We start from the raw sequence: 56,660 nt of genomic DNA on the forward strand, positions 1-56,660 counted from the left end.
GCTTATTCACCAGAACTACAGCCAGCCGAGAGATTGTGGTCTCTAGTAGATGAACCTCTGGTTAATGAGTATTTTGAAACGATTGAAGAAAGGTCAGAAATTCTGATAACTCGTTGTCAGTATCTCGAAACAATGACTAATAAAATTAAAAACTTGACTAACTATCATTGGCTAACTTATCACTGATTGTTATCACTTTTTCAAAACAGGATTTAATATGACACTTTGTTAACAAAATCTTTTATTTGAGGTGTCTTCGAGTATCTGGGGTAAAATACATAAACTTTTAAGTGAGCAGAAAATCTCTAGACGGCAAATGTTTGCACAAACGAACCTCCTTGAGCTATGGCAAGAGGTAGTAGAAGCCGATGGGCAAATCGCCATTCGGAGTCATTACCGACCTGAACAAGGAAATTACAGATTTTTTCAAGCTAGGATCAAAGATTTTGTATCGAAAAATACAAAAACGGTCAAAGTGACTGTTTAGGATGGTTTTTTCGAGAAGCTTAAGAACTGATCCATACATCAAAGGAGTTTTCCATGCCCGAAACGCCACAAGAAGTCTTGAAAATGATTCAGGACAACAATATTAAGATTATTGACCTGAAATTTATTGATATGCCAGGTATCTGGCAACATTGCTCGTTCTACTACGACCAAATTGATGAAAGCTCTTTCAGCGACGGTGTCGCCTTCGATGGTTCCAGTATTCGCGGTTGGAAAGCAATTAACGAATCCGACATGGCCATGGTTCCCGATCCTACCACTGCTTGGATCGATCCCTTCTACAAGGAACCTACCCTCAGCATGATCTGTAGCATCAAAGAACCGAGAACCGGTGAATGGTATAGCCGCGATCCTCGCTCTATTGCTCAGAAAGCGATCGATTATCTTAGCACTACCGGTTTAGGTGATACCGTATTTTTTGGACCGGAAGCGGAATTTTTCCTCTTTGATAGCGCTCGTTTCGACCAAACCGCCAACTCCGGCTATTACTACATGGATAGTGTCGAAGGTCGTTGGAATAGCGGTAAAGACGAAAAAGACGGAAATCTTGCCTATAAACCCGCCTACAAACAGGGTTATTTCCCCGTTAGTCCCACCGATACCTCTCAAGATATTCGCACGGAAATGCTCTTAACGATGGCTGACTGCGGAGTTCCCATCGAAAAACATCACCATGAAGTCGCTACTGGTGGTCAAAACGAGTTAGGGATTAAATTCTCTACCCTAGTACGGGCCGCCGACTACTTGATGACCTATAAATACTGCATCAAGAACGTGGCCAAGAAATACGGTAAAACCGTCACCTTTATGCCCAAACCCATCTTTGGTGATAACGGTTCCGGGATGCACGTTCACCAGTCTATCTGGAAAGATGGTCAACCCCTGTTTGCTGGGGATAAATACGCTGGACTTAGCCAAATGGCACTGTACTACATCGGTGGTTTGCTTAGACACGCTCCCGCGCTCTTAGCTTTAACTAACCCCACCACCAACTCTTACAAGCGTCTCGTCCCCGGTTTTGAGGCCCCTGTAAACCTGGCCTACTCCCAAGGTAATCGCTCCGCTTCGATTCGGATTCCTTTATCGGGAAGCAACCCGAAAGCCAAACGTTTAGAATTCCGTTGTCCTGATGCCACTTCTAACCCCTACCTCGCTTTTGCCGCCATGCTCTGTGCCGGTATTGATGGGATTAAAAATCAAATTGAACCAGGGGAACCTCTCGATGTGGATATCTACGAACTCAGCCCCGAAGAATTGTCAAAAATACCCTCTACCCCCGGTTCTCTAGAAGCAGCTCTGGAAAGTCTCGAAAAAGATCACGCTTTCTTGACCGATTCTGGTGTTTTTACCGAAGACTTTATCCAAAACTGGATCACCTACAAACTCGATAACGAAGTTAACCCGATGCGCTTACGTCCCCACCCCTACGAGTTCTCTCTCTACTACGATGTCTAAGATTTGATTGAATAATCATTAATCCTAGGGTGGGCTTTTGCCTGCCCTTTTTTTTCGAATCAGCAAGGAGTTGGGGGTTGGGGAGTAGGGGAATTATAAATTATGAATTATGAATTATAAATTATGAATTATGAATTGGGGAGTGGGGGAATTATGAATTATGAATTATGAATTGGGGAGTGGGGGAGCGGGAAGTGGGGAGCGGGGGAGATGGGATAATAAATATAGTCATTTCAATTAAGATTGAGAATATCAATCCCAGAGTTCATAAGGGTTTTGTCGGTCTAGAGTGTATCAGACTTATCTGAAATGACTATAAAAGCTGAATACTCAATAGTGACTCCTGAATACTGACTCCTGAATACTGCCTAATCAAACAACAATCTTAAGCTTGATCTCCTCAGTCGTTAACAGTGATACAATTGCCGTCATAGCTAGGGGTGTCTGAGATAATCAGGCTGAGAAAGACCCTTAGAACCTGAGACTGGGTAATTCCAGCGTAGGGAAGCTGTTTACAGAGGAAATAAAATTATGAGACAAGAATGGGTTGCCCCCCGGCGCGGACAAGCAAATGTATCGCAAATGCACTACGCCCGTCAGGGGATAATTACCGAAGAGATGACGTATGTGGCAAAACGGGAAAATCTCTCTCCCGAATTGATTCGCAGCGAAATCGCCCGAGGAAGACTGATTATTCCCGCTAATATCAATCACCTCAACCTCGAACCTATGGCGATCGGTATTGCTTCTAAGTGTAAAGTTAATGCTAATATCGGAGCTTCCCCTAACTCCTCGAATATTAACGAAGAACTGGAAAAATTACACCTAGCGGTCAAATACGGCGCGGATACGGTGATGGATCTTTCCACCGGTGGCGGTAATTTAGACGAAATTCGCACCGCGATTATCAATGCTTCTCCTGTCCCCATCGGTACTGTACCCATCTATCAAGCGGTGGAAAGCGTTCACGGCAATATTGAAAAACTCACCCCCGAAGATTTCCTCCACATTATCGAAAAACACGCCCAGCAAGGGGTAGATTACATGACGATTCATGCGGGAATCCTCATCGAACACCTGCCTTTAGTCAAAACCCGTCTGACCGGGATTGTCTCCCGGGGTGGTGGTATTATTGCTAAGTGGATGCTACACCACCACAAGCAAAATCCTCTCTATACCCATTTCGACGAAATTATCGAGATTTTCAAGCGTTATGACGTTTCTTTTAGTCTCGGTGACTCCCTACGTCCCGGTTGTACCCACGATGCTTCCGATGCAGCCCAATTAGCGGAATTGAAAACCCTCGGCCAACTGACGCGTCGCGCTTGGGAACACGATGTACAGGTAATGGTGGAAGGACCTGGCCATGTTCCCATGGATCAAATTGAATTTAATGTGAAAAAACAAATGGAGGAGTGTAGCGAAGCACCTTTCTATGTTCTTGGTCCCCTTGTCACCGATATTGCTCCAGGGTACGATCATATCACTTCGGCGATCGGGGCGGCTCTGGCGGGTTGGTACGGGACGGCGATGTTATGTTATGTCACCCCGAAAGAGCATCTCGGTTTACCCAACGCTGAAGATGTGCGAAATGGCTTAATTGCCTACAAAATAGCGGCTCATGCGGCAGATATCGCCCGTCATCGTCCGGGGGCGCGGGATCGTGATGACGAACTCTCCATCGCTCGTTATAATTTCGATTGGAATCGTCAATTTCAGTTATCCTTGGATCCCGATCGCGCTAAGGAATACCACGATGAGACTTTACCCGCAGATATCTATAAGACGGCGGAGTTTTGTTCGATGTGTGGACCGAAATTCTGTCCCATGCAAACTAAGGTCGATGCCGATGCAATTACGGAATTAGAGAAGTTTCTCGCTAGTCAGAATCAAGACAATTTAACCCCGGTTTAAAGGGGAGTTATGGGAAGGGCTGATTTGATTTCAGCCCTATTCCTAACATATAAGTCAAAATTCGGAGAATAACCGCCATTTTTTGACTAATTGACCCGTTTTTCTAGATATTGACCGATCATCAATTCCTGACCGGCGCGAGAGATAATAGTTTGTCGGGTGCGATATTGTTGACCGATGAGTTTAATTTCTTCTTCAAAGACAGAACCGGCGTATTCTGTTCTCAGACAGAGAGTAGAGGGGTTAGGAAAGGTATAAATGGCACTAACGGGTTTATCCGTCGCAAATCCCCGATCGCGATAGAGAATATTATCTAAAATACCGAATATAGTGGAACCGTTGGAGGGTTTTTTACTCTGGGGACGGAGATAATTACTTTGCCAAGTCACTTCCGTACCACCTAATAGAACTGTATCTTCCAGATTATGTAAACGGGCCAGTTGAATTAATGGTTCGCTGCCTTGGGGTAAATATTTAATCTCGATGGCGCTGATAACTTCTTGGGGTTCCGTTTCTTGAGTGAGGGTGTAATAACGTCTCTGGGATTGCCAGCGTCCTTCTGTCTGCTTAAAAAAGGCTAAAGCCGAGGTTTCTAGCGATAATTGGGCGGTTTGAATTAATGTCATAGAAATAAAACCTTTCCTGTTTTTTGGTAGAGCAGATTTGTTATCCTTTGTCAAGAGTTTGCCAGAGAACTGTTACACATCTTAATACAATTATAACCTTGCGGGGAAATTAAGTGGTAGGTGTGTTGAGGGAGATAATTGGGAAAAAGCCGCACAGATACAGCATTTACAGGGAAAAAACGGGATAAGATTGCTAAAAACTGCGAACTTATCCTAGTTATACCAATTCTCCAAAGTCTGACTACAGAAGTTTAATCCCCCTAAATCCCCCTTAAAAAGGGGAACTTAAAGGGGGATTTAAATTCGATGTGTAGTTTTCATTTAGAGAAATGGTATTACTTCCATTTACTCTTATCTATCGATTAATTCTGTCAAATTGGCTACAGTCAGGCCGAGGTGATTCCCCCAACCCCTTTTTTACCTGTTACTTTTCACCCGATCTGCCCGGTCTTGCTATTGTTAAAAGTATAGAACCTCCGAAAAAGGTCTCAACTCCGTGCAGTTAAAACAAGTAATCATCGCTCACAAGGCCAACCATCCCCAAAGTAAAGCATGGGCGGAAAAATGCGCTAAACAGTTAGAAGCCCGTCAGTGTAAAGTTTTAATGGGACCCAGTGGCTTTAAAGATAATCCCTATCCAGTATTTTTAGCCTCAGCATCGGAAAAAATTGACCTCGCCATCGTTTTGGGCGGAGATGGAACCATTTTAGCCGCCGCTCGCTATTTAGCTCACGAAGACATTCCAATTTTAGCGGTGAATGTCGGCGGCCATCTGGGATTTTTAACGGAACCTTTTGAGATTTTCCAGGATACGGAGACGGTCTGGGAGCGTTTACAATCCGATCGCTATGCGGTACAACAACGGATGATGTTAAAGGCCAGAATCTATGAAGGGGATAAAAGAAACCCCCAGGCAGTGAGCGAGGCATTTTATGCCCTGAATGAGATGTGTGTGAAACCCGCTAGTATCGATAGGATGCCCACCTCGATCCTGGAAATCGAAGTGGACGGGGAAGTAGTAGATCAGTACCAAGGAGACGGACTATTAGTGGCTACTCCCACGGGATCCACCTGTTACACCGCTTCCGCTAATGGCCCGATTATACACCCCGGCATGGAAGCGATCGCTGTCACCCCGATTTGTCCCTTGAGTCTCTCCAGTCGGCCGATTGTCATTCCCCCGGCATCTCTGGTCAGTATTTGGCCTCTGGGAGACTACGAATTAAACACTAAACTCTGGATGGATGGTGCTTTAGCCACTTCCATTTGGCCCGGGCAATGGGTGGGAGTTACCAAAGCTGAAAAATTCGCCCAATTTATTATCCTGCGGGAAAGCTATTCTTTTTATCAGACTCTACAGGAAAAATTGCAATGGGCCGGGGCGAGAATTCATTATGATGGCAATCGTCATAATTAGGATCGGCTAAAGAGCTTCTGGGGATACTGTCTGAGGGATGATTAAGTAATAGGACAAAATTATAGCGGTGTGCAGTCGTATGAAGTACAGTGTCACGAGCTATAAACCATGCTAGGCAAGGCTTGGTCTGTATCTCACTCAAGCGCTTACCGCTATAACTTCTTGGTTAGGATGGCCAAAAGGTAAGAGGCACTCATGCAAGAGGTAGTTAGATATATGTAATTAATTGTGTCCAGCTACTTATAATTACTAACTACCGAGATGCCAGTAGGTATCGTTAAAGGTTGAGCGGGGGACAAGCAGCAAAAAGCACCTTTTGCCCGCAGCGAATAGCGGGTCAAAAGTTGTCAAAATATTTGACAAAGTTGCCACTTTATGGTAAGAAATTGGGTCATTATTATCCCTTAAATTTTAAATTTCATCCCATCCAGTTAAGCCAGAAGACATAACATAACTGGTAACAGTTGCTTCAAAAAAGTTAGCTTTGGTGTGGCCTTCTTTTTTGGTATCGGAAAAGCGTTCCAGATGGTTATAGGGACTTTTGTTATACTTTTCTTCCCTGTATAAAGGCTCAAGTCCGATCGCTTTTAGCCGAATATTAGCGAGGTATTTAGTGTACTGTTCGGTACTGTATTCGGTAATACCTAAAATGTCGTTGCCAACGATGTGATTTGTCCAGCGACATTCGTGTTTAACGGCACTATCGAACATCTCATAAATCTGTTCAACAGAATGGGGAAAAATTGCCATGGCTTCGGGAATAAGTTTTTGATACAAACGGACGTGACTTAATTCGTCCCGGTTGATCATTTTGAAAACGTCAGCGCTACCGGACATTAGCTGTCGAGAAGCGAGATTATAGAAAAAGATAAAGCCGTTGTAAAAATACAAACTCTCTAGCAAATAATCGGCGACAAGGGCGATAAAATAGCTTTCAGTAGTTTGTTTATCGATGTATTGCTGGTAGAGACTAGCAATAAATTCACAGCGATCCTTGAGAACTTTATCGGTGCGCCAAAAGTCATAAACTTCGCCTCTGCGATCCGAGGGAATAATCGTTTCAATTAAGTATTGATAACTTTGATTGTGCATGGCCTCTTGAGAAATTTGTTCCGCCATACAAAGACTAATTTCTGGCGCAGTGACGCTACCTTTTAGGTGGGGAATATTACAGGTTTGCACGGAATCAAGAAAGGTTAGATAGGACAAAATACCATCATAAGCATATCTTTCTTCGTCGGTAAGATGCCCGTATTCAGTCACGTCTTGAGTGATATCTAAGCGTTGTGGTCATTTATGTTCAATTAGGTTCGCTACCCCTAACCCGCTTTATTCAAGCTGCCATCTGTCACCAAATGGATCGGACTATATCATCATCCTTTGCTTATGCAAAGGAGTCCCCCGCTTCGACAGTCAATCGCTTACTGCCTACTTTACTTAGTCAGATATGATCTGCTGTTCATTAGTCTCTACACCTTCTGCTTTTTTTCTAGCAGCTTGGCACGGTATTGTCTGTGGTGCAAAATCCTGTGACAGTTGGAACACAAGAGAATACACTTATCTAATTCCTTGAACACCTTTTCTTTCTTCAACATCAACATATCTGATGGGGTATATTCCTTCTCAGAGGGTTCGATGTGATGAAAATCAAAGGCCGCAATAGTGTCTTCCGTTGCAGCAAATCCACATTCGGAACAGTACCCTCCTTTATAGAGGCAAAACTCAAGTTTTTTTTGGTTTTTAAACTGAGCATCTCTGTACTTCTGAGAATACTGTTTACTGTAAGTGGATCTTTTTTCTTTATTTCGCTCAATGTAGGCTTTTATTTTTGCGTTTCCTTCGCTTGATGTGTAATACTCTCGCTTGTATTCACAAGTACAGCTTTTACACCTTGCTACTGTCCCGCTTTTTAGCCTTTTATCTTTGTGAAATTCAGAAATCGGTTTTGTGGTATGACACTTAGCGCAAGTCTTGCTTTCCATTTGTTTTGTTGTGCGATACATATTACGCACTATAACAAATTTTCTTGCAAGATAGATCACAGAGTTTCACCGTTTTCAGGGGATTTAGTCTGGACTACCTTATTTAATCCAGAAATTTTCCCGCATTTGTTGATATAAACCCACCGCCCAGGTGTAGCGGACATCGTTTAACTGCATCAGGTTGGTGGTGTTACCAAACCAGATCGAACGGTTTTCGATCGCATCATCTCCCGCCGGATTGAAGATCGGGGAAATGGGCATCGAATGGCAAGAATTAACTAAATGTAAGGACATGATTACTTGGATATTATGGCACTTTTAGGTTATAATAGATTTTCGGTAAAAAGTCAAATGTTTTGATTTTGATTAGGAATAAATTCAAAATCTAGGGCTTCTGCCAAAGTAAATGGGCAATCCTTCGGGAATTTCTCTAGGTTTATCCCTGTTTCAATAGCGGCTTTTTGTCTGGCTTTATTATAGCATTTTTTTAAATTGTCTTCTGTTAAAAAACTCTTAAGACTAGGGCTATTTTCTAAATCTTCTTCGATTCTCTCGCGATGCTCAAAAAGGGTTAATGCCCAGCTTCTGGTTTGTTTTTCTGGCTCTTGTAAGTATTTTAGTAAATGCCATAAAATCACAGTTAGATTGCTTTTTAATGCTTTCTGTTGACTGATAGACATAGATTTTATTTCGTCAATTAAATTCTCTAAATCTAAATCAGAAAATTGATGATTTTCTAGTAAATATATGGTTTTCTCTAGCCAGAGATAGTAGTCCTTTTCGTATAATTTCTTTTCCATAATTACCCACCTTCACTTGCTTTTATCCTCTATCAATATTATTTTGAGATTTCAGGGAACCAATCCTCATTTAAAGCCTGTTCTATAGTGCAAATTGGAGCTAAACTGACCAAATTTTCAGCCATTCCAGATACATCTAAAAACAATTTACGGGCATTTTGATAACAGGGAGAGAAAATTTCCGATAGATAGGGCTTTAAACTGGGACTATCTTCAATAATTTGTTGAATTCGTAGGCGAAAGTTACGAATTTCATTTTTCCATCCTCTTTGATTATATTCTAATTCCGATTCCCAGTAAGCTAGTTTCAGCAAATGTTCTAATAACCGAGTTAAATAACTTTCTAAACTTCGTTTCTCACTTTTCCCCATACTACTAATTTCCTCGATGAGATTATCTAAATCTAAATCGGAAAATTGATGATTTTCTAGTAAAGATATGGTTTTCTCTATCCAGAGATAGTAATCCTGTTCGTATAAAGTCTTATCCATAGCTGTGATTAGGTGATCAATAAAACTCATTTTATCAGTCCTAATCTTTGATGTAAAAAAATTAAGGTGGGCATTGCCCACCGAAGTTAACCTTAATTAGCGCAACTAGAACAACTATCGTCAGACTCTCGAAAATTGTCCTTTTGTACGGTACGGATATAATAAATCGCTTTACACCCCAATTCCCAGGCCATAACTAGGGTATCAAAGATATCTTTGGCAGTGAGACAACGGTTGGGTTCTTCGGGGAAATAAACCCCTTCATTGAGGTTGAATAATAACTCCATAGAAATCCCCGTATCGATCCATTCTTGCATAGTAGCGATCGCTTTCACCACTTGCTGTTGTTCGAGATTTTTATTCTCCGGATAAAACCAGAAAGCTTCTTCAATAAAAGGTGGCGCGATGGGAACAGTTCCCTTTGCCCATTTATCGTAGAAAAAGCGACTATAAACCGGCAAAACACTAGCGGTACATCCCTGTACCAAACTGGAGGAAGTATTAGGAGCAATGGCGGTAATATGGGAATTACGGATACCAAATCGTTGAATATCTGCGGCTAATTGTTGCCATCTTTGCGGTTGCACCGCATTAGTTAAAAACCATTCCACTGGTTTTGCACCGATTAATTTACCTTGACTCCACTCGCTACCCAAGAAAGCTTGATAAGCGCCGCGTTCTTTGGCTAATTCCATCGAGGAATAGGTACACCAATAGCCAATTTCTTCAAATAAATTACTAATTTCTGACAGGTTATTGTAGGATAATTTCCGATTAGCTAACCAGTCAGCTAATCCCATCGCCCCTACCCCAATAGTGCGGTATCTATCGTTGTGGTTTTTAGCATTATCAAAGGGAGGGTTAGTAATATCGATAGTATTGTCGAGAATCCTGACAGCGATTTGACAATTAGACTCGATTTCTTCCCTGTCGATATTGGCTAAATTAAGGCTAACTAAATTACAACAATGGGCAGTTTTATCGGGGGTGACATTCGAGAAACTCTCCGTGCATAAATTTACACCGGGGATATAGCCATCGTGTTTATTAGGATTAGCGCGATTGATGGTATCTTTGAAGGCAATGTAGGGCATTCCTGTTTCTACTTGGGAACGCATGATAGTTTTAAATAAGTCCCGGGCATTGATTTTTTTATAGAGGAGAATCTCTTGATCTAAATTAGCTTCTACTAAACGATAGGCCTCTTCAAATTCTTCCCCCCATAGTTCCGCTAATTCTATACCTAATTTAGTGCTAACTTCGTAGGGATCTACTAATGTCCACTCGGCTTTAGTTATCACCCGACGCATGAATTCATCGGTGATAACTAATTGGGGAAAAACATCATAAGCTTTGCGTCTTTGATCGCCGTTTTCTGTCTGCATTTCCAGAAATTCTGGCACATCTAAATGCCAGATGTCAACACCGATAGTTACTGCCCCAGCGCGTCTTCCCCCCTGATTTACTGCAATAGCTGTATCGTTAAGTAACTTAATCCAAGGAATAATCCCACCGGAAGCATTAGCTTTCCCCATTACCCAGCTACCAGTGGCGCGAATTCTACTCACATTCACTCCGACACCGCCACCATTTTTGGAGATGCGGGCAGCATTAGTAATCTCGCCGAAAATGCTTTCTAAACTGTCGTCAATGGAGAGGATAAAACAACTGGTTAGGGAACCTTTGGGAGTGCGTAAATTGGCTAAAATTGGGGTAGCAAGAGAGATTTTTCTTTGAGCAATCGCTTGATAAAATTTCTTCGCCCAGTGGAGTCTATTAGCCGGTTCTTCCACAATGGCAAGCAGTAAGGAACAGGTTAATAATGCCTCTTGGGGTAACTCATTTTTGAGTAAATAACGGCTAGTGATTAACAATGCCCCGGCGTAATCATAATCGATATCCCAATCGGGATTAATCCAAGAACCAGCTTCTTTTAATTCTGCCTCAGAATAGATGAGAATTCTTTCGTCGTACAGGCGATTTTTAACTTGAGTTTTAACGGTTTTCTCGTAATTTCCGTACTGATAACCCCGCACTACTAAGGTATCTTTCCAAAGACTCCAAATATGCAATCTTCCCGCCACATAGCGCCAATCCGGTTCCTCGGGACTACACATTTCTAGGGCGCAATTGATTAAATTATCCTGTATTTCCCTAGTGGTAATCCCATCCCGCAGGCGTGTGGTTAAACCCGCTTCTAAGGCAATAGAATTGACTTTTTTGCCCTCACAAGCCCACTCTACCACGTCGCGAATTTTGCCGATATTTAAGCTTGTGGTGGAACCATCGCGCCGAATCACTCTAATTGCATGGCTGCCCATATTAGCTAAAGGGGTAGAACGAAAGGGTATTACTTCGTTATTTTTGTGAATGGAAACGGCAGTAGTCAAGGGCTTCGATTGCATAATTGGGAAATTGCGGCGTTAAAAAAACTTGACAAATTAATCTATTTGTACTAGAGTATTCTATCAGATTTTCTAGGAAAACACAACATCTAGCGTGTTAAATAATTTTATAACTCTATATGTAGTAGAGCCAAGATTGTTTTCTTCCCCAAAACAGTGTTTTGGATAATATTTTCTGCCAAAAATTCTCAATTTTCCCGAAAAGATAGTTCTTTTGTATGCTTGACAAAAAGTTTATTCTTTGGTAATAAAAACGGATTGACAAAATATTTCCGATCCCATTGTGCTTGACTACTGAGAAGGTTGTGGTCAGACTTTATTTGTTCTTAACTTTTCGATAATTTAAGACAAGAGTGGATTAAAAGTCAAATTTCCTCTGAGAACCTCTGAGAGAGTAAATTTTCTCTTTTCTCTATTTAGTGGCTTACCGCTAGAATAATAGGACAAAAACGCTATATATAGCGTCTAGCGAGTAGAGGACAAGGATGAAATATTTAGAAGAATGGCGTGATAGCGGGGTGGATGCGGAGTTAATCGATCTCAATGTCACCGGTTTAGCGGGGTTATCTCCCAGTGAATACCTACTCTACTCCCAAGAATTACCGCGACGCAATGATGGCAGAGTTAGGGATGATATTCTCAAGCGTTATGAACATATCAGTCAAGGCGGTTGGTGGTGTTCAGGAATTGACTTATTAACGGGTAATTATGACCTTTGGGGCTGTTTTAAGCCCGATTTTCCCCGTTTAAGCTTTGATAAGGCTAAACCGATTAAGTACGAACATCCTCCCCAAACCCCTACGGGAGTCTTTGCTTTGCGGGTTCCCCTGAAAATTTGGCAAAAGACAGCCCAGCGTATCAGTATTAATATTTTAACTGAAGAAGTGGATAATAAGCAAGAGGATCTCGGTTTTTGGTCCTGGGTGATGAAACATCCAGAGATACCTATTTGTCTTACGGAAGGGGCGAAAAAAGCGGGGGCATTACTAACAGCAGGTTATGTGACAATTGCCTTACCCGGGATTCACAATGGTTATCGTACTCCCAAGGACGAATTAGGTAGGAGAATCGGCAAATCTTATCTAATTCCGCAGCTAGAAAAATTAGCTAATTCGGGACGAAAGATTTATCTAGTTTTCGATCAAGAAACTAAACCGAAAACCCAGCAAGCGGTTAATTTAGCTTTACAGAAAATGGGTTATCTATTCAGTCAGGCTAACTGTGAGGTAAAGGTAGTTACTTGGGATGCTGCTGACGGTAAAGGGGTGGATGATTTACTAATCAATCGAGGAGAAGATTACTTTAAACAAGTCTATCAAAAAGCTACCTCTTGGGAGATTTGGAAGGCAGCGAGTTTAAATAGTTTAACTCTCCCAACTAATCTAGAGTTAAATAGCCGTTACTTGCCAGATATTTCTGTTCCTACATCAGCGCAGTTAATAGCGATTAAATCGGCTAAAGGTACGGGAAAAACTGAGTTTTTAGCCAAGATAGTTAAACAAGCTATTGCCAATCAACAAAAAGTTTTAGTTATTGGTCATCGGGTGAAACTGGTAGAGGAGTTATGTCAACGCTTTGGTTTAAACTATATCAGCAAAATTAGGGATAATCCTGCGGCACAAATTTACGGTTATGGTTTATGTATTGACTCTCTCCATCCCCAATCGCAAGCAAGATTTCAAGCGGAAGATTGGCAAGGAGCTATTATTATTATTGATGAGATCGAACAAGTCCTATGGCATGGGTTAAATGGGGATACTTGTAAAGCTAATCGTGTAGCAATTTTAAAGTCTTTAAAGTCCCTGCTGCAAACTGTGGTCAGCAGTGGGGGAAAAGTCCTAGTTGCTGATGCTGATTTAAGTGATATTTCCCTAGATTATTTAACTTCTTTAGCTGCAATTAAACTAGAAACTTTCTTGATTAGTAACGAGTGGAAACCCAGTTATCAGGAAGCTTGGCGAGTTTATAGCTACTCTGATAATACTCCCCAACAGTTAGTTAAGGATTTAGTTAAACATATTAAAGAGGGAGGAAAACCTTTTGTTTGTCTATCAGCACAAAAGTTAACCAGTAAATGGGGAACAATTACCCTAGAATCTTATCTAAAAAAGCAATTTCCCCACAAGAAAGTTCTGCGAATAGATTCAGAGTCATTGCAAGATTATAGTCACGCTGCTTATCAAGCGATTGGCAATTTAAATCAGTTGTTGCTTAACTATGATATAGTTTTAGCTAGTCCTGCGATCGAAACGGGAATTAGTATTGATATTCAGCAGCACTTTTCTTCAGTTTGGTGTTTAGCACAGGGAATTCAAACTCCCACTTCTATCGCTCAATTTTTAGGGAGAATTAGAGAGAATATTCCTCGTTATATTTGGTCAGCAGTGCATGGATTTAATCAGGTGGGCAATGGGTCCACTTCTATCCCCAAAATTCTCACCTCTGGACACCGATTAACCGAGGTTAATATTCGCTTACTACACCAATCAGATTTAGAATCTCTGGAGGATTTAGATACAAGTTTTCAAGCGGAATCTCTCCTCTGCTGGGCAAAAATGGCCGTGCGAGTCAATGCTTATATGCTTAATTATCGTCAGTCAATTCTAGGTATTTTACAAGCAGAAGGTCATAGAATTAAAGAACGAAATCAGGAAGAAGAACTAGAAATAAATAATCAGTTAACGGAAGCAATTGAGGAAATTATGGAACATAATTATCGTTCTGAATGCGCGGCGATTGCCAGCGCAGCCGAGATAACGGAATCAGAGTGTCGTCTGCTAAAAAAACAGTTAATTAAGTCCGTGAAAGAAAGGAGAATTCTTAGAAAATATGACCTATACAAACGCTATGGAATACCCGTCACACCGCAATTAGTGATTAAAGATGATCAAGGATGGTATCAAGAACTACGCCTACATTACTTTTTGACAATCGGGCGACAATTTTTGTGTGATCGAGATGCTTTAATTGCGCGTAAACTGATAGAATCAGGTCACGGAAGTTTATTTATTCCCGATTTTAATAGTAGTCAATTAGGAGTGATTATCGGGACGTTAGAATTGTTGGGAATTCCCGTATTATTAGCTAACCCTGAAAGAGAATTAAATAATCATGATGCCGATTTACAAAAAATGGCCGAAATCGCCATTAAAAACCGTAACGAGATTAAAACTATCACCAAGATTAACCTCTCTAATACTTCCCGTCCTCTGACGATTATTCGTAATTGTTTGAACTTGTTAGGTTATAAATTAACTGGCAAGGGCAGCCAGAGAATTGCTAAAAAATCCCTAAAAGTTTATCAGATTGTTGCACCTCAGGATGGTAGAGAACAAGTGTTTCAACAATGGTTATTTAGAGACGAAAAATGTGCGGGAAGTTCCGAGTTTTGGTATGAATAAGGTTCTTAGGGACTTGTTATACAAATAATTAATTAGAAGAATTCTCTAGGTTATTTTTCGGGACATTCAAAACAGGATTTTGGTCAAAGAAACCCCAAGACATAATCTTAAAACCTGCTGGATGTACGGTCATAATTGGCCATTCTTCGGGACGAGGAATATGGGTAACACCGTAGGTATACCAGATGACTAAATCCTCATTGTCGAGAGATTCATTATCAGCAGTATATTGCGGTAAACCTCGGCCTTTTTTGCCTTGATTGGGATAATCTCCCGCTGCATAAAGCTCGTTCGCTTTGTAACGAGTTGCCCAAAAATGATGGGTAGCAAATTCACCCCGTTGACGAGAATCCGCTTGGAAATTGGGATAATAAATTGAATTTGCCGATGGCATTAACATATAACTTGTCGGCATTCCTAGGGAGTTTTTCTGATTCTTATTCATTACCATCCAAGCGCGACTTTCAGCTAAATTCACATCACGAATTGCCTCGGATTCTTGCTGAAGCTGTCTTTGGGACATAGTGAAGGCATTACCAAAGGGATTCTTTTCTGGTGATAAAGTAGAAACCTTCATTTCAGTAACAGAATTTTTAACCCCATCCACATCGAAATCAAGACGAAAATTTAAGAAGTGCTGATGATTAATTGCTTCCACATTTGCCGCTACTAATGTTCCAAATTGATCGCCATGCTCATGAGAATTAGTGAGATCAGGAGTCGCTTTAGCTAACATAATTCCCGTTAAATCGCTGCGCTGTTCTAAAGTACCATCTTCATGAAAAATCCAGTTAATTCCATAGTCATAATTACCAATAGCAGCCACGGTACTAACCACTAATTGACGGGCGCGGCGACCTTCAAAAGTTTCTGTGTTAAAATCATAATGTCGCCAGAGAATTCCCGCATCTTTTTCGTAAATACCTATGATATTTTCTCCGATATAAGGTTCCCCATTATCATCAGCAAACAAGGCATTTAACAAGACAGTATTTTCGGGAACATCATTACCTTTATCCAAGGGAGTCGATAGCCAACCAAAACGATATTCTCCCACATCAAAAGCACTCCGAACCGCCCATTCTCGCGAGGTATCTGAGTAGGGAACTAGCATTTCTGAGAGTCCGGCACGATACAAAATTATTCTATCTTTACCGTTATCATTGTAGGTAACTAGATAAAGAACTAATCCCTCTCTTGGGTGCATGAGATAACGAAATTTCCAATTTTGCCAGCTAACTTCGTTACCCCTAATCTGAAAAGTTGTCCCTTGCGGTTGTTTAATTCTTAAGGGTTTTAGAGCTTTTTGAAGGGGTGAAAGGGTTTTTTCATCGTAATCAAAATTGGCTTTTGAGAAAGGTACAATCCCAGTATCTCGCACTTCAAATACTTGGCGATTATTTAAATCTACCGTCACCGACAAACCTTCAATTGGTGCGCCATAATAATTACTGCGATCCTTGCCTTTATAGTAAGTAATTCCGCGAATTAAGCGCTTTCCCGATGCTTGTTCTTTCTCGCTCATCATCCCAGTAGCCCAACCGTCAATGATGACGTTTTCAAAGTCAGCAATCCCGCGTTTTTTCATAGCTTCTTGCCAACGAATATCAGCTTTAGCTACTTGATCGAGAATTTCGTATTCTTCATCTAACAATGGTGGTTGTCCCGTCGATACTTCTTGCCATGAGATAATTTTACTCGCTTTGGTATCGACAATAGCCTCATAGGTTTTATTCAGTCTGGGTTCCAGAATTACTAAAAAAGCCTGACGAGCAATAGCATCTCCTTTTTTAAAGTTTAAAACAGTTTGCTTATCGGGTTCTTGTAAAGAAATATTAGGAAATCTGGCGAACTCCGTCAGGGATTTGTCTTTTTTCACCACAGTTACCGCCATTTTAATCTCATTTTCTGTGAGGGTATCGAGAGGATGGCTAATCGCTGGGGATTGGGCGAAAGTTTTCCCAAAAATTAAGATCACTCCGCAGCTGATTACAAATAAAATCGTCAGTGGTCGCCACCATGAGTATTTTTTCAGCATAGAAATCTCTCGATAAGGCTAAAAGATTGTCGATCCTAGACATGATAATCTGGGATGTGATAATTAACCCTATATCTTTTGAAAAAATTAAGATCGATGTGGGCTGTATTAGCGCGGCTTGATGCAGATTAAATTGTTAATTTTGCCACAATACAAGGCGTTGCTGAATCAAGCTATGAATGCCAACCGTGCCATCCTATCTAAAAGTTAGTTTGCCAGAAGCTTCCTATCTCAAATCAGCAACGCTAACCCCTGCCAACCGAAACCGATAGCAACTCCTCAACCACCGGCTAAAACAGCGATCGAAACGAGATTAAATCCATTTAATAGAGTTCAGACTTGATAGGGATTACCCAAGCGATCCACAAAAACATTGTAATCTAAGGGTAAACGCCCCGGATTAAGCCGTGGTTCCGCTGCGTAACCGATGGGAACGACAACAGCGATCGCCAGATGGGGATGATCGGCAGCACCGATCACAGCTTTTACCTTGTCCTCGATCCAACCGTTGAGAAAACAACTAGATAAACCGAGACTTTCGGCAGCTAAAACCAGATGAGTAGCGGCGATCATGGCATCTTTAATCGCGTATTCCCGGGTTTTTTCGCCCAAATCCTTTTGAAATCCCGGGATTGCCTGTTTGAAATATTTTACCGTGCCTTCGCTCCAGGCACCTGTACTGAGAGCCTGTTCATAGATAGGAGTTAGATCTCCTCCTCCTGCGGCAGCATCGGCAGCGAAAACAAAAGTAACCGGCGCTTGGATAATTTGCTTTTGTCCCCAAGCGGCCTCGGCTAAAGCGGCCTTTTGTGCCTCATCTTGTACTAAAATAATTCGCCAATCTTGGATGTTGAAACTACTAGGTGCGGCAACGGTTAATTCTACTAGGGTTTTCAGCAGTTCTGGGGCGATCGGATCGGTGGTAAAATTTTTAATAGAACGACGTTGATTAATCGCCGTGGGAACATCGAGAGGCAAGGTCATAAAGTCAATGGATCAAGTTAAATACTTCTAATTATTATAAGGTCAAGCTATCAGCCTCAGCCTTCGGTGTGAAAAAACAGAAATAGTAAAACATCAGGGTTAAATTGTGGCGGTCAGGAAAAGATCCACTATACTGTTAGACTTAAACAGGTCATAACCCAATGACCATCTAGCTATAATCATGTCACCGCCACAAAGATCATTTTATGCTTTCTGAGCCGGAACCGAGCGACACCCTCACCACTCCCACCGTCAATATGGGCGATCACAGTACCGATATCAAGCCAATTTTAGCCTTAAAAGAGTTGGTCGCCAGTTTATATCGCGAACAAAACAAAGTTCAAAATCTCTTAAGTTCCCTCGGGTTTGCCCTGCGGAGTTTCAATAATTTAAACCAATTCCTCGATCTTACCCCCTTGATGGCCGCGCGAGTGGCAGACGCGGAGGGAGGGGCGTTGATTTTGAGCAAAAATAACGGTCAAGTGGCGCTCGATCAACTCCATTGCCAAGATAATCAAATTAATGGGGAACTACGCCGACAATTAGAGGCAATTATCCGACAATTAAACCAAGAAGCGACACTTGAGAACAAAAATAATCGATCGCTTCTCGATAGTCTCGACCATCAGATCCGGCAAACTCTCGGACAGGGTACGCAGGTTTATAGTACACCTGTTTTAGTAAAAAATAGTGAGCGGGGGCGTTTATACGTTTTCAGTCGCGATCCCGATTATGGTTGGACACCCACCCGTCGTAAACTGTTGCAGCTAGTGGCCGATCAAACGGCGGTAGCTATAGCTAATAATGAATTAACGGTCGAATTACGTTCTAAGGAACGTCAGGATCGAGAGTTAGAAATCGCTGCCGAAATCCAAAATCGTCTTTTACCCCGGCAATGTCCGAAAATTCAGGGGGTAGAATTGGCAGCCCACTGCCAAACGGCTAATCGCGTTGGTGGCGATTATTATGATTTTATCCCCTGCAACTACGATCAATTTAAACCGGCAAGGGAGGCGGAAATGGAAGCCAGTACCGCTCCTTGGAGTATAGTCATCGGTGATGTCATGGGTAAAGGTGTCCCGGCAGGATTATTGATGACCATGACCCGGGGAATGTTGCGAGCGGAAGTGTTAAATCGTCACTCTCCGGCCCAGATTTTGCGTCATCTCAATCGGGTTATGTATGCCGATCTCGATAATTCTCATCGTTTCGTGACATTATTTTATTCCGAGTATGATCCCCTGACGCAGCGTCTTGGCTACAGTAATGCTGCCCATTATCCCACCCTCTGGTGGCGGGCCAAAACCGGAGAGTTAGAGTCTCTCGACACGGAAGGGACATTAGTGGGTTTAGAGGCCGATTCTATCTATGATGATGCCCAAGTGCAATTAGAAGCGGGAGATACGCTGATTTATTATACCGATGGCTTTACCGATGCAGTCAACTCGAAAGGGGAAAGATTTGATCAGAAAAATTGGCTATCGGCAGTTAAAGAAGCCTGTCAACAGTACAACGATCCCGAACAGATTCTAGAATATTTATTTGGGAAAGTGGCCGCTTTTACTGGTTTGGGAAATGACAGTAGTGACGATATGACTTTAGTAGTTATGCGCGTCAAATCGGAGGAATAAATTATCAGTTCCTAGCTCATAAATTAGCTTAATCCTGCTCTTGCCAAGGAGCAAATAAAGGCAATAACGCTAACCCGGGTAAAGCGGCGATTACCGTGATTAAAAAGAACAACTGCCAACCGATCGCCTCGGCTAAAAGTCCAGCGGGAGCTACTAAAATATCGCGACTAAAAGCCATTAAACTCGATAAGAGGGCGTACTGAGTAGCGGTAAAACGAGCATTACAAAGACTCATTAAAAAAGCCACAAAAGCGGCAGTGACTAAGCCACCGCAGAAGTTTTCAATGTTAATAGCCAAGACCATAAAAGGATAATTTTGACCTAAATTTGCTAAAATAAAATAGGCTAAATTACTAACAGCTTGCAACAGACCAAATATCCAGAGCGATCGATTAATTCCCCAACGACTTAACAGGGAACCACCTAATAAAACTCCCACCATAGTTGCTATCATGCCCATGCCGCCCTGGATTGCCCCGATATCGGTTTGACTGAAACCAGTTTTTAAGAGAAAAGGAGTCACCATATTATTAACTAAAGCATCCCCTAAACGATAGAAAACAATAAAGGCGAGAATGCCGATTCCTTTACCTATTTGATAGCGTTGAAAAAACTCTTGGAAAGGCAACCAAACTGCCTCTAAAAGAGTTTGGGGATGATCATCTCTAGGGGGAGTAGCTGGGGCGAAAAAAGACCAAATAATCGTTAAAGCCATCAATCCAGCTAGGAAAAGATAGACGAGGGGCCAGGGTTCGTGATCGGCTAAAATTAAAGCGATCGAACCGGTTAAAATTAAAGCCAAACGATAACCTAAAACCCCGATCGCTACCCCGGCACCCATCTCCCATTTTTCTAAAATATCTGTGCGATAGGCATCGTAGGCAATATCTTGGCTGGCACTAAAAAAAGCAATCAGTAAAGCATTAATTGCCAATAATTCTAAAGATTGTTTTGGTTGTTGAAAAGCCATGGCTGCAATCGCTAAAGTTAAACAAACTTGAGCGATTAAAATCCAACCGCGACGACGACCAAGCAGCGGTGGAAGATAGCGATCGAGTAAGGGAGACCAAAGAAATTTGAGAGAGTAGGGGAGAGCGACTAAACTAAATAAACCGATCGATTTCAGATCAACTCCTTCGGTGGTCATCCAAGCTTGCAGGGTACGACCAGTGAGAAAATAGGGCAATCCCGAAGCGAAACCTAAGAATAACAAAGCCGCCATTTTTTGACTGCGGAACACCTGCAAATAAGCGGAAATTTCTTTGATCATGGAGGGAATAGGAGAATAGATTAGATTAAAGAATATAGTTAATTGACCCAAAAAGAAAGAGATTAGTTCTAACCAGCATCATCCCCTCTTAACCATTGCCTGGAGATCAAAAAAAATTCCCGAAAAATAGCGGTCTTTCCCCCAACTGGGGCTATAGGCAGTAGAATAGATGAGATTTTGATTCAGTAGTCTTGAAAAATTGCGGTATTCTCCTTAAGATAGATGCTTGATTCTCCCAACTAGCTCCCACCCCTATTTACCTTTCCCTGATAAGGACTGCCATCCCCACCTTCCCTGCCGACTCCTGTGATTAAAGTGGACTCCTGTTTTATCTCATACCTATTGTCTCATCCCTCCGACTCGGAAGCGACCGGTGACAGTGCCGCCATTCCCGTCGAGGTGCGTTTGGCCCAAAGCCAAGATCTCAAAAGCTTGGCGGAGATTCTCGCCGATAGTTTTTTCCCCACGGCCAATTATTGGTCTTTTCTGCGTCCTATCTTTAAATTAGGCATTTACGAGGACTTACGGGGACGATTACGCGGTGATACCCCTTACTATCACTGTCTGGTAGTCAGTCAAACCAGTGTCACCGCCACGGGTTCTCAGGAAGTTATTGTCGCTACGGCGGAAATCAGCTTAAAATCCAGTTCTTTTTTAGCTGTTCCCATTCCTTATATTTCTAATTTAGCCGTTAGTCCCGATCGCCGGCGTGCGGGCCTGGCCCGGAGATTGCTGCTCAAGTGTGAACAGATCGCTAGAGAATGGGGTTTTGAGGAACTTTCCCTCCATGTTCTCGATAATAATCTAGCGGCCCAGTCACTGTACTTAAGTAGCGGTTATCGTTTGCAAAAAACCGACGGTTGGTTGATCAATTGGTTATTTAATCGACCACAAAAGTTATTTCTGCACAAAAAAATCAGCCAATGAGGAGACTCCGAGACAGGTTTTAGGTGTTGGGGGTTGGGGTTTTGGGGTTTTGGGGTTTTGGGGTTTTAGTTCAATTTCCCCACTTCCCCACTTCCCCACTTCCCCACTTCATAATTCATAATTCATAATTCATAATTCCCACACCCCGCTCCCAGGAAACAAACCCTAGATATTTCTCCAAAATTGCGATGCAGAACGATTATAGGGAAAAATTCTGCTATATTATCTGCTAACTCTCTAAAAAACCCGATTAGTTTAATGATCTTTTCCGGTTATCTGAGAAAAAAAATAGTTCATCTCTTTAAAATATGGTTTTAGGGAGATATTTAGTGATTGTGTGAGGCAATTTGTGGTTAATAAGACGAAATCAAGGCTTAAAAGCGTAAAATCAAGCAAATTAGCAGCTAAACCTGTGAAAAAGCGGCGATTGTCCGGTAAATGGTTCCTGACAGCCCTAGGCTTAACTGGCTGCGCCCTAGTTTCCGCTACGGCGGGGGCGATGTTGGCTGTGTCTCTCTCCTCCACACCTTTGCGACAAGCTGCCCTTAGTCCCGAAGAAGCCGCCGCTTTTAACAATCAACAGGCCATATCCTATGAAAATCTGCAACTTCCCGCCCTCAACCGCCCCGTTAATATTCTGGTAGTTGGCGCGAAAGTGTTGACATCCGATGTCAAGGAGGCAGAAACCCCAAATCTGGGTTATCATGCCCCGGTTAATTCCTTGGAGGGTTTAACCGATACCATGCTGTTACTGCGTTTTGACCCCCAAAGACAGAAGTTAACCATGCTTTCCATCCCCCGGGATACCCGCACCGATATCGAGGGTTACGGGGAGAAAAAAATCAATGAAGCTAACGCCCTCGGGGGACCTGCTTTAACGGCGGAAACGGTTAGTCATCTTTTGGACGGAGTGGCTATCGATCGCTATGTTCGCATTAATGTGCAGGGTGTGGAAAAATTAATTGATGCTTTGGGGGGGGTGACGGTATATGTTCCCAAAGACATGAAGTACCAAGATTTTAGTCAACACCTCTACATTGACCTGAAAAAAGGGGAACAACACCTCAACGGCGAGAAATTCCTCCAGTTTGCCCGTTTTCGTCACGATGCTAACGGCGATATCGGTCGTATCCAACGACAACAGCAATTAATGCGGTCTTTAGTGGAACAAACTCTAAAACCAGCAACTTTATTGAAAATTCCTGATATTATCGAGGTTATCCGCAATAGTATCGATACTAATCTCAGTTTAGAGGAGTTACTCGCCCTAGCCGGTTTTGCCTCCAAAACTGAGCGCGCTGATGTGCAAATGCTACTCCTACCAGGAGACTTTAATGGTGATGGTCGGCAAGGGATCAGTTATTGGTTGCCCAATCAAAGTAAAATTCAAGAGCTAGTGGCTCAACATTTTAACCACGGCTCTTTTATCGCTGACATCGAGGAAACCACGCAACCGACTCGCATAGCTGTGGAAGATAGCATCGATAATCCAGAAGCGGTGCAAACTCTAGTCAGATATCTGCGCTCGTTTGGTTATGAAAATGTTTTTGTCTCTAAGTCTTCATCGCCAATTCTAGAAACTACCAAAATTATTGCTCAAAAAGGGGATGATTCCCTCGCTGCTGCCCTGCATAATAGCCTTGGTGTCGGGGAAGTTTTGGTGGAAAGTACGGGGAATCTCGCTTCTGATGTGACGATTAAAATTGGTCAAGATTGGCAAGAAAAATCAGCTAATCTTTCTGATCTATCCCCTGGCAACTAAGAGAAAAATCAAGTTTATCTGAGTTAGGAGTTACCCATTGACAAAAAACTCATCCATTATCAGTTATCATTGATTAGTGATTGGTCACTGTTTACTGTTCACTGTTTACTGTTCACTGTTTACTGATTACTGTTTACTCTCCCATGACTCCTTTTGTTGAGAAAATAAAAACTCCTTTAACTAAGCAAAAAATCTCGGTTCTGCAAATTAATTTGGGAAAAAAATGTAACCTTGCCTGTAGCCATTGTCATGTGGAAGCTAGTCCAGTTCGCTCCGAAGAAATGACTCCAGAAGTGTGCGAACAAATTATCGAACTGATCGCAAGATTTCCCCAAATTAAAACTGTCGATCTGACCGGCGGCGCTCCCGAAATGCTCTACGGTTTTAAGCCAATTGTGGAAACCTCTAGAAAAGCGGGAAAAGAGGTAATTGTGCGCTCGAATTTAACTATTTATTTCGAGAAAGGATTTACTGATATTCCTGAATATTGCGCTGGCCATCAGCTGCGGGTGGTGGCTTCTTTACCCTGTTATCTTGCCGATAATGTGGATAAAATGCGCGGTCTGGGAGTCTATGATCGATCAATCGCCGCTTTACAATGGTTAAACCGTCTCGGCTACGCTCAAGAGCCGAATTTGATTGTCGATCTAGTCTATAATCCCCAGATTCCTAAGTCAGAGAATTTTTCTCTCACACCGGATCAGGTATCCCTAACACGGGATTACAAAAAGTTCTTGCAAGAACATTTTAATATTTCTTTTAACAATCTATTTACTATCACTAACCTACCCGTCGGCAGGACGCGCTTCCATCTGGAACACCGGCAACTCTATCAACCCTATCTTCAATTCCTCGAAGACCATTTTAATGGCGATACTGTCGAGCATTTGATGTGTCGTAATCAGCTTTCGATCGATTATTTGGGTAATATCTATGACTGCGATTTTAATCAGATGGAAGATCTGGTCGCTTGCACCAGTCAAGGCCAAAAATTAACCCTGTCGGATTTATTACAAGCGGGTAGTTTAGATGTAATTGCAGAGGTACAAACCGCTTCCTATTGCTACGGTTGCACTGCCGGCAGCGGTTCCAGTTGTGGGGGAGCTTTGATTTCAAGCTGAACAAGTGTACTGGATTGACACCGCGTCTTGGAAAATTTAGTACAAATGCTCGGACTAGCTCTCCTCGCTGCCAACTCCGGCGCTATCTTGACGGGGTAGGGTGTGGGGTGTGGGGTGTGGGGTGTGGGGTTTTACCGATTTTCAGGTGGTCAATTACCTAATTTTCAGGGAAAAAGTCCCTGAATTCTCCCTCCGATCACTCCAATCGCTGGCACTTTTTCGTCAAAAGTTGGACTAATGATTAGGGACCAGAAAAAACCGCCGATTCTATATCTTGGCGACTAAGGGAGTATTTAAAAGCGCGATTGATGTCACTGCCGTCATTGGCTGCCCGAAAGTAACGAACGGTGATTTCTTCGATGTCGAGGCAGATTTCCGCTTTCCATGTCGGTTTTTCCACAGTCCAACAGTGGATATTCTCGGTATTTTTCCGACAACCTAATTTAACTAGCCATGCTTCGATCGCCGGTAAGGGATGATTATAGAGGGGAGTATCAGCAGTGGGAATCTTCATCGCATGAATCTAAATCAAAAATAATTGGGCTACAGTGACAGCATTCTCTCCTCGAAGCATAGCAATAATCACCGCTAGTAACAAGCAGCCGAGCAGGGTGAGTCCCAAGATAAACAAAGCAAAAATTTCTCCCGAAGATAGGGGACGATCGGTCGGATCGAGATAGGCGCTACGATTAGCTATGGGTTGATCGCTATCGGGGATGGTTTGGATGACATTCCAGCGCGAGTAACCTATTTGTAAATCATACAGGGAACGGCGATCGGGATTACTCAGGGTGGCATAAGCTTCGTTAAGACGCTGGAATTTAACCGTTGCCACTTCGGGGCTGAGTTCGGTAGTATCGGGGTGGTATCGTTTGCTGAGTTCCCGATAGGCGCGTCGCACTTCGATCACCGAGGCACTCGGATGTAGTCCTAGAATGGCATAATAGGTATTGGCAAAGCGCGAGTTAGCGGCAATGACTCGCGAGGTGGTTTGGGAATTATCGCGCTCGAAGGTCACAAGATTTTTTACACTAAAAATTGTCTTAATATTTTAACCCTGTTGATCATGAAATCTCGTTATCGGCTGCGTCTTCAGATCTGTCTTGTCTTTCTCATTGTTGCTCTGACGAGTTTGTCTCCTTGGCTAACCCCTAGCGCCTATGCGGGGATCGACGATGATCGCCTCGATGGTAATATTTTTGTGGTCTATGCGGGTAATGGTTCCCTCGTACCACCGCGTTTAAATTTAGCGGAAACTTTTCAACGGAAAATTCCGGCTATTATTGTCTATTATTTGGATGATAGTAGCGATTGTAAGCGATTTGCGGCGATTGTCTCCCGTTTTCAAGAGTTTTACGGTCGTGCCGCCAGTATTATCCCCGTTACTGTCGATTCTATCCCCTTAAAGTCTTCCTATCGTCCCGATGAACCTGGTTACTATTATCGCGGTGGGGTTCCCCAAACGGTGGTTTTAGACCAACAGGGTAAAGTGGTTTATGATGGTTTGGGCAATGTTAAATATGAAGATGTGGATGATGTCTTAAGAAAGGTTTTTGATCTTTTGCCTCGATCAGAATCGGTAGAGTTAAAAAGACGCTCTTTTAACGAGTTTAACGCTGAATTGCGCTAGTTACCTCTTTTTTATCCTCAATTGAACCAAAAATAATCATTTAGGGATGCTGTCAGCAGCGTCTCTATCTTGTTTTTAGGAACAATAAAATTATTTACTTATTGCTTTTATTATTATTTAAGATTTATTTAAACCGATAAATGCTAGGCAATTCAGATTTTATCTGGAGTAACACTTGAAAAATATTGGCAATAGTGCCAGACTGGAAAAAGTTTGCTAACCTGATTATATTGAGAATAATAATCATTCTTGTAGGTGTGTGAGACAGCAATGAAAATCAAGCAAAATTTCCTAACAGCAGCGATATTACTGGGTTTTTCTAGTCCTGTACTGGCTAATAGTCTCGAAAACCTCTCTAGTAACCCCATGGCACAGGTGACGACGGTGAATCAATTGCGGGATGTTTCTCCCACCGCCTGGGCTTTTGAGGCCTTAAGAAGTCTCGTGGAGAGGTATGGTTGTATAGTAGGTTATCCTGACCGTACTTTTCGCGGTGAACGCGCTTTAACTCGTTGGGAATTTGCCGCCGGGTTGAATTCCTGCTTAAATACCCTAGAAAGATTGATTCAAGAAGGAGTAGCGGTATTAAAAGAAGATCTAGACAAAATCAAGCGATTAGTCAAGGAATTCGAGACAGAATTAGCGGCATTGGGGGCAAGAGTTGATAACTTAGAAAATCGAGTCGCTTTTCTGGAAAATAATCAATTTTCCACCACCACTAAATTAACCGGGGAAGTGGTGATGGCATTATATGGGGTAGCCACAGGAGAAAAAAACGGTGGTGAAGGGATTCCCCAAGTGCCAGCTTTTGGTTATCGGGCCCGTTTAGAATTAAATACTAGCTTTACAGGCAAAGATTTACTCTATACCCGTCTAGCAACGGGAAATATTGCCGATTTAGCCGATACCACGGGAACTTTTCAAAGTACCTTAGCCTTTACCCAACCCGACGGCAACGATTTATTGGTAGAAGTTTTAAACTACAGTTTCCCCGTCACGGAAAATATCTACCTCTGGTTAGAAGCGACGGGAGGTGCTAAAGATGACTTTACCAATACCCTCAACTTTTTAGATGGAGATGGTGCTAGTGGGGCGCTTTCCGCTTTTGGTACTCGCAATCCCCTTTATTTTGCCCCCGGACAAACTGGACTCGGTTTACAGGGTAATTATGGGGCTTTGCAATTCAGCGCCGGTTATCTTGCTGGGGATGCTAACGATCCTAACCCGGGTGCGGGTTTATTTAACGGTTCCTATACTGCCCTAGGGCAGCTGGGTTATGTTCCAAACGAGAATTTTGGCATTGCTTTATCCTACCTTCATGGTTATAACCAATTAGATACGGGAACGGGAAGTCAGCGCTCGAATTTCCGATTTTTCACCGAAGAGCTATTCGGGGAGGCTGTCCCGACTATTAATAATAGTTTGGGTTTACAATTTACTTGGCGAATTGTCGATGGTTTTGTCCTCGGTGGTTGGGGTGGTTACACAAAAGCTATCACCCTTAGCACCTTAGATGGACAACTAGAACGCGGGGATTTAGATATCTGGAATTGGGCGGTAACTTTGGCTTTTCCTGATTTATTTAAGGAAGGAAATACGGCCGGTATTATTGTTGGTATGCAGCCCTGGGTATCTAGTTCTAGTATTAGATTAAATGATGGTAGTGGCACTAATGATCCCGATACTTCCTTTCATATCGAAGGATTTTATGAGTGGAAACTCACCGATAATATTGCCCTGACTCCGGGGGTAATCGTGATTACTTCTCCTAACTCAAATAATAACAATTCCACCTTAGTTATCGGCACTATCCGCACGACTTTTACTTTCTGATTTGTCTAGGCAGCCGGTCAGATTTATTCGGGTAGATTCCTTAACTAGAGAGACTTTTGATCTTGAGATAATATTAGGTCGATGTCTAATTCATAATTCATAATTCATAATTCCCACTCTCCTATACCTTCTAAACAGGATTTAGTATCAGTTATCTCAAAATTGGCTTACGTCGGCTACAGGGAGTTTTTCATCAGGGACGAGAACTTCTTATGTCGATTCCCCTTCTCCCCAAAGATCCCGAACCAGTTTTTGCTTGAAAGCGATCTGATACTAAATCCGTTGAGCATAGAATACTTATAAGGACAGGCAAAAGGCAGAAGGCAAAAGGCAAAAGAGGGAATAAATAATCAGTTTTTAATAACCGGATTTAGTCTGAACAAGATTTCTTTGACCGAATTTGGTTCTCTCGCATCCGTGCCTTAACCTGTCAGTGATTCACCAAGATGTGTCAGGCAGTCAGGTTAGGATCATGGGCTACGAGAATCCAAGAATATCAGCGCCTTGATGGAGCTAGTCTCTATAAAAGCTAGTTCGAGAGTTTGAATGCTCAGGGCGCTGCCAGAGCAGCAGTGCCGATCCCTAGTTTAGAATGTGTTTGTAGGGGGAACGAAAAATACTCAAGAATCTGATTGAAATTGGTAGTGCTAAACAAGTAATGATAAATCCAAAGAGGAATTATAGTGATGGATAAAATACTAGATCCCCCCGATCCGTAGGGGATTTTGGACAATTAGGCATGGCGGAGAGATACTTGATTTTTAGCGACTATTCTATCATCATTACTTCTTGAGGACTACCGTAAAAAGCAAAAAGCGGCTAAGTTTGCCTTTTGCTCCCTCTTATCTATTCCTCTCGATAATTTTCACTCAAATCATGAAAAAACGCTTACAATGGCTAGGTTTAATCATTATCACCCTGATGGGTGTTCTAGCTTTTCGTTCCCCGGCAATTGCCCAAACCCCGCGACATTTTACCGATTTAACTTTTCCTCCCCTTCCTGAAGTTACAGTTCCCCAATACGAACGTTATCAACTAGATAATGGTATGGTGGTTTATTTAGTGGAGGATCGGAGCTTACCTTTAGTGAGTGGTACCGCGATGATTCGGACGGGAGGAAGATTAGAATCCGAGGAAAAAGTCGGATTAGCCGATATTACTGGAACCGTGCTGCGTAGTGGTGGCACAGAAAAACATTCTTCTAATGTCTTAAATCAATTATTAGAACAAAGAGCAGCCCTCGTAGAAACCTCGATAGATCTTAACTCTGGAACTGCTAGTTTTAGCGCTCTTAGTGAAGATTTAGAAGCAGTTTTTAATCTCTTTGCCGAGGTTTTGCGTTCCCCAGCTTTTGAAAATCAGAGGGTGGAATTAGCCAAAGTTCAGGAAAAAGGGGCGATTGCCCGACGTAATGATGATCCCGATGATATTGCTAGTCGGGAGTTTAAAAAGCTAGTCTATGGTGATAATAGCCCCTACGCTCGTACTGTAGAATATAGCACTTTAGCTAATATTGATCGTCAGGATTTAATCGATTTTTATCGTACCTATGTCCGTCCCGACCAAATAATTTTAGGAATTGTCGGTGATTTTGATTCTCAGTCGATGAAAGCATTAATCAATAAGACTTTTAGCGATTGGAAAAATCCCGCAACTGCCACTAAAATTGTTACCCCTTCTGCAACCCAAAAAAATCTTCAAGGTGTCTTTGTCGTCAATCAACCTCAATTAACCCAGAGTACGGTTTTATTAGGTCATCTTGGGGGTCGTTTGGATAGTCCCGACTATCCCGCTTTAACGGTATTAAATGAGATTTTAAGCGGTTTTGGTGGTCGTTTATTTAATGAAGTGCGTTCCCGTCAAGGATTAGCTTATTCTGTCTATGGTGTCTGGAATAGTCGTTATGATTATCCCGGTTTATTTATTGCCGGAGGTCAAACTCGCACCGATGCTACCGTACCTTTTATTAAGGCAATTTTAGGCGAAATCGAGCGACTTCGCAATCAACCCGTTACTGCCAAAGAATTGGCAGATGCTAAAAATGCTATTCTCAATTCTTTTGTTTTTAAGTTTGAGAAACCTGCTCAAAATTTATCGCGATTGATGACCTATGAATACTATGGTTATCCCCAAGATTTTATCTTCCGTTATCAACAAGCGGTAAAAGGGGTGACAATTGCCGATATTCAACGAGTGGCCCAACAATATCTACAACCGAATCAAATTGTGACTCTAGTAGTGGGTAATGAACAGGAAATTCAACCTCCTTTATCCAGTTTGGGAACTACGGTTAAAACTGTTGATGTCACCATCACACAAATATAAATAAATCTAGGTTGGATGGAGCTAAACTAGGTGAAATCCAACCTAAAAAAATGAGATAAATATAGCAGGAGATATGACTTTACAACTCACAATAAATTATCCTGAAAATTTACCCGACTTTCTTCAAAAAATGTGCGAGGAATTCGAGAGAGAAGCAACCTGGGCTATGGTAGTAAAACTCTTTGAGATGAAACCTATTTCATCGGGTATGGCTGCCAATTTATTAGGAGTGGATAGGGTTAATTTTTTATTGAGATTGACCGATTTTGGCCTAGGGATGATTGACTTAACAGAAGAAGAACTATTATCAGACCTTGAAAATGCCTAAAGCTAAATTACAGCCCTTCTCATAAAAAAAAGTATAACCTAATTTGGTATTGACTGCTGACTGCTGACGACCGACTCCCCAAAACGAAAACTTCCTATATCACCATTGAGATAACTGCTGTAACTATTTTGAGATAACTAAGGCTATCATTGAAGAAAGTTACTGTTGAGACTCCTGATTAATTTGTTAATTTTTGTGTTAATTACCTAGACAATCAAACCCTTTAGAGATAGGGTGATCTTGGCTGAGTTGGCTATTATATAGTTTTGTAAATAAATATCAAACTCAAGGATTTTTGAAGATGGTATGTAGCTAAACTGAAAGTATAGATTACAGAGGTAAAAATACTTATGATGCTACTACAAGATGTTGCGAGAACCTCTAGAGAACAAGCATTAATTCTGTGGTTTGAAGAAGTAGACAGCAAAGATGTGGGATTAGTCGGTGGGAAAAACTCCTCATTAGGCGAAATGATCCAACAATTAACCCCGAAAGGGATTAATGTACCCACAGGATTCGCCACCACCGCTTACGCTTACCGTCACTTTGTCGAAAAAGCCGGACTAGACGCACAATTAAGACAAATTTTCCAAGATTTAGACGAAAATGATGTGCAGAACTTGCAAGAAAAAGGTAAACAAGCGCGCACATTAATCTTAAATACACCGTTCCCCGATGATTTAAGTCATGCGATCGCTATTGCCTATCGCCGACTCTGTGAACGTTATGGCGATGATCTCTATCATTCCATAGATGTGGCCGTTCGATCGAGCGCCACTGCCGAAGACTTACCAGAAGCGAGTTTTGCCGGACAACAGGAAACCTACCTCAACGTGCAAGGGGTGAGGGGAGTTTTAGAAGCTTGCCATAAATGTTTTGCCTCTTTATTCACCGATCGCGCTATTTCCTACCGTCATCATAACGGTTTCGATCACTTTGCCGTCGCCCTTTCCGTCGGTGTCCAAAAAATGGTGCGTTCGGATCTGGCCACCTCTGGGGTGATGTTCTCCATCGATACGGAAACAGGGTTCAAAAATGCCACTTTAATCACGGCAGCCTACGGTTTAGGGGAAAATGTCGTGCAAGGAGCCGTTAACCCCGACGAATATCTGGTTTTTAAACCCACTCTTAAAAACGGTTACAAACCCATCCTCGACAAACGCCTCGGCAGTAAAGCCATCAAGATGATCTACGATGATGGAGGATCGCGTCTAACCAAGAATATCCGAGTTAACAAGCTAGAACAGGATCAATTCTGCATTAGTGACCAAGAAATCCTCACTTTAGCCCGTTGGACGACCCAAATCGAGGAACATTACTCGCAAGTGCGCGGAACCTACACCCCCATGGACATCGAATGGGCAAAAGATGGGATCACGGGAGAACTCTTTATCGTTCAAGCCCGTCCAGAAACCGTACAATCGCAAAAAGCCGCTAATATCCTTAAATCCTACGAAATTAAAGAAAGAAGTCAAGTTTTAGCGGTGGGACGGAGTGTAGGTGCGGCAATCGGTCAAGGAAAAGCCAGAGTCATCCTCAGTGTAGATAAAATCAACAACTTTAAACCGGGAGAAGTTCTCGTCACCAATCGCACGGATCCCGACTGGGAACCGATTATGAAACAAGCAAGCGCGATCGTGACTAATCAAGGTGGTCGTACTTGCCATGCCGCTATTATCGCACGAGAAATGGGCATTCCGGCGATCGTGGGTTGCAATAATGCCACGGAAACGATTAAAACCGGTCAGGAAGTCACCGTTTGCTGTGCGGAAGGGGATGAAGGGAAAGTTTACCTCGGATTGCTACCCTTTGAAATTCTTGAAACTCCCCTAGACAATTTGCCCCAAACTCGGACAAAAATCCTCATGAATATCGGTAATCCCGAAAAAGCCTTCGCTTTTGCCGATATTCCTGCCCAAGGGGTCGGTTTAGCGCGTCTAGAATTCATTATCGCTAACCATATTCAGGCCCACCCCAGTGCCTTGCTGAAATTCCACGAATTGGAAGAAGGAGACGTAAAAGACCAAATCGCCGAATTAACCAAACACTACGAGGATAAACCCCAATTTTTCGTCGATAAATTGGCCCGGGGAATTGCCATGATTGCAGCCGCATTCTACCCCAAAGATGTAATTGTGCGGATGTCCGATTTTAAATCCAATGAATACGCTAATTTATTGGGTGGCAAACCCTTTGAACCCAAGGAAGAAAACCCGATGATCGGTTGGCGCGGCGCTTCCCGTTATACTGATCCTAATTATCGCGAGGCTTTCGCTTTGGAATGTCGGGCGCTGAAAATGGTCCGGGAAGAAATGGGATTAACTAATGTGATTCCGATGATTCCTTTCTGTCGTACCCCCGAAGAAGGGATGAGAGTCCTTGAAGAAATGGCGAAAAATGGTCTCGAACGCGGGGTTGATGGTTTGCAAGTTTATGTGATGTGTGAGTTACCAAGTAATGTAATTCTTGCCGACCAATTTGCTCAGGTGTTTGACGGATTTTCGATCGGTTCTAATGATTTGACCCAATTAACCTTAGGATTAGATCGGGATTCTGCCCTAGTTGCCCATCTTTTTGATGAACGGAATGAGGGAGTTAAACGCATGGTGAAAATGGCTATTGAAACCGCTAAAGCCCATAATCGCAAAATCGGTATCTGTGGTCAAGCTCCCAGTGATTACCCCGAATTCGCTCAATTTTTAGTGGAATTAGGCATCGATTCCATCAGTCTTAATCCTGATTCTGTCCTCAAAACTTTATTGATGGTGGCAGCAGTGGAGCAAGGACAATAGTTTAGTGATAAAGGTGGGCAAGTCCCACCTTTTTTTGTCTTGATATAAGTAGGGTTTGCTGAAAAAGTTTGTTGGTGGGGTTAGTAGCCGCCGACAGGTCAAAAGCCTTATTTTAAAAGGGTTTTAGCATTATTCAGCAAGCCCTAAATAATATAAAAATTTAGGGTGTATTACTCTATGCTAACACACCCAAAACTCAAGATTTTCTTGCAGTCTTTAAACCCCCGCTAATTGTTGTAATTGCAAGAGAGGAGCAAAGGTATTGATATTAACATTAGTCATCACTGTTTCTTCTCCTGCGGCACATTCATAAACCACATAAGTCCAGATACCCGGATTATCTTCCTCGGCACTTTCTCCCTCATAAAAAGTGATTGTACCGTCATCTTCGCACTCGTAATAAGCGGAATAAACATCCTCCCATTCGCAATCGGAATCATTCATGGTTTCCTGAATTGCCGTTAGTACCCCTGCGATGTGATGGGGTTGGGTTTCCACCTGCACTAAACGTTCTTCTTCCCAGATAAAATTATGCAGTTCTAGAGTCATATTTCTCCTTAGATATTAACAGATAATTAATTAAAATTCCCAACAGTGATTAGCATCCTTTAACGCGGCTTTTACCGTCGATAATTGACTGAAATTCTCCAATAAATAGAGCAAAATAAGATGGTAATTTCTTCTAAAATTAAGGAAAGTTTTTGATTATCATCAGAGGATAAATATCGATCCACCAGTTGATAACATTCATAGATTTTCAAGAATAATTATTAGTTTTTTAAGAGATGGCGGTACTTTTCTTGGAGATTTTCCGTTGCTTTGGTTAATTTTCCCTTTTCGTCTAGGATGGGTAGTTTCATGATTTCCGATGAAGCTTTAATTAAAAGTAGTACCTCCCGAAACTTGGCTGCATCTTCCTCTAGATGAGGATTAAAATTAGCTCGTGACTCCAGTTCGGTTAAACTCTGAATAGCTCTACTATTCAGACTATGAACGAGGTATTGTAACTCCTTAATTCTGCGCTGAACTTGTCCTAAAAAACCCTTACTTTTATCTAACTGAGCTATTTTATTATCCACTTCCTTGGCGTATTCGATAGCTTTAGTTAGGGCTTTTTTCCCTTCTCCTCCTAAGACAAAACCACCAATCATTAAAGCAGGTCCGACGGTAATACCTCCTAAAACCACTGTTCCCAAAGCCATACCACCACCACCGGCAGCTAAAGAACCACCTCCTAACCATGCTAAGGTAGCATTCCAAGCAGCTGCCCCACTAAGTCCACTAATTGCTGTTCCTGTACTAGCAGTACCGAAAAGACCAATTAATCCTAGGGTTCCCTGACTGGCTGCCGAAGCGACTCCCACTACTTTTAAACCCCCCACAGCCAAACTTTGCGCGTCTAACACTTCTGCTTTATATTCCTTGAATTGTTCGGCAGAAAATCCCTCAAACCCTTCTAAGAAGCGTTGATGGGATTGGGAAGAATTTTGACCAAGTCTTTGACCTATTCTTTGATCAATTCTGCTAATAAACTTAATAAATCTGCCGATAGTGTTGATTTTGACATTAATTTGCAGTTGACCGTATTCTTCCGCAAATTTTTGGGTAGCTTGAAACTTTTTTTCTAGGGATTTGTTGGCTTTTTTGTATCTTTGTTCGGCACTTTTGCCAATTTTTTCCGCCTTTTGTAGCTTGGAGACACCATCAGCACCCGCGCTAACACCCACACCAGCAGTAACTAAGGCCGCCGCACCAAGAATAATCGGGATAATAAAGATCATGACCAAAAATCTCCTAGTCTATTCAGTTTTGTAAAATTCTACCAACATAGTTAAAAAAAAATCAAGGATTATATCGGTAGAATTACGGCCTTCTTATTCTTTGTGTGATAAGTTTAACTTATATAGAAGTGATCAATCTTTGTGTCCTTTGTGTCTTTGTGGTTCGTTTCACGCACTCACCAACAGGACTGTATCTTAGAATAAATTTTACCCACCGAACCCAAGAGAGCCGAATCACTGAATAGCTGATAGCTGGTAGCTGAGGATTTATAACTTGCCTTCGTAACTTAACAAGGTATTTTTTAATAACATTGCCACTGTCATCGGACCGACACCACCCGGTACAGGAGTAAGATAACTAGCTACTTCTAAAACCCCAGCATAGTCCACATCGCCCACCAAACGGTCAGCGACGCGATTAATCCCCACATCCACTACCACTGCACCCGGTTTTACCATATCTTTACTGATTAAATTGGCTTTACCGACCGCAGGTACTAAAATATCGGCACTTCTGGTTATTTCTGCCAGATTTTCCGTGCGCGAGTGAGCAATAGTTACCGTAGCGTTTTCCTCCAATAACATTAAAGCTAAAGGTTTCCCCACTAGAATGCTGCGACCCAGTACCACCGCGTGCTTACCAGCTATGGAAATATTATATTCTTTCAGCAGTGCCATGACCCCCGCAGGAGTACAACTGCGGATACAGTCCTCACCCCGCACTAAACCGCCTAAATTGAGAGGATGTAAACCATCAGCATCTTTTTTCGGGTCAATTTGGTAGAGAAGGGAAACCGCATCTAAATGCTTGGGTAAGGGTAATTGAATTAAAATCCCGTCCACCCGCTCATCTTGATTGAGACGGACAATTTCCGCCAAAATTTCTAGTTCACTTGTATCGGTAGGAAAATGACGACCAAAAGAGGCCATGCCGATTTTAGTACAAGCTTTCTCCTTATTGCGGACATAAACGGCACTAGCGGGATTGTCTCCCACCATCAACACCGCTAACCCCGGAGGTCGTCCCATTTGAGATTGTAGCGTCTGGATGCGCTCTCCTAGACCAAGCTGGATTTTTTGAGCTAAGGCTTTCCCGTCGAGAATTTGGCAAGTAGTTACGGACATTCTATGATAATACCGAGAACAAAAATCTTTCGGATCCATTCTATGGTCAAAAAGATTGGCTAATCGCACTCGTTAAGGTTAAAGCAAGAATGTCTATTCAGACTCGTGTAGGGCGCATCGGCAGTTTATTATTATTGCTAGGGTTATTCGGTTGTAGTACCCTTGCTGACCTCGGTATTGCCGTTCCCTACATCGGTGATCCTCCCCTAACAGCGATCGAGCAATTACAGGAAAAACCAAAAGGTGCTTTAGTTTATCTTAGGGGAACTGTGAGCAATTATGCCCCTTTTTTAGCGGGAGGAGCCTATCTTTTGCAGGATGGTTCCGGCAAGATTTGGATTCGCACCAATAGCAATAAATTACCCCGTCAAGGCGAAGAAATCGTCATTAAGGGCAAAATTGACTTTGAAGCTATTCCCCAGGGTTCCCAAACCGTTAACGAATTGTATGTGGTGGAATTAGAACAGATGGATGCAGTAGCGGTTAATTCGCTTCCTACTCCTTCCCCGTCCCCAGAAATTAAACCTTCCCCCACCTCAGAAGTTAAACCCCCAGAAAATAATTCTCCCCCAGTCTCCACTAAACCCCTGGAAAATCCCCGACAGGTGACAATTCCCAGCGCAGCTGAAACAAAACCCCCAGCAACTCCCGTCGTTACCCCCGTTAAACCCAATCCCCCCGTGCAACCCGTCGCAGAAGCGATTCCCCCCAAACCCCCCGCAGTGGTTAAACCCGTCCCAGACCCCCTTGATGCTTTCTTTTTACCCCATAAACAAAGCAAGAAATAGCTAGGGTTAGGTGTGGGAATTATGAATTATGAATTATGAAGTGGGGAGAAAATACAAATAATCTCCTGACAACTGATAACTGATAACTGATAACTGATAACTGATGATATTTGTTGCTTTGGCGATTTTGGAACAGGACGGTCGATTTTTAATGCAGTTGCGCGACGACATCCCGACGATTCTCTATCCGGGGGTGTGGGGTTTATTTGGTGGTCACTTAGAAGCGGGTGAAAGTCCAGAAATAGGGTTAAAACGAGAGTTAAAAGAAGAAATTAACTACGAAGCCCCTAGTTTACGCTATTTTCGCTCTTATAACGATGATAATCTCTCCCGTTATCTTTATCATGTACCCCTGACCCTGGGATTAGAAAAATTAGTGCAAACAGAAGGGCAAGATTTAGCATTATTACCTCCGGCTGCCATCCGTCAAGGGGAATACTATTCCGAGAAGATTAATCAGACTCGTTCTTTAGGAAAAATTCATCGCCAGATATTACTCGATTTTCTAGAAGTAGAATTATAGTGGATATTAGAGCCAGACAAGGAACTCCCTTATCTATACGAAAGTCGTAGTTAACACTGCTCCTCACCTCCCTCGAAGGCAAAATGCTCCCGCTTTTTGAATGGCTTTATTGAAACGTCAATCTTATTTTGGCTTTGTCTTTATGAACCAGTCGCGTCCCTCGTTCGTTTCCGTGCAGAAACTCCTATCTGGAGGTGCGATCGCTACCCTAGCAGTTAGTTCCCTGATGGTCCTTACCCCCGCAGCCAAAGGGGAAAAACCCTTAGAAGATAACCCGAAAGCAGTCATCGACCAAGTTTGGCAAATTGTTAATAATGAATTTGTAGATCGTGGTTTTCATCAAATTGACTGGCAAAAAAAACGTCAAGAATTGTTAAGCAGAAATTATACTAATCCCCAACAAGCTTACACAGCAATTCGCGAAGCTTTAAAGGAATTGGGTGATACTTATACCCGTTTTTTAACTCCTAGTGAATTTTCTGTCCTCACCAGTCAAACTTCCGGAGAATTGTCGGGAATTGGCGTACGTTTAGCCCTCGATAAACGCACTAGCGATCTGATCGTTGTCGATACGGTGAAAAAATCCCCCGCCAAGGAAGCAGGAGTAAAAAGCGGTGATCGCCTGATCAGAATTAACGGCAAACCCACCGCTTTAATGACCCTAGAACAGGCAATGGAGGCACTACAGGGAGAAGTGGGTACTAGCGTTAGTTTACAGCTTGCCCGTCCCGATAAAGGGGTATTTGAAGTGACTTTGACCCGGGTAGATATCGAAATCCCCTCCGTTAGCTATACCCTTAAACAGGAAGGTGGGGTGAAAGTTGGTTATATCAAACTGGATGAATTTAGTTCCCACGCAGCCGAACAAATGAAAGAGGCGATCGAGGAATTAAGTCAACAACAGATATCCGGCTATGTTCTCGATCTGCGGGGCAACCCCGGCGGGTTACTATTTGCTAGTGTCGATATCGCTCGCATGTGGATGAAACAAGGCAAAATCGTTAGCACCATCGATCGACGGGGCGGAGATCGTCAATTTATCGCCAATAACACCGCTATTACCGATTTACCCCTAGTAGTCTTGGTTAATAAAGGTTCAGCGAGTGCCAGCGAAATCCTCGCTGGGGCGCTAAAAGAAAATGGCCGGGCGACTTTAGTAGGTACATCGACCTATGGCAAGAGTACCGTCCAATCGGTACACACCCTCTCCGATGGTTCTGGTTTAGCGGTGACAATTGCCCGTTATTATCCCCCCAACGGCGAAAATATCTACAAAAAAGGCATTAAACCCGATGTGCAGATCGAGTTAACCCAAGAACAACAGCTGCGCTTCCGCGATGATCCTTCTTTGCTGGGAACTAAGGATGATCCCCAGTATCAACAGGCGATCTCACTCCTACAATCCCATAGTGTCAAACGTCCCGGCACTGGCAATCTCAACAACCCTTTGAGTAGTCGGGCCGAATAATCGTCCTAAAAAATCTGGGGAAACGGCGACTGTTTCGGCGAAATGGCGATTCTAGAACAGCCTTTAAAGCATTTAACCGCGATAGCTCTTGCTCCCGTGCAGTTGCTCGTGATTCCCGCCCAAAGATTTCTACAGCTACAAATTCTGCAGCTAAGCATAAGACGCAGTATAAAACTGTATCTTAGATTACAAATGCTCGATTATTCGCCAAAAAGTAACCTGATCAAAACCTCACACCCTGCTCTATAATTCCCGACGACCTTCTAAAGCTCTCGCTAAAGTTACTTCATCAGCGTATTCCAGATCGCCGCCCATGGGCAACCCAAAAGCGATACGGGTAACTTTAGTGAAGGGTTTTAGTAAACCCCCGATATACAAAGTCGTGGTTTCCCCTTCGACACTGGGACTGATGGCTAAGATAACTTCCTGAATTTTTTTCTGGCTGACTCTGGTGACTAAAGACTGTATATTTAATTGATCCGGTCCAATACCATCCATAGGTGAGATAACACCGCCTAAAACGTGATATTTGCCCGAATATTCCCTAGTTTTCTCCAAAGCAATCACATCTCTGGAGTCAGCTACCACACAGATAGTCCCCGTTTCTCGGTTAGGATTGCGGCAAATTTCACAAATCGGTTCGGCCGAAAGATGGAAACAAACCTGACATAATCCTACTTGTTTTTTCGCTGCTACGATCGCCTGGGCCAATTCGATCGCATCTTGTTCTGGTCGTTTGAGAATATACAGGGCCAGACGTTGAGCGCTTTTTGGTCCGACTCCGGGTAATTTTTGTAACTGCTCGATCAAACGAGCTAAAGGCGGTGTATAAATAGCAGTTAATCCTCTTATCAGTTATCAGTTATCAGTTATCAGTGGGTAAGTTATCAGTTATCAGATTTGAGTTTTCAAGTGAGCAGTGTTACATGGAAGTTTCCTGCTGTCTTTTCACTGTTTACTGCTCACTGCTCACTGATTAAGACCTTTTTGGTAAACGGACATCGATAACACTGGTGTTGAAATTATAATTATCTCCTTCTAACTCGATTAAAGTGCCAATTTTCACCTTTTGACCGCCAACAACCGCACCAGTATCAGTAACTTCCGCTTGACCACTGAGAGTCATAATCATATCTTGAGAATAGTTTTCTGTGCGGGGATCGGGTAGGACTTTTACACTACCATCCGGCTGCGGAACTAAGACATTTCTCGCTAAAGGTTTAACATTTTTTATATCCACTTGACCGGCCGGTTGATTACGAATAACAATATTAGTTTTCTTCTCGGTATTGAATTGATTAATCAAAGCGTTGGGATTAAGAACACTTAAACCCCGGACAATAACATCCACTTCTATGGGTTCTTTGGTAACTTGAGCGATCGTACTTTTACCACTCGTTCCAGGGACAACAAAAATACCGATAATTGTCAATAAAATTACTAAGGCCGCTCCGATATCAAGCAAGCTAAATTTACCGAATAAACGTCCTTTTGAGTCTAATAACTGCATAGCCTTGAATTTATATAGATGACTATTCCTAGAGATCGAGCCTAGAGAGTAAATTCTATCACGATCGGAATCTTGGTCGCAGACAGGAAGTCTGACTTAAGATAGAAGATCGGAGTTTCATACGGAGCGATCGATAGACAATGGCGGGTAAAACTCAACTTAAGAAACAAGAAAAGCAACTATCTCCAGTGGATCTGACCCCTTCTGACGGTAACAACCTCGAAAAAGTTGCCCCCGTTAAACATTGGTCGATCGAAGATAGCGAAAATCTCTATCGCATCCAAGGCTGGGGAGAACCCTATTTCTCGATCAATGCCGCAGGAAATATTACCGTCTCGCCCCAGGGAGAAAGGGGCGGTTCTTTGGACTTATACGAGTTAGTTTCAGCGATTAAGCGGCGGAATATCGGTTTACCCCTGTTAATTCGGTTTAGTGACATCCTTGAGGATCGGATTGAGCGCCTGAATGCCTGTTTTAACCGAGCGATCGCCCGTTATAATTATCCCAATGTCTATCGCGGTGTCTATCCGATCAAGTGCAATCAACACCGTCACATCGTCGAGTCTTTAGTGCGTTTTGGTAAACCCTATCAATTTGGGCTGGAGGCTGGTTCAAAACCAGAGCTAATGATTGCTTTAGCTACCCTAGAACCTGCCTTAAACGGCAAAAATGACAAAACACAACCATTGCTAATTTGTAACGGCTATAAGGACAAAGAATACATCGAAACCGCTCTTTTGACCACTCGTCTCGGTCATCGGCCTTTGATTGTCATCGAACAATTGGAAGAATTATATTTAACCCTGCGCGTCAGTCGTCAGTTAGGAATTGCCCCACATTTGGGAGTGCGTGCGAAACTGGGGACAAAAGGGGTGGGCCGTTGGGGATGTTCCACGGGAGACCGGGCAAAATTCGGTTTAACCGTCCCGGAAATCTTAACGGTGGTGACGGAATTAGAACAAGCGGGGATGTTAGATTGTCTGCAACTGCTGCACTATCATATCGGGTCGCAAATCTCCGCTATTAGCGTCATTAAGGATGCCATTCGCGAAGCTAGTCAGATTTATGTGGAATTAGTGAAATTAGGGGCAAATATGACCTATCTCGATGTGGGGGGGGGTTTAGGGGTCGATTACGATGGCTCAAAAACTAACTTCTACGCCTCAAAAAACTACAATATGCAGAATTATGCCAATGATATCGTGGCCGAGGTCAAGGAAGCTTGTGAAGATGCCCAGATTTCACCCCCAATTCTCATCAGTGAAAGTGGCCGGGCGATCGCTTCTCATCAATCGGTGTTAGTCTTTGATATCTTGGGAAGTAGTGAGGTTCCCCAAAATCCCCCCGATCCCTGCAATGGGAAAGAACATCTTATCCTCCGTAATCTCTGGGAAACCTACACGGGTATCGATGAGCGCAATTATCAGGAAGCTTATCACGATGCGGGACAGTTCAAAGAGGAGGCGATTAGTCTGTTTAATTTCGGTTATCTCAGTCTCAAAGAACGAGCTAGAGCCGAACAATTGTACTGGGCTTGTTGTCACAAAATTCTGCAAGTGGCCCGACAACAGGATTATGTTCCCGATGACTTGGAAGACTTAGAGCAAATTATGGCCTCAATTTATTATGCCAATCTCTCGGTTTTTCAGTCAGTTCCCGATAGTTGGGCGATCGATCAACTATTTCCAATTATGCCGATCCATCGTCTCGATCGAGAACCTACCCAAAGAGGTATTCTCGCCGATTTAACCTGTGATAGTGACGGAAAAATTGCCCAGTTTATCGATTTGCGCGGGGACGTAAAATCCGTTTTAGAATTGCATCCGTTGGAGTACAAAAACGGGAAACATTCTCCAGAACCCTATTATCTAGGAATGTTTCTGGTGGGTGCTTATCAAGAGATTATGGGCAATTTACATAATCTTTTTGGCGATACTAACGTGGTACATATTCAGATGAGTCCCAAGGGATACGATATCGAGTATCTAGTCAAAGGGGATACGATCACGGAAGTATTAAGTTATGTGCAGTATTCCGCAGAAGACCTGTTAGAAAGAATTCGTCTTCGTTGTGAACAAGCTTTGCAGGAAAATCGCATGACTGTGGAAGAATCCCAATTACTCCTACAGGATTATGAACGCAGTTTGCGACGTTATACCTATCTAGTGGGTGGGGATTGATGATTGCTCTTGCAGATCGAGTAATCGATCGAGGATGATAGAAAATAGACAAAATAGACAAAATAGATAGGCAGTAAAGGAAAACAGTGGAAAAGGGAACGCTGGTAGAATTTCGAGTGCAAGGAGAAAGGCGCTTAGGGGTGATCGATCACCCAGAAGGTAAAAAAGATTGGATCGTCATCGATCAAGGGGGAAACCCGCATAAACTGCGTCCCCAACGCTTCGATTACATTATCAAAGCAGGTCCGTCCAACCATAAGGAGATTGGCAATTTTCTGCGAGAAGTCCAACCCTATCTAGACCCTAGTGGTTTAGAAGTGGCCTGGGAATTATTAGCCGGGGAAAATCAGTTAGTCACTCCCGAAACCATGGCCGAGATCCTCTTTTCCGATCGCGGTCCACAGTTTTGCTATGCAGCCCATTGTCTCTTGAGTGATGATAAAGTTTATTTTAAAAATAAAGGGGATGGTTACGAGGCCCGCTCGGAAAATCAGGTAGAGGAAATCAAACACCAGCTAGAGGTGGAACAACAGCGTCAACGGGAAAAAGGCCAATTTCTCCAACGTCTCCAACAGGCCCTGGCCGGTGAAACGGTAGAATGGTCAGAAAGCGATCGAATTCGTCTGGAATCTCTAGAAAAATTTATCCTCCAACCCGAACAAAAATATCCAGCAGCAATGGACATACTCTCGCTGCTGGGCCGTTCCCAAACCCCCGAGGCTGCTTTTGAATTGTTAGTCGATTTGAAATGGTGGAGTAGTCACGAAAACCTTTTCCTGCGACGCAGTTCCTACCCCGTTCAATTCTCGAAAAAGGTACTTGATGTGGCGCGTCTTAATTTACTCAATCCCCCTGCGGATGCGGATGTCAACAATCGTCTCGATTTAACCCACCAAAAAATTTATACCATCGACGATGAAAGTACCGAGGAAATCGATGACGGATTATCGGTAGAAATTCTCCCAGATGGTGGTCATCGTCTCTGGATTCATATTGCCGATCCTAGCCGTTTAGTGCTTCCTGATGATGAATTAGACCTAGAAGCGCGTCGTCGCAGTACCAGTCTCTATCTTCCCACGGGAATGGTTCCCATGTTTCCCCTAGAATTGGCCGCCGGTCCGATGAGTTTGGTACAGGGAAAACTTTGTCCTGCGTTGAGTTTTGGGGTAATCCTCGATGAAACGGGGGCGATCGCCGATTATCGTATCCATCCTAGTACAATTAAACCCACCTATCGCCTCACCTACGAAGATGTGGATGAAATGTTACATCTGGATCTGCAGCATGAACCGGAAGTGAAGATTCTCAACCGTTGGGCCAAACAACGCCACGCATGGCGCAAATCTCAGGGATCGATTAACATCCAAATGCCAGAATCATCCATTAAGGTGAAGGCTAACGACGAAATTATCGTAGAATTGCAGGAGGTTTCCCCATCTCGGCAATTAGTGGCGGAAATGATGATTTTAGCTGGAGAAATCGCCGGTCGCTACTGTCAGGAACACGAGATACCTGTGCCTTTCCGGGGACAACCACAACCGGAATTACCCCCCGATGAGGAGTTAATTTTACTACCCGCCGGCCCTGTGCGTTCCTGTGCCTTGCGTCGCTGTATGCCGCGCAGTGAGATGACGACGATTCCTAACCGTCATGCTAGTCTGGGATTGAATACCTATTCCCAAGTAACTTCGCCAATTCGCCGTTATACTGACCTTTTGACCCATTTTCAACTAAAAGCCCATCTCCGGGGCGATCAACTGCCTTTTACGCGGGATAGAATGCAGGAAATTCTCTATAGTGTCGCTAGTTCGGCCCAAGAGGCCACCTCGGTGGAACGACAAACTAATCGTTATTGGAGTTTGGAATTTTTGCGACGACAGGGAGATCAAGTCTGGCAAGCTTTGGTGTTGCGCTGGCTGCGGGAAGAGGAAAATTTAGGCTTAATTTTATTGGAGGAATTGGGGTTAGAATTACCCCATCGTTTTGAGCGCTCGGTATCTTTAGGCGATCGCTTTCAAGTGCAAGTTAGTCGCTCTGATCCCCACCGAGATGAGATCCGTTTTCGCGAGTTATCGGGTTTTGTCTCCTCTCAAGCAAGTTAATCTCTCGCACAGACAGTATTCAGGAGTCGGGAGATAGGGTGATAGGGATTTAGGGGGTTTAGGGAAATTTCAGCCAAATGCTCCACTACCCCACTACCCCACACCCCTCTGATAGATCAAATCAACCTACGGGCGCAAATCTGCTGTAAAATGTTATTATCTAGCAGTTAAAAGAGCCAAAAACTTCTGCATAATCCCAACGTATGACCATAACAATACGATTTGATTTGCCTATTAATATTTTGGAATCTCTCCATTCACAAGCAGAGGAACAGGCTAAGATAGCATATATCATGACTTTGTTAAAACATGGAGAAATTAGTAGTGGGATAGCCGGCAGGTTATTGGGAGTCTCTCGTTTAGAAGTTCTCGAACTTATGGGTCAATATGGGGTTGCCATCTTCCCCGACCAAAATCGAGAAGAGTTAGAACAAGAAATTACAGAAACCCTGCAATTATTAGAAGATTCTCCTGCGTGATTATTGTCTCTAATACCACTCCGTTAAGTGAGTTAGCTAAAGTTGGTCAACTTAACTTACTCCAAAAACTCTGTGGTAAAATTATCATTCCCCAAGAAGTTTATAATGAAGTCACCACGGGAAATCATCGGGATGCTGCGGTTGTTCCTACTGCTCAGTGGATTGAGGTATTTACCATTCAATCTCCCACTCAATTATTACAGTTGCAAATTCAGTTTAAACTCGATTTAGGTGAAGCGGCTACAATTATCTTGGCAGAAGAATTAAAAGCGAATCGAGTCTTAATAGACGAAAAATTAGGACGAAAAGTCGCCCAGTCCAGAAATTTGCCTGTAACTGGAACAATTGGACTTTTATTAATTGCCAAGAAGAAAGGAATTATTATTGAAGTTAAACCCATTTTAGATCAGTTTTTGAGTCAAGGCAAAAGAATTAGCCCAATTCTTTATCAAGAAATATTAGGAATGGCTGAAGAAAGCTAGAAATTAATTCCACACACAAACCAGAATATCCAACTTGTCGATACCTCAGTAACGTGAAAAGCGCTATAGTACATTTAGATCGGCCATCATCGCCATTACAAGAGAATACGCCATGAGGGAAAAAGCACTAGATTAAAGGTTTCAGCCCCTCTAAAAACGGCTAATGTACGAAAACAGAATACTCCTTTAAACCCTGCTCTCTATGAAATTAATTTCCTCTTTACTTGCTGTCCTGAGTTTCGTCTCCGCTATAAAATTAAGGAAAAAAACACAATAGTTGACGAGGGAACCTTCACGGCATACGTGGAAACAACAACCATTGTTGAAGAAAGGAATAAAGAACCAAGAACCAAGTATGTTTGTCCGGGTAATCGCGCCAGCTGTGATTGGAAGGATAAGTACGAAGTAACAGTCTATGAATGTCCATCTTATCCCAATGTTAGAAGATAGGGTTCGCTCAATATAGGTAAAAGCCCTACTAGAAAAGGCTTTTATTTGATATGACTCAAAACCTTTGCGATTTCCCTAGGGATGAAAATCGCAAAGGTACTTTCGTTGGACTCAATAGGGTTAGTGAAGAATAAATTGCTCCCAGAAAATGCACTGAGGGATACATCTTTTTCGTCCGCATCGGGGAAATACTATGTTATAATTACTTCTTAATTTGTTTGAAAAAAAATTGAGGTAAAATAGTTATGAAACTTACTGTCATTTTTTCAATAATCGTTCTATCTTCTGTGAGTTTAGCAAGTTCTATCGGTGCTGAAAATCTCGATCATGTGAAGAAATTTAAGCAAACAAAACAATGCCCAGGATGTGATTTAAGCGGTGCAGATTTGAGTGGATTAAATCTAAGACACGCTAACCTACAAGGTGCTGATTTAAGTGGTGCTAGTCTTGGTGGTTCTGATTTAACCAAAGCCAATTTAAGTGGCGCAATTTTGACGGGAGCTAACTTGAATGGTACCAAATTAATAGGAGCAAATTTATCAAATGCTAGACTTAATAGCGTTCGTATGTGGGTGACACAATTAATGGATGCTAATTTAAAAGGAGCAAGTTTGATAAATGCTTTTATAGGTAAGTCTAATTTTACAGGGGCGGATGTGACAGGTGCTAATTTTAATGGTGTGAGATGTGATACCTATACAGGGTTGGATGGAAGCGCAAGCGCAGCATGGTGTAAATAAATAAAAATGAACCACTCTACTCGATCGCGTAGCATAGTGGAGTAGTTCATTTAAGGGTTAATTATTTGGCATGACCTTAACTTGTTTTCAGAAGCTTGTGATGAAAAACTCCAGACTTACGGAAGCCGTTTGAAGTGTTCAACAAGCTCTGAAGTATTTTCAGCAGTTTTTAGTGAGGCCACAAATCCTTCTAAAACAATGCGAAAGCTAATCAGGAGTGATAGGAATAAAACTGGAGACAAGAGAAAAGCCAGTAAACCTTGACCTGCTTGAAATCCACCTATCAAAGATCCTAAAGAAAATAGGAAGATAAAAATTACCCCTACTCCGTAAATTAAACCAATAATTTTAATTCCAATAAATTTGGAAAAGGAAAGGTCGAATAATAAACTGAAAAAATTACTCGGCATTTAACTTGCTCCTCTCTTAATAAACGGCAATTTTTTGAAGTCTGAGTAACGAACTGTGAAAACTTTCGGCATATCAGCCTGTTTTGGTGCGATCGCAGAATTTTTCGTATATCACACCCAGAAGCTTGAAGTAGATTTATGACAATAGGCTGAAATAACAGAAACTTTCTGGAAGTCTAGCGACGATTCTTTGATCTGACTGCATTTTTTGACAAAAGTTTACAATTATTCAACATACTTAATTGTCGGGGACTTCTGTAAAGATTATCATTCATACTGCACTTGTCGCGTTTTGTTTCCATCTAAATCAACAAGAATCTAAGGGTAATATCAAGACTTATCGAACTGTTTGGTTAGTACACAATCCAAAAGCAAGCTATGAGCTAGTAATAATTTTTGGAGATGTCTAATAACTAGCAGCAACAATCATCATATCCCCAAGGATAATTTTCACCATAATTTCTATTATCCTCACTCAAACATTTAAAAACTCTAACATTTCCATCTTGAAGAAGACCGACTTCTGCTCCCCATTCATATCCTAGCCAAAACTTAATCAATACAACATCCGAACAAGAAAATATGATATCTTGACTAATTGATTCCATCAACTTAGGCGAGCTACCAACGTTGTTTAGTCCGGGCTCACCGACTGTTATATGTACCACCTTATTTCTGGTTGCTTTCCAAGGATTGTTTTGTCCATTATATATAGATTCACTTGATGAGTTCAAAGACTCTATGCTAAATCCAGATGGTGTTTGTCCACCATTAGCATTTTGTTGCCAACTCCATGCTTTTACTTTCTTTAATTTAGCTTCCGTTCTATCTAAAGAAGCTTGACACTTAGCAGAAACTGGCAATTTATTGGCAAAGGAAGGCATTGTAAAAACATTAGCCTCGGTTAGAACTAAACAACTAAGAAAAATGATAAGCTGCGCGTAAATTTTCATTGAGTGCTTTCTCCTATAACAGAAACGGTAACACCAAAACTAAAACTCCTATGCTTATTACAGCCAGAATACCTAGAAAAGGTGAAATTGTTATACACACGATATACAAGAACAAAATAAATCCCATTGCCTTTGCAATACTAAAGAGTGGGTTTGGATCGGCGATCATTTCTAAAAAATCTGCTCTCCTCTCTTGGTCAAATATAAGTACGGAAAGCATAGCAAAAAAAACTACATGACCGAGAAAAAGACTTAATTTCTGAAACCCGGGACTATTAGAAAGTTCTTTAACTCCTTCATTCATTTCGAGATCTGCTTGTCGCTCTTGTTTGTCCCATTCTCGTTTATCTCTAAGATAGTCTTGGCGATCTTTATATTGTTCAGGATCTGGCTTTGGAGAGTAGTGTGACATATTTCGTCCTTTTTTTGTTTCAAAATTTATGTTTTTGGGTTAATTGAAAGAGATAAAAGGTCTTAGAACCAAGTTGTCTTTCGATAGCTTAAATAGGCTTCGCCAAAAGCCCTGATTAAAACTTTTTCTTCCTGACAAGCTCGAAAAAACTGCACGGGCAGAATGATCATTAAAAGGAAAGCAATCCAAGAAATTTTAAAGTAGAAAGCGAAACCTAAGACAATTACAGAGGAAAATACATAAATGGGATGGCGAACTCGTGAATAAACCCCTGTAGTAACAAGTTTTCTAGCCTGAGCAGTCACAGAAAACGAGTTCCCCAGTTGTAAGCGAGCGACTGTAAGGAGAACTAAGAAAACAATGACTAATACTGCACCGAGCAATCGCCATCCATCCCAAGGAGACCAAGCGAAAGTCAGCAAAAGTATTGGAATAAATACTGCTGGGGCATAAGTGGCAAAAGCGGCTCTTGAACAGGGCAATCGCACATTGAATGCACTGTATAATTTTGAGATCATAGAAACCGAAAAGAAAAAAGTAGCGAATAAAGGGCTAGTCAATTTTGTAGATAGCATAGCTCAGAGAAAAAAAGAGAGAGTTTACTTAAGATACTCTAAAAACAGAGGGTTTTTGCTAGTATCAATGGGCTGATTAAGTCGAGGCACTACCAATTTAGAAAGTTTGGGATTATGGTGGGCAAATAATAGGATCATTTGTTTGTCCTTAAGCAATTCAGCGAGAGATTGGTCATCCTGTGCGGCGGATTGCGTTTTGTCAATACCTTGCCAACGAGAGGCAACCTGAATGAAATCGTACACCCTTTTTCCCTTACCAAGTCCTTTTGCTTCACCAAACCAAGGAATCAAGCCACCGTAACGCTCCCAATCCTCAAGGCGTTCTTCGAGACCGCAGCTCCTTCCAGTGGTAAACTCCCAAATATCAATTACCCAGCCAAAACCAACAACCCCTGTAGTTGTACATAATGCGAGTTTAGCTTTGATGGTTTCGCCAGACTGGTAAATTTCGGACTTAACCATTTTAATTTCTTGGTTAATTGAGAAAAGCCAGTTATTGGCGACTTTTGCAAAAGAATGTTTGGGATAATTCTGTCGTAAAGTCTGGAGAAATGCCTTAGATTCAGGATAAGAAATTGTGTTGTAGTAAGCCTGTGAACAATTTATGTAAGCTACAGGCATCAAAGCTGACAATTTCGCAATATTAGGAATATCTTGAAATGTTGAAGCCTGAGAACAAATGTTCGAGTTCTTGACCACCGCTATCTGGACATTTCGAGATAAAGGATGCCTCGGTGCAACAGCAAGGAAACGGCGACGTTGGGCTAGTGCTTGTGGAGATTGACCTTGTTTATCGTAGAATTTTGCACAAGAATCATGAAAGTAAGGTAAATTTACCTGAATATTAGGTATTGCTCCACCATTTATTAATTTGTCCAAGCCGTCACAAGATTCGCTCCCGGCCAATTTGGCCACACCGTAGGTTGAAAATAACCCAGTGATTGAGCGATTCATTGCTTGCGTCAACTCATCTTTATCATGTTGCTCATTAAAAAGATACCGGCTAAACAAGGCTTTTGATAAATTTTTCTGTTGCTCTGCCTGTTTTGCTTGCTGGTTGGCGGTCAGAAACGAAGAACAAGTTGCCATCTTTCGTTGAGCGAGGTCTGTTAGACCATCAAAATTATTGAAAGGAAACGAGGCTGTTTCCTCTACCCGAGTAAAATAAGCTGTTGCCTCTGGACAATTAACGGATTGATAAGCCATTTGTCCCTTTTCAAAAGATTCATGGCGATGGGCTAAGGTTTCTTGAGCTTTGTTGATGGCAAAAGTCGAAGCGATGACAGTAATCGCAACAACGCTACCACCAACGAGAAGAGTCTGTGTTGAACTACCCATCTTATCTCCTAAGCTACTGTTGTGCAAGACTTTATGGCTAGATTAAGGAATCTAATAAAACTTTAATATCGGCTGCTCTAAGTATTTGCCAACCAAGGTTGGAGATTTTAGAGAGAAAAGTTATGTTATATTTGATTCTGTGATGACTTTTCTGACTTCAGGAGCGAAAATGTATAGCAGAATATGGTTCGTTAATGCTTAAAGCCTTGTTAAAAGACCTAAGTGTGTTTTTGACCATATATTCAGGAGAACCTTTGCGATAAATTCTTAATTAGCTTATGAGCCAAATGGAGACGCAGAAATGTGACCTTTGCCGAGGGGGATTTTGTAATATTTGCCCCCAGACTAAAAAAAATTGGGATTTAGATAGATTATTTGAGGATCTGAAATGTGTACTTATTCTTCAAGATGACTATGAATCTATCGATAAGGTTCCTAAGGAAGCATGGAAGTCCGCTCAAAGAGGAAATAAAACACTAAAAGCAAAGGAAAAATGTTGGTTATGTTTACTATTACAAGGCTATGATGTAAAACAGATAGAAAGCTATTTACATTTAACTAATATTAAAGGAGACCTGTCTAAAAGTATTTACAAACGGATTAGTTTTCTGGCTTCCGGCAAACAAATAGGTGATTGGGCGCGAGTTCCTATTTACCTTGAGCATCATGTTAACTCAGCCTACACTTGGAATTATAGAAAAAATACCTACACCTCAGTTACAAATGAAGAAATCGGTATTAATATTAAGCTGAGTAAGACAGATGAAAACCCAATCAATCGTTCTAGAATAGTTGAAGTATTCAGGCTTCTTAAAATTGATATTAGGGAGGAAGATATAGAAATAATAGGGTAAGATAATGATCTCTGGCTCTTCGGTTTGTGTTATGCAATAGACTGGGGTTATAAGGGATGGAACCCTTATATAGAAAGGCATTTAGCGATTTTTGTCAATTGTTTTTGATCTAGAGCGAACTAATCAATTAAGTCTCTTGCCAGATAAGGATTTAGTCGATTTATGTCCCCCTATCGAACCATACCAAGTAAGTAGTCATGCAAAATAAATTTCCTAGTGAAGACAGGCAAGAGGCAATAGGCAAGAGGCAAAAGCTTTATCGAAATGTGTAATTAATTTTGCTTAGGTACTTAACGAAGAACCTGATCTCTTAGTTAAATTGATTACGATTATTTTTCCAAAGCTCAGTAATAAATAATTTCTGAAAATCATTAGATTCAAAAACATTCAACAAGTAAAATTAAGGAGCAAATCATGACCAATCAGGCTGACGCACAAAATCAAAATACTATAATTCAACTGAAGGGTAACTATCAAATACTTGATCGGTTATGCGAACTATTTGAGTCTGGAGAATTAGAAAAAGCACTCGGTATTTCTATTTTAGAATTAGAAGCCTTTAGTCTAAAAAAAATTATAGTGTTAGAAGAACCTAAATCAAATGCTAAAATTTTAGATATATCAAAAAATACAATAACGATTCAAGAGTCTGCTGTTAGAGAAACATCAACCGCTATTGAATCTATAAAAAGTGAGATAGTTTCCCTATTGAGTTTCTGGCAAAATTGTCTTGAAAATCAAGGATTTAAAACGGCAACGCTTGGGAACTCAATTAGTCGAAAAAAAGTAATTGAATTAGACCAACATTTGATCGAATTAATTTTGACGATTGACGAAATTAATAAAAAAGAAATTCGCATATATTTGAAAGTTAGACCTCACAACGGTAAAGGTTATTTGCCTGAGAATCTGATTGTTTCTGTCTTCGATGAAGAAGGAGAATTTTTTCCCTCTCAAAAAACAAATGGACAAACTAATATTCTTGATCTTACGATAGGACATAGCTTTGTTTGTAAAACCAATGATTCTTTTAAAATTAGTTTTACTCTCAATGAAATTACAATAGTAGAAAGCTTTCCAGGATAGAAAAGAGATTGCTATGTCAAAAAAAATTTATTTTAAAATTGGTTCCTGTCTTCAATTGCCAAACCGAATGGCAGTTCTACCCGTCACTTTGACTATCTCTGACTCTAAAGGCCGTTTGGAAGAAAGAAGCTCCTATCTTTCAATTATGCCAGAGCAACTTAGTCAGACATTTAATATCTGGAAAAATTACATCATTCCAGACTCTCCCCGACGACCTGAAATAAAATCTCTGTCTGAGCAACTATTAAGTACCGATGGTAATATTAGTTTACAGAAACTGGCTGAAAATTTAAAAACAGAAATGAATCAATGGTTAACAGATACTCAAAGTTGGATTAACGAAAAGGGTGAAGTTGACTCAAAAATTCAAAACACCTTAGAAAAATACTCAAATTTACAAGAAGAAATTCAACTTTTTATACAAACTGAAGATCGAATATTAAGAGGATTTCCTTGGCAAGAATGGGAATTTTTGCAGCCTTTATTTCGTCTGCACAAAAATACAGAGTTATCTGTGAGCGCAACGGATTTCGCACGTCCCGAACAAAAACAAACCATTAACCGCTTAGATACAAGAGTTCGGATTTTAGCTATTTTCGCAGATAACGAATTAGATGAAAATAATGAATATAAGCAAGAAAAAGAATCTCTCGATCGATTAAAAAAATATGGTGCTTTTATTCAGACACTTTATCAGCCGAATTACTCGGATTTAATTGAAGCTCTAGAAGAACCAGCAGGTTGGCATATCTTCTTTTTTGCAGGTCATAGTCACAGTAATCCAGACGGTAGAATTGGCTGGCTGCAAATTAGTTGGCTAGATAATAATCAAAAACTTCAAACAAAAGAAATTGAGATTAATGAATTAACCAAATGGATGCAAAAATTGATTAATGATAAACTACAACTGGCAATTTTTAACTCCTGTGACGGTTTAGGATTAGCCAATCAACTAACTTCTCTGAATCTTCCTTACTGTATCGTAATGCGGGAAAGAGTAGATTCTTCCTTTGCAGGTACATTACTTACTCATTTGCTAAAGGCTTTTGTTGAAAAGGAAAAATCTATATTTGCCTCGATGCGTTATGCTCGTGAACAACTATTATCGGAATATGATGAGGGATCTAAACCATCGGGAAAAAGTTGGCTACCTGTTATTGTCGCTAACCCAGAGGCCCCTGAGTTAACTTGGGATAGTTTGTTTATAGAACGTCGCTTGGGTCATAAATGTGAATTAATTTTATTGTTTTTTTTAGTCGTTATAGCGATTGGATTACCGTTAAGTATTTTACGAGAATTTGGCAGTTTTAATACTTTGCGGTTTTACGCACAGCTTTATCCCCATATCATTGTTTATCCCTCACTATTTCTGCCTTTGTCACTATTCTCTCTCTATCGAGCTTTTAGCTTAATACGTCAAAAAACGGAGGTGATTGTTAGATTCACTATTGTCGTAATTATTGTAAGCTTTATTGCCCTGATGTTTGAAGTATATTCTGATCCGATATTTTTATTTGAAATTAAACCTCATAGCACCATTTTACTTGACAATCAAAAGCTGACCGATATTTTAACCAGCAACGATATCGATATCGCAGGAATACCTAATAAATGGATCAATCAAATTAATTTAGAGGGAAAAATAATTTTAGATAAAAATGATATCGAATATTCCGTTAAAAAAGTTATTAAACAGTCCTATTATAAAGATAATCAAAATGATAAAAACTCTTTTTTTAAAATTGTTCATAGTCACCAACTTTGGTCAAACTATTACTCGGTGAGTCGTATATTTTATGTGTTAAATTATTTTGCAATTTTTTTCTGTGGTTTTGAATCCTTAGCTTTTCTGCTTGAAAATATTCGTAATGACAACTCTGTATTTAATTTTGATAAGTATATCAAATATATTTTATCATGTTATATAGGATTACTTCTCTGGATGCCTTTCGATAATTACTATACTCAAGAGGTAAAAAACTTGTTATTCCAGACAAATCAGGGAGGAAACCTCAGAAGTCTCGTCCAAATCTTTATTATTCTTGTTCTATTTCTTATTGCCTATTTCATCTTTAAAACTAACAAAATCAAAATATTAAAGCACAAAATCACCTTAGTGTTTATGTTTTTAATCCTTTTCATTGCAATACTTGCGCTCAAACCATTGAATATATTAATTGTCAATAAATGGTTCGGTTTTTTAAGTAAAAGTCTCTTTATTACTTGGGGGGGATTATTTTGTTTGTTAATGTTTATTATTTATCCTATCATTAATTTTTTGATTGACAGACAATCTTTTTCAAATTATTTTATTGAATTTAATAAACTCATAAAACTTTTACGCTCATGAAACCCTTATCATCATCACAAATAACAACTTCTGTAGTGATCACTTTTCTCTATATTCTACCTGTTGTTTTACTTCTAATAAAGGTTATTCCGTTTAGCGATCGCTTTTTAGTATTAGCCATTACAGGAGCATTGATTATCGGTTTAGCACTGCTCAACGAGATTTCTCTAGCAGATTTAGGCTTTAATCATCAAAATTTATTACCAGCGATTAAAGATATTTTACCCGTAACCATAATATCTTCCGTTTTAATGATTGCCTTTTATCTTAATCATGGAATGCGAATTGATAATACTGGTATTCCCTGGTATTTCTATGTATTTTATATTTCCCTTTCATCGCCGCTACAGGAATTTTTATACCGTTCCTACCTTTTTAACCGACTTGCTCAAATTCAACTTAATCAAGGTTCTATCATTATCATCACTGCTATTCTTTATAGTTTTGCTCATAGCATTTATCAAGACCTGCTAACAGTCTTATTAAGTTTAATTATCGGTTTATATTGGGCATATCACTATAATCGCTTTAAGAATTTTTATAGTATTACCCTTAGCCATACAATTCTTGGTATTATCGCAATTCTTACAGGCAGTGTATAACCGACTTACTCATGCAATACAAAAACACTAGCTATACTATAAGTTAAAAGGTTGACCATGGATTTCCCTCATCTATTTGTTAAAAGGCAATTATAAAGACTAAATTTTGGGAATTACATAAGCTTTAATTTTATAGCTATTACGACTTCCTTTTGGACTAAACCAATTGCCAGTTGCACCAAATTGGAAGACTTCTCCCTTATCAAATCTATAAGTAAGAGATGTCCCCGAATCAGGTGAAATATCATAAGCACCAGCTAAACTCTGTTCTGGTCTGCCCGCAATAGGAATAACTGCATCCTCTGCAAATAAATCAAAAGAGGCTTTACTTTGACCAGAGCCAACCTGAATATCTATTCTTAAAGTTCCCCCTGTAATGAAATCAGTTGTATCTATGCGAATAATTTTATAATTTAGATTACCATGTCCCGGTGCGACAAGCTGACCTTCATATTCTGCATATTTTTTTTTTCTAGTTAACACTAATTTAGGTTCTTCTAAGATTTGCTTATCATCACTATTCTTCAAAATAGGACTGGCAATGAATAATTGTCCTAACATTGGCTTGTAAGCAATTAAATTTAATAAATTTAAACAAAGAAAACAGTTAAGTAAATTTACTATCTTTTTAAGAGAGGTCATAGCTTTTATAACGGTTCAGAAGGGTCAAGGATCTGAGAGGGGGACAAGCGAGCTAGAAGGTAGATAGGGCAAGCGATATCGCTCTTTGTCCTTTGATGTAATCCTTCAACCGATAGCGGCTAATTTGCATTAGCTCTTCTATATTTTTTTGGAACATTTGATGTAGCCCGA

General features: G+C 41.4%; 48 protein-coding genes, 2 pseudogenes and 1 riboswitch. Of the genes and pseudogenes, 27 read left to right on the forward strand and 23 right to left on the reverse strand.

Annotation, left to right across the window (positions count from 1 at the left end):
* The 3 genes from IM473_RS11645 to thiC all read left to right on the forward strand — a co-directional run.
* On the forward strand, positions 1 to 186 hold a 186-nt coding region (locus IM473_RS11645), incomplete at its 5' end, for a hypothetical protein (RefSeq protein WP_287659972.1).
* A gap of 354 nt (positions 187 to 540) precedes the next feature.
* Complete coding sequence (glnA, locus tag IM473_RS11650) at positions 541 to 1,962, forward strand: type I glutamate--ammonia ligase (RefSeq protein ID WP_287659973.1); 1,422 nt, start codon at positions 541 to 543, stop codon at positions 1,960 to 1,962.
* A 426-nt stretch (positions 1,963 to 2,388) separates the two neighbouring features.
* A riboswitch (TPP riboswitch) is annotated at positions 2,389 to 2,485 on the forward strand.
* Between the two features lie 8 nt (positions 2,486 to 2,493).
* Positions 2,494 to 3,876, forward strand: a complete 1,383-nt coding sequence (gene thiC, locus IM473_RS11655) for a phosphomethylpyrimidine synthase (RefSeq protein WP_002736411.1) — start codon at positions 2,494 to 2,496, stop codon at positions 3,874 to 3,876.
* An 86-nt stretch (positions 3,877 to 3,962) separates the two neighbouring features.
* Here the strand turns inward: thiC and IM473_RS11660 are convergent, their stop codons facing one another.
* Positions 3,963 to 4,502 (reverse strand): phycobiliprotein lyase, encoded by a 540-nt coding sequence (locus IM473_RS11660; protein ID WP_287659974.1) that lies wholly within the window; start codon positions 4,500 to 4,502, stop codon positions 3,963 to 3,965.
* 496 nt (positions 4,503 to 4,998) lie between these two features.
* Between IM473_RS11660 and IM473_RS11665 the strand changes: the two genes are divergently transcribed.
* Positions 4,999 to 5,919 carry an NAD(+) kinase gene (locus IM473_RS11665; RefSeq protein ID WP_287659975.1) on the forward strand — a complete coding sequence of 307 codons (921 nt, stop codon included), beginning with the start codon at positions 4,999 to 5,001 and terminating at the stop codon, positions 5,917 to 5,919.
* 411 nt (positions 5,920 to 6,330) lie between these two features.
* Here the strand turns inward: IM473_RS11665 and IM473_RS11670 are convergent.
* From IM473_RS11670 to IM473_RS11695, 6 genes and pseudogenes are all read right to left on the reverse strand, one after another.
* Positions 6,331 to 7,209, reverse strand: a pseudogene (locus IM473_RS11670) (ribonucleotide-diphosphate reductase subunit beta); the annotation flags it as partial.
* Between the two features lie 179 nt (positions 7,210 to 7,388).
* Positions 7,389 to 7,961: a hypothetical protein gene (locus tag IM473_RS11675; protein ID WP_287690455.1), complete on the reverse strand. Its 573-nt coding sequence runs from the start codon at positions 7,959 to 7,961 to the stop codon at positions 7,389 to 7,391.
* Between the two features lie 45 nt (positions 7,962 to 8,006).
* A pseudogene (locus tag IM473_RS11680) lies at positions 8,007 to 8,195 on the reverse strand (ribonucleotide-diphosphate reductase subunit beta); the annotation flags it as partial.
* Positions 8,196 to 8,248: 53 nt separating this feature from the next.
* Positions 8,249 to 8,701 (reverse strand): DUF29 domain-containing protein, encoded by a 453-nt coding sequence (locus IM473_RS11685; RefSeq protein ID WP_287659977.1) that lies wholly within the window; start codon positions 8,699 to 8,701, stop codon positions 8,249 to 8,251.
* Positions 8,702 to 8,739: 38 nt separating this feature from the next.
* A complete protein-coding gene (locus IM473_RS11690; RefSeq protein ID WP_287660006.1) occupies positions 8,740 to 9,192 on the reverse strand; it encodes a DUF29 domain-containing protein in 453 nt (150 codons plus the stop codon).
* A 92-nt stretch (positions 9,193 to 9,284) separates the two neighbouring features.
* Positions 9,285 to 11,597, reverse strand: a complete 2,313-nt coding sequence (locus IM473_RS11695; protein WP_287659978.1) for a ribonucleoside-diphosphate reductase subunit alpha — start codon at positions 11,595 to 11,597, stop codon at positions 9,285 to 9,287.
* A 485-nt stretch (positions 11,598 to 12,082) separates the two neighbouring features.
* On the opposite strand from IM473_RS11695, the gene IM473_RS11700 reads away from it, so the two are divergent.
* Positions 12,083 to 14,998 carry a plasmid replication protein, CyRepA1 family gene (locus IM473_RS11700; RefSeq protein ID WP_287659979.1) on the forward strand — a complete coding sequence of 972 codons (2,916 nt, stop codon included), beginning with the start codon at positions 12,083 to 12,085 and terminating at the stop codon, positions 14,996 to 14,998.
* 28 nt (positions 14,999 to 15,026) lie between these two features.
* On the opposite strand, the gene IM473_RS11705 is transcribed toward IM473_RS11700, so the two are convergent.
* Together IM473_RS11705 and IM473_RS11710 are read right to left on the reverse strand one after the other, a co-directional pair.
* Entirely contained in the window at positions 15,027 to 17,036 is a 2,010-nt protein-coding gene (locus tag IM473_RS11705) for a primary-amine oxidase (RefSeq protein ID WP_287659980.1), read from the reverse strand.
* 333 nt (positions 17,037 to 17,369) lie between these two features.
* Positions 17,370 to 18,020, reverse strand: a complete 651-nt coding sequence (locus IM473_RS11710; RefSeq protein ID WP_159296371.1) for a nitroreductase family protein — start codon at positions 18,018 to 18,020, stop codon at positions 17,370 to 17,372.
* Between the two features lie 206 nt (positions 18,021 to 18,226).
* Here IM473_RS11710 and IM473_RS11715 point away from each other — a divergent pair, with 206 nt between their 5' ends.
* On the forward strand, positions 18,227 to 19,651 hold the full coding sequence (locus IM473_RS11715) for a PP2C family protein-serine/threonine phosphatase (RefSeq protein ID WP_287659981.1): 1,425 nt from the start codon (positions 18,227 to 18,229) through the stop codon (positions 19,649 to 19,651).
* Positions 19,652 to 19,679: 28 nt separating this feature from the next.
* On the opposite strand, the gene IM473_RS11720 is transcribed toward IM473_RS11715, so the two are convergent.
* Positions 19,680 to 20,921 carry an AmpG family muropeptide MFS transporter gene (locus IM473_RS11720; protein WP_287659982.1) on the reverse strand — a complete coding sequence of 414 codons (1,242 nt, stop codon included), beginning with the start codon at positions 20,919 to 20,921 and terminating at the stop codon, positions 19,680 to 19,682.
* A 306-nt stretch (positions 20,922 to 21,227) separates the two neighbouring features.
* Here IM473_RS11720 and IM473_RS11725 point away from each other — a divergent pair, with 306 nt between their 5' ends.
* The 3 genes from IM473_RS11725 (at position 21,228) to arsS (ending at position 24,731) form a co-directional block, all read left to right on the forward strand.
* Positions 21,228 to 21,848, forward strand: a complete 621-nt coding sequence (locus tag IM473_RS11725) for a GNAT family N-acetyltransferase (protein WP_287659983.1) — start codon at positions 21,228 to 21,230, stop codon at positions 21,846 to 21,848.
* A gap of 349 nt (positions 21,849 to 22,197) precedes the next feature.
* On the forward strand, positions 22,198 to 23,610 hold the full coding sequence (locus IM473_RS11730; RefSeq protein WP_287659984.1) for an LCP family protein: 1,413 nt from the start codon (positions 22,198 to 22,200) through the stop codon (positions 23,608 to 23,610).
* Positions 23,611 to 23,753: 143 nt separating this feature from the next.
* Entirely contained in the window at positions 23,754 to 24,731 is a 978-nt protein-coding gene (gene arsS / locus IM473_RS11735; protein WP_287659985.1) for an arsenosugar biosynthesis radical SAM (seleno)protein ArsS, read from the forward strand.
* 241 nt (positions 24,732 to 24,972) lie between these two features.
* Here arsS and IM473_RS11740 read toward each other — a convergent pair whose 3' ends face one another.
* The gene (locus IM473_RS11740) at positions 24,973 to 25,245 is read right to left on the reverse strand and encodes a DUF3143 domain-containing protein (RefSeq protein ID WP_004268884.1); all 273 of its coding nucleotides are present in this window, start codon (positions 25,243 to 25,245) and stop codon (positions 24,973 to 24,975) included.
* A gap of 9 nt (positions 25,246 to 25,254) precedes the next feature.
* Positions 25,255 to 25,749 carry a J domain-containing protein gene (locus IM473_RS11745; RefSeq protein WP_287659986.1) on the reverse strand — a complete coding sequence of 165 codons (495 nt, stop codon included), beginning with the start codon at positions 25,747 to 25,749 and terminating at the stop codon, positions 25,255 to 25,257.
* A gap of 48 nt (positions 25,750 to 25,797) precedes the next feature.
* Here IM473_RS11745 and IM473_RS11750 point away from each other — a divergent pair, with 48 nt between their 5' ends.
* The 5 genes from IM473_RS11750 (at position 25,798) to ppsA (ending at position 33,639) form a co-directional block, all read left to right on the forward strand.
* Positions 25,798 to 26,361: a thylakoid membrane photosystem I accumulation factor gene (locus IM473_RS11750; protein ID WP_046663582.1), complete on the forward strand. Its 564-nt coding sequence runs from the start codon at positions 25,798 to 25,800 to the stop codon at positions 26,359 to 26,361.
* A 270-nt stretch (positions 26,362 to 26,631) separates the two neighbouring features.
* The gene (locus IM473_RS11755; protein ID WP_287659987.1) at positions 26,632 to 28,194 is read left to right on the forward strand and encodes an iron uptake porin; all 1,563 of its coding nucleotides are present in this window, start codon (positions 26,632 to 26,634) and stop codon (positions 28,192 to 28,194) included.
* Between the two features lie 876 nt (positions 28,195 to 29,070).
* A complete protein-coding gene (locus tag IM473_RS11760; RefSeq protein WP_287659988.1) occupies positions 29,071 to 30,519 on the forward strand; it encodes a M16 family metallopeptidase in 1,449 nt (482 codons plus the stop codon).
* Between the two features lie 73 nt (positions 30,520 to 30,592).
* Positions 30,593 to 30,847, forward strand: a complete 255-nt coding sequence (locus IM473_RS11765; RefSeq protein ID WP_287659989.1) for a UPF0175 family protein — start codon at positions 30,593 to 30,595, stop codon at positions 30,845 to 30,847.
* A gap of 350 nt (positions 30,848 to 31,197) precedes the next feature.
* A complete protein-coding gene (ppsA, locus tag IM473_RS11770; protein ID WP_002751914.1) occupies positions 31,198 to 33,639 on the forward strand; it encodes a phosphoenolpyruvate synthase in 2,442 nt (813 codons plus the stop codon).
* A 216-nt stretch (positions 33,640 to 33,855) separates the two neighbouring features.
* Here the strand turns inward: ppsA and IM473_RS11775 are convergent, their stop codons facing one another.
* From IM473_RS11775 to folD, 3 genes are all read right to left on the reverse strand, one after another.
* Positions 33,856 to 34,188 (reverse strand): hypothetical protein, encoded by a 333-nt coding sequence (locus tag IM473_RS11775; protein WP_194015032.1) that lies wholly within the window; start codon positions 34,186 to 34,188, stop codon positions 33,856 to 33,858.
* Between the two features lie 221 nt (positions 34,189 to 34,409).
* Positions 34,410 to 35,420 (reverse strand): hypothetical protein, encoded by a 1,011-nt coding sequence (locus IM473_RS11780; protein ID WP_287659990.1) that lies wholly within the window; start codon positions 35,418 to 35,420, stop codon positions 34,410 to 34,412.
* 267 nt (positions 35,421 to 35,687) lie between these two features.
* On the reverse strand, positions 35,688 to 36,545 hold the full coding sequence (gene folD / locus IM473_RS11785; RefSeq protein ID WP_287659991.1) for a bifunctional methylenetetrahydrofolate dehydrogenase/methenyltetrahydrofolate cyclohydrolase FolD: 858 nt from the start codon (positions 36,543 to 36,545) through the stop codon (positions 35,688 to 35,690).
* Positions 36,546 to 36,634: 89 nt separating this feature from the next.
* Between folD and IM473_RS11790 the strand changes: the two genes are divergently transcribed.
* From IM473_RS11790 to IM473_RS22565, 4 genes are all read left to right on the forward strand, one after another.
* Positions 36,635 to 37,333, forward strand: coding sequence for a single stranded DNA-binding domain-containing protein (locus IM473_RS11790; protein ID WP_287659992.1), 699 nt, complete (start codon positions 36,635 to 36,637; stop codon positions 37,331 to 37,333).
* A 103-nt stretch (positions 37,334 to 37,436) separates the two neighbouring features.
* Entirely contained in the window at positions 37,437 to 37,856 is a 420-nt protein-coding gene (locus IM473_RS11795; protein WP_004162555.1) for an NUDIX hydrolase, read from the forward strand.
* A 142-nt stretch (positions 37,857 to 37,998) separates the two neighbouring features.
* Positions 37,999 to 39,324, forward strand: coding sequence for a carboxyl-terminal processing protease CtpB (gene ctpB / locus IM473_RS11800; protein ID WP_353738164.1), 1,326 nt, complete (start codon positions 37,999 to 38,001; stop codon positions 39,322 to 39,324).
* A 12-nt stretch (positions 39,325 to 39,336) separates the two neighbouring features.
* Positions 39,337 to 39,573: a cyclic nucleotide-binding domain-containing protein gene (locus IM473_RS22565; RefSeq protein WP_353737435.1), complete on the forward strand. Its 237-nt coding sequence runs from the start codon at positions 39,337 to 39,339 to the stop codon at positions 39,571 to 39,573.
* On the opposite strand, the gene recR is transcribed toward IM473_RS22565, so the two are convergent.
* A complete protein-coding gene (gene recR / locus IM473_RS11805; RefSeq protein WP_043999193.1) occupies positions 39,568 to 40,158 on the reverse strand; it encodes a recombination mediator RecR in 591 nt (196 codons plus the stop codon). The genes IM473_RS22565 and recR overlap by 6 nt on opposite strands.
* 142 nt (positions 40,159 to 40,300) lie before the next feature.
* The gene (locus IM473_RS11810) at positions 40,301 to 40,834 is read right to left on the reverse strand and encodes a DUF4330 domain-containing protein (protein ID WP_004162056.1); all 534 of its coding nucleotides are present in this window, start codon (positions 40,832 to 40,834) and stop codon (positions 40,301 to 40,303) included.
* A 140-nt stretch (positions 40,835 to 40,974) separates the two neighbouring features.
* Here IM473_RS11810 and speA point away from each other — a divergent pair, with 140 nt between their 5' ends.
* From speA to IM473_RS11835, 5 genes are all read left to right on the forward strand, one after another.
* Complete coding sequence (speA, locus tag IM473_RS11815; RefSeq protein ID WP_287659994.1) at positions 40,975 to 43,014, forward strand: biosynthetic arginine decarboxylase; 2,040 nt, start codon at positions 40,975 to 40,977, stop codon at positions 43,012 to 43,014.
* An 86-nt stretch (positions 43,015 to 43,100) separates the two neighbouring features.
* Positions 43,101 to 45,116, forward strand: coding sequence for a ribonuclease catalytic domain-containing protein (locus tag IM473_RS11820; protein ID WP_287659995.1), 2,016 nt, complete (start codon positions 43,101 to 43,103; stop codon positions 45,114 to 45,116).
* A 203-nt stretch (positions 45,117 to 45,319) separates the two neighbouring features.
* Complete coding sequence (locus IM473_RS11825; protein ID WP_287659996.1) at positions 45,320 to 45,595, forward strand: UPF0175 family protein; 276 nt, start codon at positions 45,320 to 45,322, stop codon at positions 45,593 to 45,595.
* A complete protein-coding gene (locus IM473_RS11830; protein ID WP_287659997.1) occupies positions 45,592 to 46,077 on the forward strand; it encodes a PIN domain-containing protein in 486 nt (161 codons plus the stop codon). Before IM473_RS11825 ends, IM473_RS11830 begins: the two co-directional genes overlap by 4 nt.
* Before the next feature lie 695 nt (positions 46,078 to 46,772).
* A complete protein-coding gene (locus IM473_RS11835) occupies positions 46,773 to 47,267 on the forward strand; it encodes a pentapeptide repeat-containing protein (protein ID WP_287659998.1) in 495 nt (164 codons plus the stop codon).
* A gap of 116 nt (positions 47,268 to 47,383) precedes the next feature.
* Here the strand turns inward: IM473_RS11835 and IM473_RS11840 are convergent, their stop codons facing one another.
* The 5 genes from IM473_RS11840 to IM473_RS11860 all read right to left on the reverse strand — a co-directional run bounded on the left by IM473_RS11840 (position 47,384) and on the right by IM473_RS11860 (position 50,955).
* Complete coding sequence (locus IM473_RS11840; RefSeq protein ID WP_287659999.1) at positions 47,384 to 47,677, reverse strand: DUF4282 domain-containing protein; 294 nt, start codon at positions 47,675 to 47,677, stop codon at positions 47,384 to 47,386.
* A 413-nt stretch (positions 47,678 to 48,090) separates the two neighbouring features.
* On the reverse strand, positions 48,091 to 48,630 hold the full coding sequence (locus tag IM473_RS11845; RefSeq protein WP_287660000.1) for a hypothetical protein: 540 nt from the start codon (positions 48,628 to 48,630) through the stop codon (positions 48,091 to 48,093).
* Positions 48,631 to 48,643: 13 nt separating this feature from the next.
* Entirely contained in the window at positions 48,644 to 49,042 is a 399-nt protein-coding gene (locus tag IM473_RS11850) for a hypothetical protein (protein ID WP_287660001.1), read from the reverse strand.
* Positions 49,043 to 49,104: 62 nt separating this feature from the next.
* Positions 49,105 to 49,560 carry a methyltransferase family protein gene (locus tag IM473_RS11855; RefSeq protein ID WP_286824142.1) on the reverse strand — a complete coding sequence of 152 codons (456 nt, stop codon included), beginning with the start codon at positions 49,558 to 49,560 and terminating at the stop codon, positions 49,105 to 49,107.
* Between the two features lie 81 nt (positions 49,561 to 49,641).
* On the reverse strand, positions 49,642 to 50,955 hold the full coding sequence (locus IM473_RS11860; protein ID WP_287660002.1) for a tetratricopeptide repeat protein: 1,314 nt from the start codon (positions 50,953 to 50,955) through the stop codon (positions 49,642 to 49,644).
* A 287-nt stretch (positions 50,956 to 51,242) separates the two neighbouring features.
* Between IM473_RS11860 and IM473_RS11865 the strand changes: the two genes are divergently transcribed.
* From IM473_RS11865 to IM473_RS11880, 4 genes are all read left to right on the forward strand, one after another.
* Positions 51,243 to 51,809 (forward strand): hypothetical protein, encoded by a 567-nt coding sequence (locus tag IM473_RS11865; RefSeq protein ID WP_287690457.1) that lies wholly within the window; start codon positions 51,243 to 51,245, stop codon positions 51,807 to 51,809.
* Between the two features lie 414 nt (positions 51,810 to 52,223).
* Positions 52,224 to 52,895: a DUF1822 family protein gene (locus IM473_RS11870; protein ID WP_287660003.1), complete on the forward strand. Its 672-nt coding sequence runs from the start codon at positions 52,224 to 52,226 to the stop codon at positions 52,893 to 52,895.
* A gap of 13 nt (positions 52,896 to 52,908) precedes the next feature.
* Positions 52,909 to 55,245: a hypothetical protein gene (locus tag IM473_RS11875; protein WP_287660004.1), complete on the forward strand. Its 2,337-nt coding sequence runs from the start codon at positions 52,909 to 52,911 to the stop codon at positions 55,243 to 55,245.
* A gap of 35 nt (positions 55,246 to 55,280) precedes the next feature.
* Positions 55,281 to 55,847 carry a CPBP family intramembrane glutamic endopeptidase gene (locus IM473_RS11880; protein ID WP_287690459.1) on the forward strand — a complete coding sequence of 189 codons (567 nt, stop codon included), beginning with the start codon at positions 55,281 to 55,283 and terminating at the stop codon, positions 55,845 to 55,847.
* Between the two features lie 99 nt (positions 55,848 to 55,946).
* Here the strand turns inward: IM473_RS11880 and IM473_RS11885 are convergent, their stop codons facing one another.
* Positions 55,947 to 56,489, reverse strand: coding sequence for a hypothetical protein (locus tag IM473_RS11885; protein ID WP_287660005.1), 543 nt, complete (start codon positions 56,487 to 56,489; stop codon positions 55,947 to 55,949).
* Positions 56,490 to 56,660: the final 171 nt, after the last annotated feature.

Origin of the sequence: Microcystis sp. M015S2, assembly GCF_020245945.1 — a bacterium.
Classification (GTDB): domain Bacteria; phylum Cyanobacteriota; class Cyanobacteriia; order Cyanobacteriales; family Microcystaceae; genus Microcystis.

Bases quoted from the DNA above. Each gene is read 5' to 3' on its own strand.
- IM473_RS11720 (WP_287659982.1), bottom strand. From the start codon at position 20,921: ATGATCAAAGAAATTTCCGCTTATTTGCAGGTGTTCCGCAGTCAAAAA.
- IM473_RS11795 (WP_004162555.1), top strand. From the start codon at position 37,437: ATGATATTTGTTGCTTTGGCGATTTTGGAACAGGACGGTCGATTTTTA.
- IM473_RS11875 (WP_287660004.1), top strand. From the start codon at position 52,909: ATGTCAAAAAAAATTTATTTTAAAATTGGTTCCTGTCTTCAATTGCCA.
- ppsA (WP_002751914.1), top strand. From the start codon at position 31,198: ATGATGCTACTACAAGATGTTGCGAGAACCTCTAGAGAACAAGCATTA.
- folD (WP_287659991.1), bottom strand. From the start codon at position 36,545: ATGTCCGTAACTACTTGCCAAATTCTCGACGGGAAAGCCTTAGCTCAA.
- IM473_RS11710 (WP_159296371.1), bottom strand. From the start codon at position 18,020: ATGACCTTGCCTCTCGATGTTCCCACGGCGATTAATCAACGTCGTTCT.
- IM473_RS11835 (WP_287659998.1), top strand. From the start codon at position 46,773: ATGAAACTTACTGTCATTTTTTCAATAATCGTTCTATCTTCTGTGAGT.
- IM473_RS11870 (WP_287660003.1), top strand. From the start codon at position 52,224: ATGACCAATCAGGCTGACGCACAAAATCAAAATACTATAATTCAACTG.
- IM473_RS11760 (WP_287659988.1), top strand. From the start codon at position 29,071: ATGAAAAAACGCTTACAATGGCTAGGTTTAATCATTATCACCCTGATG.
- IM473_RS11885 (WP_287660005.1), bottom strand. From the start codon at position 56,489: ATGACCTCTCTTAAAAAGATAGTAAATTTACTTAACTGTTTTCTTTGT.
- arsS (WP_287659985.1), top strand. From the start codon at position 23,754: ATGACTCCTTTTGTTGAGAAAATAAAAACTCCTTTAACTAAGCAAAAA.
- IM473_RS11715 (WP_287659981.1), top strand. From the start codon at position 18,227: ATGCTTTCTGAGCCGGAACCGAGCGACACCCTCACCACTCCCACCGTC.
- IM473_RS11825 (WP_287659996.1), top strand. From the start codon at position 45,320: ATGACCATAACAATACGATTTGATTTGCCTATTAATATTTTGGAATCT.
- IM473_RS11790 (WP_287659992.1), top strand. From the start codon at position 36,635: ATGTCTATTCAGACTCGTGTAGGGCGCATCGGCAGTTTATTATTATTG.
- IM473_RS11840 (WP_287659999.1), bottom strand. From the start codon at position 47,677: ATGCCGAGTAATTTTTTCAGTTTATTATTCGACCTTTCCTTTTCCAAA.
- IM473_RS11850 (WP_287660001.1), bottom strand. From the start codon at position 49,042: ATGTCACACTACTCTCCAAAGCCAGATCCTGAACAATATAAAGATCGC.
- IM473_RS11660 (WP_287659974.1), bottom strand. From the start codon at position 4,502: ATGACATTAATTCAAACCGCCCAATTATCGCTAGAAACCTCGGCTTTA.
- IM473_RS11780 (WP_287659990.1), bottom strand. From the start codon at position 35,420: ATGATCTTTATTATCCCGATTATTCTTGGTGCGGCGGCCTTAGTTACT.
- IM473_RS11690 (WP_287660006.1), bottom strand. From the start codon at position 9,192: ATGGATAAGACTTTATACGAACAGGATTACTATCTCTGGATAGAGAAA.
- IM473_RS11700 (WP_287659979.1), top strand. From the start codon at position 12,083: ATGAAATATTTAGAAGAATGGCGTGATAGCGGGGTGGATGCGGAGTTA.
- ctpB (WP_353738164.1), top strand. From the start codon at position 37,999: ATGAACCAGTCGCGTCCCTCGTTCGTTTCCGTGCAGAAACTCCTATCT.
- IM473_RS11865 (WP_287690457.1), top strand. From the start codon at position 51,243: ATGGAGACGCAGAAATGTGACCTTTGCCGAGGGGGATTTTGTAATATT.
- IM473_RS11740 (WP_004268884.1), bottom strand. From the start codon at position 25,245: ATGAAGATTCCCACTGCTGATACTCCCCTCTATAATCATCCCTTACCG.
- IM473_RS11750 (WP_046663582.1), top strand. From the start codon at position 25,798: ATGAAATCTCGTTATCGGCTGCGTCTTCAGATCTGTCTTGTCTTTCTC.
- IM473_RS11845 (WP_287660000.1), bottom strand. From the start codon at position 48,630: ATGAAAATTTACGCGCAGCTTATCATTTTTCTTAGTTGTTTAGTTCTA.
- IM473_RS11685 (WP_287659977.1), bottom strand. From the start codon at position 8,701: ATGGAAAAGAAATTATACGAAAAGGACTACTATCTCTGGCTAGAGAAA.
- IM473_RS11755 (WP_287659987.1), top strand. From the start codon at position 26,632: ATGAAAATCAAGCAAAATTTCCTAACAGCAGCGATATTACTGGGTTTT.
- IM473_RS11775 (WP_194015032.1), bottom strand. From the start codon at position 34,188: ATGACTCTAGAACTGCATAATTTTATCTGGGAAGAAGAACGTTTAGTG.
- IM473_RS11860 (WP_287660002.1), bottom strand. From the start codon at position 50,955: ATGGGTAGTTCAACACAGACTCTTCTCGTTGGTGGTAGCGTTGTTGCG.
- IM473_RS11855 (WP_286824142.1), bottom strand. From the start codon at position 49,560: ATGATCTCAAAATTATACAGTGCATTCAATGTGCGATTGCCCTGTTCA.
- IM473_RS11765 (WP_287659989.1), top strand. From the start codon at position 30,593: ATGACTTTACAACTCACAATAAATTATCCTGAAAATTTACCCGACTTT.
- glnA (WP_287659973.1), top strand. From the start codon at position 541: ATGCCCGAAACGCCACAAGAAGTCTTGAAAATGATTCAGGACAACAAT.
- speA (WP_287659994.1), top strand. From the start codon at position 40,975: ATGGCGGGTAAAACTCAACTTAAGAAACAAGAAAAGCAACTATCTCCA.
- IM473_RS11695 (WP_287659978.1), bottom strand. From the start codon at position 11,597: ATGCAATCGAAGCCCTTGACTACTGCCGTTTCCATTCACAAAAATAAC.
- IM473_RS11810 (WP_004162056.1), bottom strand. From the start codon at position 40,834: ATGCAGTTATTAGACTCAAAAGGACGTTTATTCGGTAAATTTAGCTTG.
- thiC (WP_002736411.1), top strand. From the start codon at position 2,494: ATGAGACAAGAATGGGTTGCCCCCCGGCGCGGACAAGCAAATGTATCG.
- IM473_RS11705 (WP_287659980.1), bottom strand. From the start codon at position 17,036: ATGCTGAAAAAATACTCATGGTGGCGACCACTGACGATTTTATTTGTA.